The 57671-nt window shown below is 44.5% G+C and carries 58 protein-coding genes, 3 tRNA genes, 1 pseudogene and 4 riboswitches (1 of these 66 running past the window's edge); of the genes and pseudogenes, 11 read left to right on the top strand and 51 right to left on the bottom strand.

Annotation, left to right across the window (positions count from 1 at the left end):
• From AE2B122_RS17385 to AE2B122_RS17265, 25 genes and pseudogenes are all read right to left on the bottom strand, one after another.
• On the bottom strand, positions 1 to 72 hold the 5' end (the start) of the coding sequence (locus AE2B122_RS17385; protein WP_175074881.1) for a zinc ribbon domain-containing protein. Its footprint begins 699 nt before the window's first position; only the first 72 of its 771 coding nucleotides appear in the window; the start codon lies at positions 70 to 72; the stop codon falls past the left edge of the window.
• 97 nt (positions 73 to 169) lie between these two features.
• Entirely contained in the window at positions 170 to 364 is a 195-nt protein-coding gene (locus AE2B122_RS17380; protein ID WP_175074880.1) for a hypothetical protein, read from the bottom strand.
• A 27-nt stretch (positions 365 to 391) separates the two neighbouring features.
• Positions 392 to 532 (bottom strand): YezD family protein, encoded by a 141-nt coding sequence (locus AE2B122_RS17375; RefSeq protein ID WP_318250124.1) that lies wholly within the window; start codon positions 530 to 532, stop codon positions 392 to 394.
• 13 nt (positions 533 to 545) lie between these two features.
• Positions 546 to 1874 (bottom strand): LLM class flavin-dependent oxidoreductase, encoded by a 1329-nt coding sequence (locus AE2B122_RS17370; RefSeq protein ID WP_175074879.1) that lies wholly within the window; start codon positions 1872 to 1874, stop codon positions 546 to 548.
• A 13-nt stretch (positions 1875 to 1887) separates the two neighbouring features.
• Entirely contained in the window at positions 1888 to 2271 is a 384-nt protein-coding gene (locus AE2B122_RS17365; protein WP_175074878.1) for a hypothetical protein, read from the bottom strand.
• Between the two features lie 15 nt (positions 2272 to 2286).
• Entirely contained in the window at positions 2287 to 3582 is a 1296-nt protein-coding gene (locus tag AE2B122_RS17360; RefSeq protein ID WP_175074877.1) for an O-acetylhomoserine aminocarboxypropyltransferase/cysteine synthase family protein, read from the bottom strand.
• On the bottom strand, positions 3579 to 3845 hold the full coding sequence (locus AE2B122_RS17355) for a hypothetical protein (RefSeq protein WP_245840430.1): 267 nt from the start codon (positions 3843 to 3845) through the stop codon (positions 3579 to 3581). The genes AE2B122_RS17360 and AE2B122_RS17355 overlap by 4 nt, the downstream gene beginning before the upstream one ends.
• A 35-nt stretch (positions 3846 to 3880) precedes the next feature.
• Positions 3881 to 5494 carry an ABC transporter substrate-binding protein gene (locus AE2B122_RS17350; RefSeq protein ID WP_175074876.1) on the bottom strand — a complete coding sequence of 538 codons (1614 nt, stop codon included), beginning with the start codon at positions 5492 to 5494 and terminating at the stop codon, positions 3881 to 3883.
• A gap of 8 nt (positions 5495 to 5502) precedes the next feature.
• Positions 5503 to 6849, bottom strand: coding sequence for an LLM class flavin-dependent oxidoreductase (locus AE2B122_RS17345; protein WP_175074875.1), 1347 nt, complete (start codon positions 6847 to 6849; stop codon positions 5503 to 5505).
• Positions 6846 to 8660 carry an ABC transporter ATP-binding protein gene (locus AE2B122_RS19545; RefSeq protein WP_175074874.1) on the bottom strand — a complete coding sequence of 605 codons (1815 nt, stop codon included), beginning with the start codon at positions 8658 to 8660 and terminating at the stop codon, positions 6846 to 6848. The genes AE2B122_RS17345 and AE2B122_RS19545 overlap by 4 nt, the downstream gene beginning before the upstream one ends.
• Positions 8661 to 8681: 21 nt before the next feature.
• A complete protein-coding gene (locus AE2B122_RS17335) occupies positions 8682 to 9545 on the bottom strand; it encodes an ABC transporter permease (RefSeq protein WP_175074873.1) in 864 nt (287 codons plus the stop codon).
• A gap of 16 nt (positions 9546 to 9561) precedes the next feature.
• Positions 9562 to 10485: an ABC transporter permease gene (locus AE2B122_RS17330; protein ID WP_095220507.1), complete on the bottom strand. Its 924-nt coding sequence runs from the start codon at positions 10483 to 10485 to the stop codon at positions 9562 to 9564.
• Between the two features lie 128 nt (positions 10486 to 10613).
• Positions 10614 to 10717: riboswitch (SAM riboswitch) on the bottom strand.
• A 144-nt stretch (positions 10718 to 10861) separates the two neighbouring features.
• Positions 10862 to 11404, bottom strand: coding sequence for an NADPH-dependent FMN reductase (locus AE2B122_RS17325; protein ID WP_175074872.1), 543 nt, complete (start codon positions 11402 to 11404; stop codon positions 10862 to 10864).
• Between the two features lie 18 nt (positions 11405 to 11422).
• Positions 11423 to 12550 (bottom strand): homoserine dehydrogenase, encoded by a 1128-nt coding sequence (locus tag AE2B122_RS17320; RefSeq protein ID WP_095220505.1) that lies wholly within the window; start codon positions 12548 to 12550, stop codon positions 11423 to 11425.
• Positions 12551 to 12634: 84 nt separating this feature from the next.
• A riboswitch (SAM riboswitch) is annotated at positions 12635 to 12731 on the bottom strand.
• A gap of 71 nt (positions 12732 to 12802) precedes the next feature.
• Positions 12803 to 13813, bottom strand: a complete 1011-nt coding sequence (locus AE2B122_RS17315; RefSeq protein ID WP_175074871.1) for a ThiF family adenylyltransferase — start codon at positions 13811 to 13813, stop codon at positions 12803 to 12805.
• On the bottom strand, positions 13813 to 14577 hold the full coding sequence (locus tag AE2B122_RS17310) for a thiazole synthase (RefSeq protein ID WP_175074870.1): 765 nt from the start codon (positions 14575 to 14577) through the stop codon (positions 13813 to 13815). Before AE2B122_RS17310 ends, AE2B122_RS17315 begins: the two co-directional genes overlap by 1 nt.
• Before the next feature lie 3 nt (positions 14578 to 14580).
• Positions 14581 to 14784, bottom strand: a complete 204-nt coding sequence (gene thiS / locus AE2B122_RS17305; RefSeq protein WP_095220502.1) for a sulfur carrier protein ThiS — start codon at positions 14782 to 14784, stop codon at positions 14581 to 14583.
• Positions 14781 to 15899 (bottom strand): glycine oxidase ThiO, encoded by a 1119-nt coding sequence (gene thiO, locus AE2B122_RS17300; RefSeq protein WP_175074869.1) that lies wholly within the window; start codon positions 15897 to 15899, stop codon positions 14781 to 14783. Before thiO ends, thiS begins: the two co-directional genes overlap by 4 nt.
• The gene (locus AE2B122_RS17295; RefSeq protein WP_254593545.1) at positions 15883 to 16500 is read right to left on the bottom strand and encodes a thiamine phosphate synthase; all 618 of its coding nucleotides are present in this window, start codon (positions 16498 to 16500) and stop codon (positions 15883 to 15885) included. Before AE2B122_RS17295 ends, thiO begins: the two co-directional genes overlap by 17 nt.
• A gap of 101 nt (positions 16501 to 16601) precedes the next feature.
• Positions 16602 to 16713, bottom strand: a riboswitch (TPP riboswitch).
• Between the two features lie 106 nt (positions 16714 to 16819).
• Positions 16820 to 17602 (bottom strand): SDR family oxidoreductase, encoded by a 783-nt coding sequence (locus tag AE2B122_RS17290; RefSeq protein ID WP_095220500.1) that lies wholly within the window; start codon positions 17600 to 17602, stop codon positions 16820 to 16822.
• A 26-nt stretch (positions 17603 to 17628) separates the two neighbouring features.
• Positions 17629 to 18381 carry an SDR family NAD(P)-dependent oxidoreductase gene (locus AE2B122_RS17285; RefSeq protein ID WP_175074868.1) on the bottom strand — a complete coding sequence of 251 codons (753 nt, stop codon included), beginning with the start codon at positions 18379 to 18381 and terminating at the stop codon, positions 17629 to 17631.
• A 137-nt stretch (positions 18382 to 18518) separates the two neighbouring features.
• Positions 18519 to 19070 carry a DinB family protein gene (locus AE2B122_RS17280; protein ID WP_254593544.1) on the bottom strand — a complete coding sequence of 184 codons (552 nt, stop codon included), beginning with the start codon at positions 19068 to 19070 and terminating at the stop codon, positions 18519 to 18521.
• A complete protein-coding gene (locus tag AE2B122_RS17275; protein WP_217468097.1) occupies positions 19067 to 19558 on the bottom strand; it encodes an NUDIX hydrolase in 492 nt (163 codons plus the stop codon). Before AE2B122_RS17275 ends, AE2B122_RS17280 begins: the two co-directional genes overlap by 4 nt.
• Before the next feature lie 14 nt (positions 19559 to 19572).
• A pseudogene (locus tag AE2B122_RS17270) lies at positions 19573 to 20571 on the bottom strand (serine hydrolase domain-containing protein).
• Complete coding sequence (locus AE2B122_RS17265; RefSeq protein ID WP_175074867.1) at positions 20568 to 21041, bottom strand: hypothetical protein; 474 nt, start codon at positions 21039 to 21041, stop codon at positions 20568 to 20570. Before AE2B122_RS17265 ends, AE2B122_RS17270 begins: the two are co-directional and overlap by 4 nt.
• 89 nt (positions 21042 to 21130) lie before the next feature.
• Here AE2B122_RS17265 and AE2B122_RS17260 point away from each other — a divergent pair, with 89 nt between their 5' ends.
• A complete protein-coding gene (locus AE2B122_RS17260) occupies positions 21131 to 21877 on the top strand; it encodes a metallophosphoesterase (RefSeq protein ID WP_175074866.1) in 747 nt (248 codons plus the stop codon).
• A gap of 33 nt (positions 21878 to 21910) precedes the next feature.
• Here AE2B122_RS17260 and AE2B122_RS17255 read toward each other — a convergent pair whose 3' ends face one another.
• Complete coding sequence (locus tag AE2B122_RS17255; RefSeq protein ID WP_175074865.1) at positions 21911 to 23074, bottom strand: MFS transporter; 1164 nt, start codon at positions 23072 to 23074, stop codon at positions 21911 to 21913.
• 55 nt (positions 23075 to 23129) lie between these two features.
• Positions 23130 to 23229, bottom strand: a riboswitch (purine riboswitch).
• Between the two features lie 138 nt (positions 23230 to 23367).
• Between AE2B122_RS17255 and AE2B122_RS17250 the strand changes: the two genes are divergently transcribed.
• A complete protein-coding gene (locus tag AE2B122_RS17250; protein WP_038565330.1) occupies positions 23368 to 23682 on the top strand; it encodes a helix-turn-helix transcriptional regulator in 315 nt (104 codons plus the stop codon).
• A gap of 94 nt (positions 23683 to 23776) precedes the next feature.
• A complete protein-coding gene (locus AE2B122_RS17245) occupies positions 23777 to 24943 on the top strand; it encodes an MFS transporter (RefSeq protein ID WP_095220492.1) in 1167 nt (388 codons plus the stop codon).
• Between the two features lie 29 nt (positions 24944 to 24972).
• On the opposite strand, the gene AE2B122_RS17240 is transcribed toward AE2B122_RS17245, so the two are convergent.
• The 4 genes from AE2B122_RS17240 to AE2B122_RS17225 all read right to left on the bottom strand — a co-directional run bounded on the left by AE2B122_RS17240 (position 24973) and on the right by AE2B122_RS17225 (position 28636).
• Entirely contained in the window at positions 24973 to 25551 is a 579-nt protein-coding gene (locus AE2B122_RS17240) for a GNAT family N-acetyltransferase (RefSeq protein ID WP_175074864.1), read from the bottom strand.
• A 20-nt stretch (positions 25552 to 25571) separates the two neighbouring features.
• Positions 25572 to 26021 (bottom strand): SRPBCC domain-containing protein, encoded by a 450-nt coding sequence (locus AE2B122_RS17235; RefSeq protein WP_175074863.1) that lies wholly within the window; start codon positions 26019 to 26021, stop codon positions 25572 to 25574.
• Between the two features lie 129 nt (positions 26022 to 26150).
• The gene (locus AE2B122_RS17230; protein ID WP_175074862.1) at positions 26151 to 28286 is read right to left on the bottom strand and encodes an EAL domain-containing protein; all 2136 of its coding nucleotides are present in this window, start codon (positions 28284 to 28286) and stop codon (positions 26151 to 26153) included.
• Between the two features lie 71 nt (positions 28287 to 28357).
• The gene (locus AE2B122_RS17225; RefSeq protein WP_175074861.1) at positions 28358 to 28636 is read right to left on the bottom strand and encodes a hypothetical protein; all 279 of its coding nucleotides are present in this window, start codon (positions 28634 to 28636) and stop codon (positions 28358 to 28360) included.
• A gap of 224 nt (positions 28637 to 28860) precedes the next feature.
• On the opposite strand from AE2B122_RS17225, the gene AE2B122_RS17220 reads away from it, so the two are divergent.
• The 6 genes from AE2B122_RS17220 (at position 28861) to AE2B122_RS17195 (ending at position 35602) form a co-directional block, all read left to right on the top strand.
• Positions 28861 to 29979: an ABC transporter ATP-binding protein gene (locus AE2B122_RS17220; protein WP_175074860.1), complete on the top strand. Its 1119-nt coding sequence runs from the start codon at positions 28861 to 28863 to the stop codon at positions 29977 to 29979.
• Positions 29948 to 30838 (top strand): carbohydrate ABC transporter permease, encoded by an 891-nt coding sequence (locus AE2B122_RS17215; RefSeq protein ID WP_175074859.1) that lies wholly within the window; start codon positions 29948 to 29950, stop codon positions 30836 to 30838. The genes AE2B122_RS17220 and AE2B122_RS17215 overlap by 32 nt, the downstream gene beginning before the upstream one ends.
• A gap of 12 nt (positions 30839 to 30850) precedes the next feature.
• Entirely contained in the window at positions 30851 to 31675 is an 825-nt protein-coding gene (locus tag AE2B122_RS17210; RefSeq protein WP_175074858.1) for a carbohydrate ABC transporter permease, read from the top strand.
• 104 nt (positions 31676 to 31779) lie between these two features.
• The gene (locus AE2B122_RS17205; RefSeq protein WP_175074857.1) at positions 31780 to 33057 is read left to right on the top strand and encodes an ABC transporter substrate-binding protein; all 1278 of its coding nucleotides are present in this window, start codon (positions 31780 to 31782) and stop codon (positions 33055 to 33057) included.
• Positions 33058 to 33108: 51 nt separating this feature from the next.
• Positions 33109 to 34464 (top strand): MBL fold metallo-hydrolase, encoded by a 1356-nt coding sequence (locus tag AE2B122_RS17200; protein ID WP_175074856.1) that lies wholly within the window; start codon positions 33109 to 33111, stop codon positions 34462 to 34464.
• Between the two features lie 151 nt (positions 34465 to 34615).
• Positions 34616 to 35602 carry an aldo/keto reductase gene (locus tag AE2B122_RS17195; protein ID WP_175074855.1) on the top strand — a complete coding sequence of 329 codons (987 nt, stop codon included), beginning with the start codon at positions 34616 to 34618 and terminating at the stop codon, positions 35600 to 35602.
• 69 nt (positions 35603 to 35671) lie between these two features.
• On the opposite strand, the gene AE2B122_RS17190 is transcribed toward AE2B122_RS17195, so the two are convergent.
• The 3 genes from AE2B122_RS17190 to AE2B122_RS17180 form a co-directional block, all read right to left on the bottom strand.
• A complete protein-coding gene (locus tag AE2B122_RS17190) occupies positions 35672 to 36877 on the bottom strand; it encodes an MFS transporter (RefSeq protein ID WP_175074854.1) in 1206 nt (401 codons plus the stop codon).
• Positions 36878 to 36965: 88 nt separating this feature from the next.
• On the bottom strand, positions 36966 to 37337 hold the full coding sequence (locus tag AE2B122_RS17185; protein WP_175074853.1) for an iron chaperone: 372 nt from the start codon (positions 37335 to 37337) through the stop codon (positions 36966 to 36968).
• 856 nt (positions 37338 to 38193) lie between these two features.
• Positions 38194 to 40539, bottom strand: coding sequence for a family 43 glycosylhydrolase (locus tag AE2B122_RS17180; RefSeq protein WP_175074852.1), 2346 nt, complete (start codon positions 40537 to 40539; stop codon positions 38194 to 38196).
• 287 nt (positions 40540 to 40826) lie between these two features.
• Here AE2B122_RS17180 and AE2B122_RS17175 point away from each other — a divergent pair, with 287 nt between their 5' ends.
• Complete coding sequence (locus AE2B122_RS17175) at positions 40827 to 41261, top strand: DUF6508 domain-containing protein (RefSeq protein WP_175074851.1); 435 nt, start codon at positions 40827 to 40829, stop codon at positions 41259 to 41261.
• 32 nt (positions 41262 to 41293) lie between these two features.
• Here the strand turns inward: AE2B122_RS17175 and AE2B122_RS17170 are convergent, their stop codons facing one another.
• The 11 genes from AE2B122_RS17170 to sigW form a co-directional block, all read right to left on the bottom strand.
• Positions 41294 to 42391: an ABC transporter permease gene (locus tag AE2B122_RS17170; protein WP_175074850.1), complete on the bottom strand. Its 1098-nt coding sequence runs from the start codon at positions 42389 to 42391 to the stop codon at positions 41294 to 41296.
• A complete protein-coding gene (locus AE2B122_RS17165; protein WP_175074849.1) occupies positions 42388 to 43656 on the bottom strand; it encodes an ABC transporter permease in 1269 nt (422 codons plus the stop codon). Before AE2B122_RS17165 ends, AE2B122_RS17170 begins: the two co-directional genes overlap by 4 nt.
• A 12-nt stretch (positions 43657 to 43668) precedes the next feature.
• On the bottom strand, positions 43669 to 44601 hold the full coding sequence (locus AE2B122_RS17160) for an ABC transporter ATP-binding protein (RefSeq protein WP_095262798.1): 933 nt from the start codon (positions 44599 to 44601) through the stop codon (positions 43669 to 43671).
• Between the two features lie 107 nt (positions 44602 to 44708).
• Positions 44709 to 45341: a response regulator transcription factor gene (locus AE2B122_RS17155; protein ID WP_095269985.1), complete on the bottom strand. Its 633-nt coding sequence runs from the start codon at positions 45339 to 45341 to the stop codon at positions 44709 to 44711.
• Entirely contained in the window at positions 45334 to 46473 is a 1140-nt protein-coding gene (locus AE2B122_RS17150; protein WP_175074848.1) for a sensor histidine kinase, read from the bottom strand. The genes AE2B122_RS17155 and AE2B122_RS17150 overlap by 8 nt, the downstream gene beginning before the upstream one ends.
• 137 nt (positions 46474 to 46610) lie before the next feature.
• On the bottom strand, positions 46611 to 48413 hold the full coding sequence (glmS, locus tag AE2B122_RS17145) for a glutamine--fructose-6-phosphate transaminase (isomerizing) (protein ID WP_095220474.1): 1803 nt from the start codon (positions 48411 to 48413) through the stop codon (positions 46611 to 46613).
• A 405-nt stretch (positions 48414 to 48818) separates the two neighbouring features.
• Positions 48819 to 50168 (bottom strand): phosphoglucosamine mutase, encoded by a 1350-nt coding sequence (gene glmM / locus AE2B122_RS17140; RefSeq protein WP_175074847.1) that lies wholly within the window; start codon positions 50166 to 50168, stop codon positions 48819 to 48821.
• 28 nt (positions 50169 to 50196) lie between these two features.
• Positions 50197 to 51486, bottom strand: coding sequence for a YbbR-like domain-containing protein (locus AE2B122_RS17135; RefSeq protein WP_175074846.1), 1290 nt, complete (start codon positions 51484 to 51486; stop codon positions 50197 to 50199).
• Positions 51479 to 52303 (bottom strand): diadenylate cyclase CdaA, encoded by an 825-nt coding sequence (gene cdaA / locus AE2B122_RS17130; protein WP_038565321.1) that lies wholly within the window; start codon positions 52301 to 52303, stop codon positions 51479 to 51481. Before cdaA ends, AE2B122_RS17135 begins: the two co-directional genes overlap by 8 nt.
• A gap of 201 nt (positions 52304 to 52504) precedes the next feature.
• Positions 52505 to 53122 carry an anti-sigma factor gene (locus AE2B122_RS17125; protein WP_095220471.1) on the bottom strand — a complete coding sequence of 206 codons (618 nt, stop codon included), beginning with the start codon at positions 53120 to 53122 and terminating at the stop codon, positions 52505 to 52507.
• 13 nt (positions 53123 to 53135) lie between these two features.
• Entirely contained in the window at positions 53136 to 53699 is a 564-nt protein-coding gene (sigW, locus tag AE2B122_RS17120) for an RNA polymerase sigma factor SigW (protein ID WP_095220470.1), read from the bottom strand.
• A 208-nt stretch (positions 53700 to 53907) separates the two neighbouring features.
• On the opposite strand from sigW, the gene AE2B122_RS17115 reads away from it, so the two are divergent.
• The gene (locus AE2B122_RS17115; RefSeq protein ID WP_095220469.1) at positions 53908 to 54069 is read left to right on the top strand and encodes an aspartyl-phosphate phosphatase Spo0E family protein; all 162 of its coding nucleotides are present in this window, start codon (positions 53908 to 53910) and stop codon (positions 54067 to 54069) included.
• Positions 54070 to 54147: 78 nt separating this feature from the next.
• On the opposite strand, the gene AE2B122_RS17110 is transcribed toward AE2B122_RS17115, so the two are convergent.
• The 7 genes from AE2B122_RS17110 to AE2B122_RS17080 form a co-directional block, all read right to left on the bottom strand.
• On the bottom strand, positions 54148 to 54639 hold the full coding sequence (locus AE2B122_RS17110) for a hypothetical protein (RefSeq protein WP_095220468.1): 492 nt from the start codon (positions 54637 to 54639) through the stop codon (positions 54148 to 54150).
• A gap of 58 nt (positions 54640 to 54697) precedes the next feature.
• On the bottom strand, positions 54698 to 55918 hold the full coding sequence (locus tag AE2B122_RS17105) for an MFS transporter (RefSeq protein ID WP_095220467.1): 1221 nt from the start codon (positions 55916 to 55918) through the stop codon (positions 54698 to 54700).
• Positions 55919 to 56038: 120 nt separating this feature from the next.
• Positions 56039 to 56803: a cytochrome c oxidase assembly protein gene (locus AE2B122_RS17100; protein WP_175074845.1), complete on the bottom strand. Its 765-nt coding sequence runs from the start codon at positions 56801 to 56803 to the stop codon at positions 56039 to 56041.
• On the bottom strand, positions 56793 to 57248 hold the full coding sequence (locus AE2B122_RS17095) for a DUF2243 domain-containing protein (RefSeq protein WP_175074844.1): 456 nt from the start codon (positions 57246 to 57248) through the stop codon (positions 56793 to 56795). The genes AE2B122_RS17100 and AE2B122_RS17095 overlap by 11 nt, the downstream gene beginning before the upstream one ends.
• A gap of 137 nt (positions 57249 to 57385) precedes the next feature.
• Positions 57386 to 57458: transfer RNA gene (locus tag AE2B122_RS17090), tRNA-Ala, on the bottom strand.
• A gap of 3 nt (positions 57459 to 57461) precedes the next feature.
• Positions 57462 to 57536 (bottom strand) — tRNA-Gly (locus AE2B122_RS17085).
• 21 nt (positions 57537 to 57557) lie between these two features.
• Positions 57558 to 57637 (bottom strand) — tRNA-Leu (locus AE2B122_RS17080).
• Positions 57638 to 57671 lie beyond the last annotated feature (34 nt).

Genomic DNA, 57671 nt, shown 5'->3' with positions numbered 1-57671 from the left:
AGCAGCACCGCAATTCTCGCAAAACTTACTCCCTTCCGTATTGTTGTGTCCACATGACGGACAAGTTACCATAAAATCTACTCCCTTACCTAAAAAATTGCACATTTATCTATGTACTTCCTCATTATACAAAAAATAGGTCAAAAGAGGCAGTTCTTATTATAATTTACTATGTAAAAGGACATACACTCTGGAGTGCATGCCCCGTCAATTCATTCAGGTACGGCAAAAAGCTCTGAAATTCAGAACCGATCATAACCACATTCTTCCTTCTGAATGGCGAGTCGAATAGTAACCTGCAGCGCATCTTACGGATTGTCTTCATCCGCTGATCGGAATCCAGAATGCCCAATTGATAGGTCATGGAATGCCTCCCCACATAATCTAGTTTTTACCCAAACCGTTTCTTTTCCGTAATGTCCACTTGCTTGATTTCATTATCATGCACAGTGATCAAGACAGTGCCATATTGCAGGTCATCCACTTTCTCAATGATCTCTTCCCACTTTTCTTCATTTTCTTGCTTACTCAAATCTATCATCCTTTCATCTTTGATTATTTAAAATCGGACTTTTGTATACGGCTTCCGGAAGACCTAGATGCGCTCTCAATGTGCTGGCCGTATAATCCTTTCGGTAAATTCCTCTCTCTTGAAGTACAGGAATCACCTGATCTACGAAATCATCCAAGCTATTCGGAAAGGATGGCAGCATCAGATTGAAGCCATCTGCGCCATCTTCATGAAGCCAGTTCTCTAGATCATCAGCAATTTCTTCGGCTGTTCCAAAAATAAGACGATGCCCTCTCGATCCTGCTACATATTGATACAGCTCCCGAATCGTCAGCTGCTTTTCCTCGGCCAGCTTGATCAGCAATGCCCTGCGGCTTTTGTTGCCATTCGTTTCCGGTATTTCAGGAAGTGGTCCATCCACACTATACGGACTAATATCAAAGCCCCCAAGATATTCGGATAACAGATTCTTTCCGACCTCTGGCGTGATCAATCGCTGCAATTGCTCATACTTTTCTACAGCTTCTGCACGTGTGTTTCCGACATATACAGAAACACCTGGCATGATTTTGACATGATCAGGATCGCGTCCATATGTCTGGACTTTATCTTTGACTCTTTGATAGAAGGCTTTGGCATCTGCCAAGTTATCCTGGGCAGTGAAAATGATGTCAGCTGATTTTGCAGCAAGGTTCACCCCAGCATCCGAAGAGCCTGCTTGAATAATGACTGGCTTCCCTTGCGGTGATCTCGCGATATTCAGCGGTCCTTCTACAGAGAAATACGTACCTTTGTGATGGATACGATGAAGCTTTTCTTTCTCGAAATAAATGCCTTGTTCCTTGTTTCGCACCAATGCATCCGGTTCCCAGCTGTTCCATAGTCCATTCACTACATCAAGGAATTCCTTTGCCCGTATGTATCGATCCTGATGGGCAAGATGCTCGTACTTACTGAAGTTTCTAGCTTCCGATTCGTAATAGGAAGTAACCACATTCCAACCGGCTCGCCCTTCGCTCAAATGATCAAGGGAAAGGAATTTCCTCGCCACATGGAAGGGCTCATTATAGGTAGTAGTGACCGTGGAAGCGAGCCCTATCTTATTCGTGACAACAGCCAGCGCACTCAGCAAGGAAACCGGCTCGAATCGGCTCAACTCTGCAGGGTGGGATAGTTCATGAAAGGATAGTCCATCACTGAGAAAAAGCATATCCAGCTTACCCGCTTCCGCTTTCTTAGCGATCTCTGCGAAATAGCGGAAGGATGTTACTTGGTCTGAATCAACATCTGGATGTCGCCATGATGCGATATGGTGTCCGCTTCCCATTAGGAAGAGCCCTAAATGCAATTGCTTATCTCCCATGGTTAATCCTCCTTTATTTAGATTGGAATGGAGCTGGAGTGCTTGGTGCTACGTTTTTGGATGCAATCTCTCTTTCTCCAACAACAAATCCTTGCTCCAGTAGTTCCAGAAATGTATCGAATGGCAGCGGCGATTCCAGATTGAAGAATAAGAGATGCTCTTGCTGCGCTTTCTCATAAGATAGCTCACAAAACGTCTGAGGAGGTGCTGCGAAGGCTTCTGCACCATGTTGTCTAGCTAACGCCAAAGCTGCACCCCTCCTGCCTTCCGTCAATTTAGGCGCCGGATTTTCCATATTTGTTAATTCTTTCGTTTGCGTATCAAACAACCGAATTGTTTCACCATCAACTATCGGAACGATATAATCCTTCTGGTTAATTGCTGCTGCTATCTTCATATAATTCTCCTCCTTTTAATTTGCTTGCAACGCCTGATCAAGATCTGCAAGAATATCATCGATATCTTCCAAGCCAATTGATAATCGGATTTGATCCGGGTATACACCAGCCTGCAGCTGCTGCTCCTCTGTCATTCGAGCATGTGTCGTACTTGCCGGATGAATGGCTAATGTTTTCGAATCTCCTACATTGGCTAAGTGCGAGATTAGTGACAGGGAATCAATGAATTGCTCTGCAGCTTTTCGACCGCCTTTAATACCGAATGTGAAAATAGAGCTTGCTCCTTTTGGCAAATATGCCTGTGCCAATTCATACTGCGGATCATCCTTTGAGTCCGGGTAGTTCACCCACTCAACAGCTGGATGCTGGCGCAGGAAGGCCGCAGTCTCTTTAGCGTTATGGACATGCTGCTTCATACGGAACGACAATGTCTCCAGCCCTTGGATGAAAAGCCAGCTATTGAATGGTGAAAGACTCGTGCCAAGGTCATGCCCCAATTCAAAACGCGCTTTGGCTATGAATGCCCGGTTACCTGCCAGTTTTGTGAATGATGTATTTCCGATACTCGGCTTATCCCGATTGAAGTCCGGAAAACGTTCATTCGTCCAGTCGAATGTGCCGGCATCCACTATCGCACCCCCAATGGATGTTCCGTGTCCGCCGATGAATTTCGTAGTGAAAAAGACGACGATATCTGCTCCGAAATCTATCGGCTTCTGCAAGTATGGTGTAGTGAACGTATTGTCTACGACTAATGGCAGACGATTTCTTTTGGCAATTGCAGATAAACTGTGGAGGTCCGCGATTTCCGCATTTGGATTCCCGATAGATTCGGTGAAAATTGCCTTTGTCCGGTCATTGACTGTCTGCTCTACTTCCTCAAGATTACGTCCATCGACGAATCTAACCGTCACACCGAACCCTTTGAACGTTTCTGAGAACAAATTATATGTTCCGCCATAAAGTGCGTTCGTTGTGATGATCTCATCTCCTGCTTTTGCCAGTGTCAGCAAGGCGACCGAGATCGCAGCCTGACCGGAAGAAACGGCAAAACCGCCGATACCTCCTTCCAATTCTGCTAAGCGCTCCTCCAATACCGCATTGGTTGGATTGCCGTTCCGAGAGTAGATGTAACCCGGCTCCTGCATACGGAACAAAGCAGCTGCTTTCTCTGTTGACTCAAATACATAGGAACTCGTCTGAAACAGCGGCACTGCTCTCGCCCCATTATGGGGATCTGGATGCTGGCCGGCATGGAGAGCAGCTGTATCAAATCCTAACTTTTTAGTGGTAATTTGTTTCTCCGTCATGTCCCCACCCTTTCAAATATTGTGATGAACTGCTCCAAATTCCTTGCAAGTCCGCCTTTACCAAACTTATCTCCATCTCTTTGTCCTGCTTGCTGCAAGAATAGAATCATCACTTTTCTTCTTTCCTTCAACTCGAGGATGCCGTACTCATACAGCCAGGCATCAATCGTATTGTAGATGCCTCGATTGATGCCATACTGGCCACTGCACCAGTTAATGAACTGGAGGTCGGGCCATTGCAACTGCGCTTGCTCTGTATTCACCAAGTTGTGTCCCCTCTCTTTTTGCCTGTCTCCCATCACTCTGGCAGGACCCACGTATCATAGAAATACGGCGACCCTTTTGTATCAAAATCAATATCGAATACCTGCTTATTTGCAGCAACCGTATACGGCAGCACGTATACAGGGATAGAATATACTTCCTCAAATAAATACTCCTGCAATTCCTCATAAAGGGAAGCCCGCTTTTCGGTATCCTGTTCATCTGTGGCTGCATCAAGTAATTCTGTCACTCTTGTATCCTGGTATTCATCGTGATAGCCTTCCTTGGCAGCAAGATAAGCACGCAGCACACCATCAGGATCCGGACCATACTGGCTGCCAATCCACATGTCATAATCCCCGGCCATTCTTCTGTCTGTATACTCGCCTCGGGAAATTGTATGGATGTTCAGCTCGACACCGATATTCTTCCAGGAATTCTGGACCATTGTCATAACGTCCATACGCTTCTCTCGGTTGGCATAGAAGTCGATCATTTCTAACGAAAGGCGTTTGCCATCCTTCACACGAATGCCGTCTTCTCCCTTTTTCCATCCGAGTTCATCAAGCATTGCTTCGGCCTGACCCGCATCAAACTCCCATTTTCCCTCTAAAGCTGTATCGGCTCCGAGTAGTGAAGGAGATAGCGCCGCATATGCGCGATCATACGTCCCAAGGTAGACCGTTCGTACAATAGCATCCCAATCGACGCCAAGACGAAGTGCTTCCCGTAATTCTTTATCCTGAAGAAGCCCTTCTGTCGCATTGAATTGAATTGCTGCATTATAATTCAGCAGCTCTACTTCAGATATATTCAAATCCTTATCGTTTTCCAAGACCTCAACATGCTGCGGTGGAATCGTATCGATAGCGTCAACATCCCCGCTGTGCAGACTGCTCACTCGAGTGGAGTCCTCCGTGATGATTTTAATGACCAATTTATCCAGATATGCCTTCCCTGTATGCACTGTATTTGCCGGTCCCCAGCTGTAGTCCTCATTTCGCTCCAGCACATATTCTGTGCCTAGTGTGTAATCAGTTACTTTGAAAGGACCGGAACCTACCGGATTGACCGCAAATGAATCTCCTCTTTCTTCTACAGCAGTTGGCGATACCATAGCCAGGTTCTCCGTTGCCAGATTGCTAAGGAAAGGAGAAAAAGGTTTGCTGAAATGGATCCGCACAGTATATTCATCAATTATTTCCGTTGATTCATACGGTCCGATGAAGCTGAGTGACAACCCTGGCGCATCTAAATTTTTGATCCTTTCGAAATTAAACTTCACTGCTTCTGCGTTAAAAGGGGTACCGTCTGTGAAAGTCACATCATCCCGTAAGTGAAATGTGTAGGATTTCTGATCATCCGATATCTCCCATTCTGTCGCCAGCCAAGGTGCGAAACTGCTATCCTCTTCTTGCGCTACAAGACTGTCAAACATGCTCCTTTGGATGCGGGAGTTACCTGGACTAGCCGATCGATGCGGATCAAGCAGGTCCCCAACAATCGGCACACTGATTGCAAAGGTCAACGTGCCGCCATACCTTTCATTCTCGGATACATCAGCAGCGCTGATTGTCCTTTCTGCATCCTGACAAGCTGTCAGACCTATTAAACTTACAAGGAGGATGACGATGTAAAATCTCTTCATCTGCTGATCTACCTCCCTACTTCCACTTTTGCAGCTCTTTTCTCGGTATACCGATTTTGCGGAATCGGCAAGCCCATATTCTCACGCAATGTTGCAGCCGGATCGTACTCGCTGCGGAAGACCCCTCTTTCCTGAAGAATCGGTACAACATGAGCTGTGAAATCCTGCAGGCTTGAAGGGGATGCCTCCGGACCTATGATGAAACCATCAGCAGCTTCTTCTTCGAACCATTGCTGGACAAGGTCTGCCACTTTCTTCGGTGTACCGATGAAAGGTGTTCGAGGGATAGCGCTTTCCAAAGCTACTTCACGCAGCGTCATCTGCCGCTTTTTGGCCATTTCAACTACCTTTTCGGTTGTGCTCTGGATCGATTCTTTCCCGATATCCCCTAAATCCGGGAATGGCGCATCCAAGTCATGCTTGGAAAAGTCATAGTAATTGAATGGTCTGCCTAAAGAGGTAAGCGCGCTTTCCAATGTGATCAGACTGAGGCGCTGCTGATACTTTTCCTCCGCTTCCTCCTCTGTCGGTGCAATGATAGGGTTGATGCCCGGCATGACGGAAATATGATTCGGATCTCTTCCGTAAGCTGCAGTACGCTGCTTAATATCCTTGAAATACGCTTTCGCATTCTCAATACTGCCGACACCGCAGAAGATTCCTTCCGCATGTCGTGCAGCATAGTCCCTCCCCGCTTCCGACATCCCTGCTTGAAAGATGACCGGCTGTCCCTGCTTCGACCGTGAAATATTCAACGGCCCCTTGACCGAGAAGAAGTCTCCTTTATGATGCAATGCGTGCAGCTTATCACGTTCATAGAAAGTTCCAGCCTTTTTATCCCGAAGGAATGCATCATCTTCCCACGAGTCCCACAGCCCTTTCGTTACTTCCAAGAATTCATCAGCAATCTGGTATCTGAGGTCATGCGGATAATGCTCCTCTTGGCTATAGTTAGCCGCTGTTCCTTCCAGGAAGGATGTTACGACATTCCATCCAGCACGGCCCTTGCTAATATGATCTAGTGACGCCAGCTGCCTGGCGACAGTATAAGGCTGCGTATAGCTGACGGTTATTGTTGCAACTAATCCCAGATGTTTCGTAGCCATCGCTAGTGCCGATAGAATGGTGAGCGGCTCAAAGCGACTCAGATAATGCGGTGTAGAATCAGGCGTAATATAGACACTGTCTGCAACAAACGCAAAATCGAGTTTCGCCTCTTCAGCTTGCTTGGCCTGTTCCAAATAGAATTCCAGATTCGTCCCGGCATCGGCTACAGCATCTGGGTGTTTCCAGTTATCCCATCCTGTTCCGACACCATGCAGCATTGCTCCCAATTTCAAACGTCTCTCAGTCATCTCAATAACTCCACCCTTTCCTTTTTCTCCAATGGATAATGGCATGCAACAGCTCGTTCACCGATAAGTAATTCCATCGCTGGCGCTTCCAATCGGCATTTTTCTGTAGCCAGCGGGCATCTTGTATGAAAATGACATCCAGCAGGCGGATTCACAGGTGACGGAATCTCACCATGCAGCACATGGCGCTTTCGCTTGTGATCCAAGTCAATTGTCGGATTCGCTTCCAATAATGCTTTTGTATAAGGATGAGCCGGTTTGGTGAAAAGCTCTTCAGCTGGCGCAATCTCTACAATTCTCCCTAGGTACATGACACCGATTCGATGTGATATATCACGTACAACATCCAACCCATGTGCTATGAAAACATAAGACAGTCCCATTTCCTGCTGTAGCTTTTTCAGCAATTCGATTACCTTTGATTGGACGGCAAGATCCAAGGCAGATACAGCCTCATCCAGTAACAGGAATTCCGGATGCAAGATAATAGCACGAGCAATATTGATACGCTGCCGCTGCCCTCCAGAGAATTCATGTGGATATCGTGTACGAGACGCAGGATCCAAGTCAACAAGCTGCAGAACTTCCTCTACGCGCTCCCTTATCTCACCCTTGGATAAGCGGGTATGGACGCGAAGCGGTTCTCCGATAATTTCTTCTACCTTCCAGCGCGGATTCAAAGCAGAAAAGGTATCCTGAAAAACAACCTGTGTATTTTTTCGAAGTTCCTTTTTCTCCCGCTTCGTTCCGCCGGTAACATCCTTACCGCGGTATAGAATTTGTCCGCTATCTGCTTCCTGGAGGGAAACGAGCAGCTTGCCGAGTGTCGATTTTCCGCTTCCTGATTCTCCGACCAGGCCCAGCGTCTCCCCTTTCCGTATATATAAACTCACTTCATCCACAGCCTGAACGTATTTTTTCGGCTGGAACGGTTTGCTCTTTAGCGGAAATACCTTGCTGATGCCTTCTGCTTCCAAAATTATTTCGTCATCCTGCCTGTTCTCATCAGAGGCAGAACTCGTAAGCAAATCATGCTTGGATTGCACCAATGACTTGGTATACCAATGACCAGGAAAAGCAAAAATCTCCCGAGCCGTCCCTTGCTCTACAATGCTTCCTTCATGCATGACTGCGACTTTATCAGCTATTTCCGCGGCAACAGCTAAGTCATGTGTGATGAATAAAATTGACATTCCTTCTTCTGCACGAAGCTCAAGAAGCAGATTCAATATTTGAGCTTGGATGGTTACGTCCAGCGCTGTCGTCGGCTCATCCGCTATTAGAAGTTCTGGCTGACAAGCAAGTGCAAGTGCAATGGCTACCCGCTGCAGCATACCTCCGGACAGTTCAAGTGGATATTGCTTCATCCTGGATGCTGGCTCCGGAATATGTACTTTCTCCAGTAATCCGATTGCTTCGTTCCACGCCTCAGAGCGACTGACAGATTTGTGCTTGCGAATCACCTCAACGAATTGGTTGCCGATCGTAAAAACTGGATTTAATGCAGTCATCGGATCCTGTGTTACCATGGCAATCTTTCGTCCCCGTATACCGTTCATTTCCTTTTGCGCTAAAGAGGCAATATCTTCTTCCTGGAAGATGATTTCCCCTCCAGTAATACGTCCTCCTTCATAATCGATCAAACGAAGAACAGCCAGGGATGTTACTGTTTTGCCACTTCCAGAACCTCCCACAAGGCAGACGATTTCCCCGCTTCCGATGTCCAGATTCACATTGCGAACAGCTGGAATCACTTCCTTTCCACGCTCTATCCCTACAGATAAGTTTCTGATCTCCAGTAATGTACGCATATTACAGCTCCTTTCTGTTCTTTAAGACGTGGCAGATCGCGGATCAAGATAATTTCGGTAGGCATCGCCAAGAATGTTGACGGAAATAACGAATAATGAAATGAACAGACCTGGGAAGAATCCGATCCACCAAGCGACTGTAAGGTAGTCCCTTCCTAGGGACAGCAGATAACCCCAATCCGGTATTTCATGAACAGTACCTAAACCTAGGAAACTAAGACCTGTTGCCATTAAGATTGCATTCCCAACTCCGATTGTTGCCATAACAAGCATGGGCGGGAGACTGTTCGGTAATATGTGGAAAAGGATCCGTCCTGTATGTCCCAATCCAATTGACCTGGATGCATGAACATATCCCGCATCCTTCACATGCAGTACTTGCCCGCGCATCACTCTCGCATAGCCTGGCAATGAAGCGATGGAAACAGCCAGAATAAGGTTCAGCGTACTTGGTCCCAATACAGCCGAAACGAGAATAGCCAGCATAATACCGGGAATCGTCATAATAATGTCCATGATTCGCATGAACGTATTATCCAATGCGTTATTACAGTAGCCAGACACCAACCCGATTAACGCGCCGATTCCTCCGCCAATTAAGACTGACAGAACACCGATAACCAAGGATTGCTGACTGCCATGTACAATCAGACTGAAAATATCTCTGCCGAATTGATCGGTTCCTAGCAAATGCTCCAGTGATGGAGCTAATAAGGCATCGCTTGGATCCATCCTTGTCGGCGAATGACTGGCAATCTGATCAGGGAATAAGGAACAAATTACAATGAATAGGATAAAGCCGGTTGAGAGCAGCAGCAGACTTCCTGTCCACCAGCTGTTCCGGCGGTACGACAAAGATTTGATACGCTTTAAGCTGCCAATCATCATAAATCACCCTTTCTCACTTCTCATTCAGCCGAATTCTCGGATCAATATATCTGTAGGAAATATCGACAAGCATATTGATCACAACATAAAAGGCGGCAGTAAACAGGATGGCACCTTGAATGATTGGAATATCCTTTTGGTCGATTGCATCTACAATAAGTCTCCCTAGTCCCTGTCTTGAAAAAACAGTTTCCGTAACAACCGAACCAGCGAGCATCTCTCCAAATATCATTCCCACCATAGTCACCGCTGGAATAAGGGCATGACGCAGAATATGCTTAAACAAAATTGCTCGCTGCCCGATACCTTTTCCGCGTAAAGATCGGATGAATGGCTCATTAGATGCTTCCAAAATGCTGTTCCGAATCAGCCTTGTAATCACTCCCGCGCCGGTAATTCCGAGACCAATCGATGGCAGAATCAGCTGCTCAAAAGATCCATTTCCGATGGACGGCAGCAGGTGGAGTTGTACGGAAAAGATCCATATAAGAAGAATTCCAATCCAGAAATTAGGAGTAGAAACCCCGATCAAACTCAACACCCGGATAATGCCATCCAGCAGTTTGTTCTGATATACCGCTGATAAGATACCTAAAATCAGACCTAGTACAATAGCTACAATCATGCTCGATATGGTTAGCGCCAATGTTGGTCCCAAATTATCAAGCAGCCGGTCCAGAACCGGTTCACTATTCGCATAAGAGGTTCCTAAATCTCCTTGGAATAACCCAGCTATGTAATCCAGATATTGTGAAATAAGTGGTCTATCCAATCCGAGTTCTTCTCGAAGCTGATTTACCGTCTCTGTCGGCACATCGTCTCCGGCTAATAATGTCGCTACATCTCCAGGAAGAATATTAACGATAATAAACACAAGCGTGACCGAACCTAAAATGACACCGGCAGCCATACCAAAACGAGACAATACATATAGCATTTCTGTCCACCTCCATCCACCTTATATAAATTAAACTTTTCCAATCATCATAGTAGGAATTAAAGGCGCAGAAACCTCTATCTAAAAATAAAACGACTCACCACGAAAGATAAGTGGGGAGTCGTTCCTGCTTATCTTTCGGGATCACCCGATGGATTTGGCACAGTATTCCTGACGGAACCCGCTGCCGAAGCTTCATAGGGCCATATCCCTCCACTTCTCTTGATAAGAACTATTCAATTAAATAAAAAAACGCTTTTACTCCTACAAACGGGGAATAAAAGCCTCTGGTGGTCCAGTCAGCATTTATACAACTTATGGTAATTAGAATAAACGCAATCCTTGTACGCGTCAATATAAATTCAAAATATTTAAATTATTTTAACAGTATATGGGCGGCAACAGCTTGATGCTGCAACGCCTCATCCAGCCCAATAACAAATTGCTCCAGTGTTTTTTGACAATCTTCGGTCAGAATAAAATCCTTGTATTCTTTTCGGCTTACAGCCAGCTGTTGGGGAATTGCATGCGCAGACAGACTGCTAAAAACAGTCCGCATCCCATTCAATGTATTGATACCGCCCTTTAGTCCTCCTGTACTCGTTAACAGTCCGACGGGCTTACCTTTCAGCAAATCTTTATCCAGATAGTCAATTGCGTTCTTTAATGCCCCGCTGTAACTGCCATGGTATTCAGGTGAACCGACCACAAGTCCCTCTGCCGAACTGATTCGTTCCCGCAGCCAATCAGCTGCTGCTCCAGCCGGCCGGACCGGGTGAAAAAGCGGCAGATCTAATTCCCCTATATTGATTATATCGGTCTCATATCTGGCCTTTTGCAACAGCGTCTGTACTTCTTCTAACAACTTCCTCGTTGTAGATGCAGGATTCAAGCTTCCGTTTAGAAATACGATTGTCATCCGAACTCTCCTCCTGTATTAAGCTTCTGCTTTAGCCGGTTTTCTAGCGGCAACTCTATAATAATGGCTATCAGATTCAACGTTTTCTCCGTGCAGAAGAATGGTCTCACCAGACGGCAAGTGAACGAAAGGAACTGCCTCGCGCTTCTCCGTGAATTTGATTACCCGCTTTACTTCTATTTCCTTCCGCTGGTGGACAAGATTCGCCAAGTCCTCAACGATGGCGCTTGCAGTCGGCAATGCCCCAGCACCTGGCCCTTGAAGCTTCAGCTTGCCAACTAGGTCACCTTCCACACATACAGCATTATCTACTCCATCCACGCTGTACAAAGGATGTGCAGCAGATAAAATGACTGGTTCGACAGATGCAGTCACTTCTCCGCCCGCATTTTCAAGCGTAGCAACATGTTTGATTTTCCAACCTTGTTCTCCAGCAGCTTGGATATCCTGTGAGGAAACTGAGCGGATTCCCTTTCGTGTAACTTTCTCCCAGTCCGGCTGAGCCTCGAACAACAAATCACTTAACACCATCAGTTTATAAAACGCGTCCCAGCCATCAACGTCATTGGCGGGATCAGCTTCTGCAAATCCTGCTTCCTGCGCAAGCTGCAGCGCTTCCTCAAACGGTAGTCCCTTATCGGACATTTCCGTCAGAATAAAATTGGATGTGCCATTCAAAATTGCCTCTACTTTAACGACATGGTTGATATGCAGAAGCTGTTTCAGCGTCCCAATCACCGGCACGCCACCTGCGACTGCAGCTTCATATTCCAGCCGCACGCCTTTCTTCTTAGCCAAGCGTTTGAGCTCTGCACCCCGGGAAGCAATCAGTTCTTTATTTGCCGTGATGATATGACAGCCATGATGGATCGCTTCAGTCAGGTAGCTGAAGGCTGGCTCAATGCCGACACTTGCTTCGATGATTACATCGAGGTCAGATATTGAGAAGAGCTCCGCTGCATCGTCTGTCAGCAATGCGTCCGTTACTTGCTGTTCATACTTCTGCTTCTCCCGCACCAAGACACCTGCCACTTGTACTTCCTTACCAAAAATCGCCTGCAGATTCGCTTGATGGGAGCGGATCGTCCTCCCTACAGCACTTCCTACTGTGCCATATCCAATCAACCCTATCTTCACTGCTGTCATCTGTTTTGCCTCCTTAAATGATTTTCTGCATAAAAAAAAGCCTCCCTGAGAGGACAGGGAGACGAATGTACCGTACTGTGTCTTCTCTCATCTACAGGAATTAGCACCTATACAAGTTAAAGTTACACTTGCAGGTTGCCGGGCATCATCGGGCCAGTCCCTCCGCCGCTCTTGATAAGAGTTTTGTATTCATTTGTTATGAAGGAGTTTAGCATGAATAATATATAGAGTCAACTGAAAATTCAAACAACATTATCCGACAAGACTCTCATAAAGGGAACGCGCTCGGCTTATATCGGCCACACCATGAATGATTGCCCTGCCATCAGAAAATAACACAATTCGATGACCCTTGTATTGAAAAGCAAGCAAGTATTCATTGGCAGTGACCTGGTCGAGTGCATTTGCCCATTCTTCTGATAAAGCTGGCAAATCCAGTGATTTATTGGCGCTAGGCCGGATATGGACAGCCTCCCTGCCGCAAAGAACATCAAGCCTCGTCCGGGAGGAACCATTCAAAAAAGGCAATTCTGCATTTGTGCCGCAACTGGAACAGCTTGAATTGCGAAGGCTATTTACGTCCACCTTCGTATAATCACCTGTCCATATATCAAACGCACACAGTTCTGCCTTTACTTCCTGACCGCATAAGATTCGCAATGCTTGTGTGACTTGCATCGCTGCCACCCATTGGACAATCGGACTGATGATTCCCGCTGTATCACAAGTTTCGCTTTGCTGTGGAAGCTGTTCCAGAAGACAGTGAAGACATGGAGTATCTTTATCTACAAGCACTGGGTATGTTATCCCATAGCTGCCTACACACGCTCCATATAAGTAAGGAATACTACGCTTCAATGCTGCATCATTGACAATTAAACGTGTCTCGAAATTATCTGTAGCATCCACAATTACATCCGCACCTTCAATCAGATGCTCGATATTATGGTGGTCAACATTTTCGATCACTGTATGCAATGTCACTTGATGATTGATTGCCTGTAATCGCTCCCTTGCTGCAAAAGCTTTCGGCAAATAGGAAGCAGCATCTTGCTCGGTATACAGCTGCTGACGCTGAAGATTATGAAATTCAACATAATCCCGATCAATAAGCACCAATTCTCCGATACCTGCACGTACTAGCATCTCTGCGGAAGCAGAGCCTAATGCCCCCATCCCTATTAAGACAATTTTACTGTTTTCTACCTGCGCCTGCCCATCCTTGCCGATGAACAGCTCCTGTTTCTGATAACGATCCTTCATCAGGTAATCAAACCTTCATTCGGGCTGCTTGCCACTGCATAATCTTTTTCGGGAATTCTTCCTGCTTCGAACCCTAATCGGCCTGCCTCAATGGCTAGCTTCATTGCATGTGCCATACGAACAGGGTCAGCAGCACCGGACACAGCTGTATTCAACAAGACACCATCAGCCCCAAGTTCCATTGCATAGGCAGCATCTTTAGGTGAACCAATACCAGCATCGACAATGACTGGTACACTGCTCTGTTCAATGATTATACGCAGGTTAAAAGGATTGATGATTCCTTTCCCTGACCCAATTGGCGATGCACCCGGCATGATCGCATGCACTCCCAGATCGACGAGTCGCTTAGCTAATACAACATCATCTGACGTGTAAGGCAGAACAATGAAGCCTTCATCCAACAGCATTTCTGAAGCCCGCAAAGTCTCGACTGGATCTGGAAGCAACGTCCTATCACAGCCGATCACTTCCACTTTCACCATATCGCATAACCCGGAAGCTTTGGCTAGTTTGGCTATACGGACAGCCTCCTCTGCCGTCTTTGCCCCTGCTGTATTTGGCATTAAAGAGTACTTTTCCAAATCCAGCTGTTCCAGAAAATTAGGCTGAGATGGCTCAAATATATCCATCCGCCTCACAGCAAATGTCAGTATCTCTGCCTTCGAAATATTGACTGCCTCTTCCTGCACCTCAAATGACGGGTATTTGCCTGTTCCTAATAATAAACGGGAAGTAAAAGTCTTATCTGCAATCTGTAACATCCTTCATCCTCCTCCTACAAAATGAATCAGCTCAACTTTATCACCATTTCTAATCGACTGTTCTGCATATGCAGTCTTGTTAATGATCTCTTTATTCAGTTCGACAATCACAATTCTTTTTTCCAGGGAAAGTGATGCCAGCAGCTGAGCTATAGTCTTGATATCAGCGGATAATTCCTGCTGCCTGCCATTCAGCTGAATGTTCACATTAACACCTCCTCGCCAGTGTTCAATCTGTCGACACGAAATGCTTCCTTCCATTCTTCCGGAACCTCATTGTTGCCTATCAAATCACAAATCATCTTACCCGTAGCTGGAGCAAGCAGAATTCCATTGCGCTGATGTCCAGCAGCAATATACAAGCCCTTCATTTCCGGATGTTCACCAATTAGCGGCTTGCCATCTGATGTCTGAGGTCTGAGACCTGCCCAGCTTCTGCGAAACGGCATCTTATCCACATTCGGCAGCATCTTCCTCGCTTTCTCCATGACAGTCTGTAATCCGCCAAGTGTGGGTTCGGTACTCCAATCATTCTTGACCTTGGTTGCACCTATGATCAGTTCGTTGTTGTTCCGCGGGACAATATAATGCTGATCATGGAATAAACTGCATGTAAGAGGAGTTTGTGTATTCGTAACAGCAATGCACTCACCCTTCACTGGAAAAATCCGCATTCCTAATCCTGAACGCTGGAGCAGAGCATTACTCCAAACCCCGCTGGCAATCACCACACGATCAGCCTGCCATTCCCCCTTGGAAGTCCGTAACCGATAACGACCGGATTCCTTCACAATCTCATCGACCCGGGTATACGTATTAGTTTGGGCACCTAGCATACGTGCGGCTGTATGGAATCCTCTGCAGGCAATTGCAGGTGTGACATGCACATCTTCTGCCATATGAACAGCACCTGAAACTGATTCTGACAATCCGGGTACTTTCTTTAACGCAGTTGCACGATCCAGCCATGTTACACCTTCCAACGAAGCTAACGGAGACATTATTGTTTCTCCTTCTGTATAAACAAGCTGTAATAAACCACCTGTACGACGTTCCATATCTATCCCTGTCAGGGAGCGAATATCCGCTTCCGCTTGTTCATAAAGCCTTTGGCTAGTACGGGCAAAGGGATAAAGTGAAGCACCGAATTCCTTATACTCAGAATGGGCGCCTAACATACCAGCTGCAGCTTGCGTCGAGCCTGATCCCACTTGGCCCGCTTCCAGCAAATCAACTTGATGGCCCGCCTTTGCTAAATAATAAGCGATTGCGCTGCCGATGATACCTCCTCCAACAATTGCTACTTCACTGAATCTCTTCAAGACGCAGACACTCCTCCCTTAAATTCTTCACGGCATCAAGCGGATCTTTCTCTGAAAAGATACCACTCATAACAGCAACCCCATCTAAATCAAGCGCTTTCAAATAGACTAATCGTTCTACATCGATTCCTCCTATTCCATACAAGGGAGTTCGGATGTTCTGACGAATATATCCTAAATTGGATAAAGGCTGCGGGGATTTCCCTTTCTTACTGGCTGTTGGAAAACAATGCCCGTATAGCGCGTATACAACTCCGGCTGCCTCCGCCTGTACTGCTTCTTCAAGTGAATGAACAGGAGCACCAATCCGCAAATCAGGATACAGCTTTTTCAATTCTTCCAGCGGAAGACCATGACCCGGTATATGCACTTGCCTCAAGCCAAGCAACGAAGCTGTGTCCACTCGGTCATTAAGCCAAAGCTTGTTTGCTGGCAGCCCTTCCGCCAAAAGCTCCTTACAGAGTTGGTACACTTCACCAGCAGACTTTCGTTTCTCCCTGATCTGCACATGATCGACAAAAGGGTGTATCTCAAGCAAGATACGCAGCAAGTCTCCTGCCTCATGTGCATCATCAGTTACTGCCATCAATTTGATTGCCATCACCTCCTGTATACGAACAGGCCGGACATACAAAAAACACCACTCCCTAAAGGAAAGTGGTGTGAAACTTGCGAATAAATACATCCAAAAAAAGCATGTAAACTCGAGTGTCTACACTTTCCTACGCAGGTCCGAACCTGTTCAGGTTATGAGGGTTTAAAGAGTCACTACTCTTAATCTCAGCCCTTATAAAGGGATCCCCTAGTGTGAATCATTATGAACTTACCCACATCGTAACATAAATAGCATTTTATGCAAGATTTTGATTATAGAAAAAAGACCATCTGGTAAATTCCAGATGGTCTTTTCAGCGCTTGACTTAGTATTTATAAGATTGTCCGCCATCAATTGGTATAACAGTAGCATTGATGAAGTTTGCTTGATCGGAAAGAAGGAATGCAACAAGATAACCGACTTCCTCTGGCTTACCAAAACGTTTCATCGGGTTAACGCTGACGAATTCTTTTCCTGCCTCTTCCCAGTTTTCTCCGCCAAGCTGACGAAGGGAACCTTCAACCATTGGTGTCATGATGGCACCTGGTGCAATGGCTTTAATGCTTACACCGAATTGCCCGTATTCGATACCGGAGTTTTTAGTAAGACCTACTACACCATGCTTACTTGCTGCATAGCCGGACTGGTTACCGATTCCGCGGATACCACCTACAGAAGCTGTATTTACTACAGAACCATGACCTTGCTCTTTCATTACTTTCAATACGTGACGCATGCCGTAGAAAACACCATTCAAGTTAATGTTCACAACGCGGTCGAATTCATCCACAGGGTACTCTTCTGTTAGATTCTGTGTTCCTTCCACACCAGCGTTGTTGAAGAAACTATCGATCTTACCAAACTGATCAATTGTTTGTTTTACATACGCCTCAACTTCCGGCTCGTTTGCACAGTTTGCCACAATTGTAAGGACCTCTGCTTCAGGTGCTACTGCAAGAACTTCCTGCTTTGTCTCTTCCATTCCTTTTTCACTCAAGTCAACAAGGGAAAGTTTTGCACCTTCTTTTGCTACTTGCAAAGCTGCTGAGCGGCCTAACCCAGAACCGCCACCTGTAATCAATACTACTTTATCTTCAAAACGTTTCATGGAAATCTCTCCTTTTATAGTCATGTTTAAATTGCAGTAAATCCGCCATCGATTGGTACAACTACACCGTTAATATATGGTGCTTTACCAGTCAATAGGAATGTGACAAGCTCTGCCACTTCCTCCGGCTGGCCAAGACGCTTTTGCGGAATTGGTTCCGTCGCATTCTTGAACGCATCTGGATTCTTTTCCTTATATTCTCGAACCATCGGCGTCTCTGTCGTACCTGGAGCTATTGCATTTACCACAATGCCTTGCTCGGCATACTCAGCAGCCAATGTTTTTGTAATCCCAACCATTGCATGCTTCGTCGCAGAATATGTACCAACTGTCGCTTGGCCAACAACACCCGCTGTGGATGACGTGTTGACGATTCGACCACCGCCATTAGCAAGCATTACTTCCAATACATATTTCAAACCATAAAGGGCGCCATTCAAATTAATTCCTAATACCATATCGATCTGCTCGATTGTATTATCCACAAATTTTACCCCAGGGCCAGAAATACCTGCATTATTATAAAACATATCTATAGTGCCAAATGCCTCGACCGTTTTATCCACATAATGTTTCACTTCTTCAGCTTTGCTGACGTTCGCTTTTACAAAAATAGCTCTTGATCCTTTTTCTTCTACCAAGCGAACTGTTTCTTCACCAGCTGCCTCAGATACGTCAACAACGCTGATTGCAATACCTTCTTCAGCCAGTCGCAATGCTGCAGCTTGTCCAAGTCCGCTGCCCCCTCCAGTGATGACTGCAACTTTCTGCTCACCCATAAGCAAAGCCCCCCTAAGTATGTAGAAATAGGTTTATTTACCTACCCCTATGTAAAAGCTTACACCTACAATGAAAATTCAGTCAAGCGAGTTGCAATGGGACAGAATCATTTATTACACATATAAGATTAATATGTTCAATAATTCAATTTGTAATACTTTCGGCAGAGGCGGAAGTGGTGTTGCTCATGAATTCCTATTAAGTGAATGCTTTGAATCAAGTTGGGGTAATGGGCGAGTGGATCAGGGTAGCGGATGTTTCCGGCAATATTGCTTTCTATACCGGAAACCACCCTTTTGAATTGAAATGTTTCATTATGCAGATCTTGCTTTAACTGTTTAAATTGTATCTTTCTTTCTATATTCTTCGGCGGTAGTAGAATGGAAGGTGCTTTCATCGGTTTTCCATGTTTTTCTCGATATGCCTTATAGATATCTTCTATCTCTGTTTTATAGGGCGTGCGCCTACATGCTTTACTGAATGGCTTACCAACCGGGATATAGAACTTATTCAGCTGTCTGAATCGGTTAAGGAGCAAATACAGATGGTAATATGTTTCACCAATGGACCATTTGTCCGGTTGAGGCCGCATCCATTCTTTATTTCTGTATTCCTGAATATCTTCATCAAACTTTTTTCTTTGCAGATAGATCGTATCAAAATGATCCTGCATATAGCTGCTTTTCATTCCGCCTCCACAAAGATTTTCTCTTTATGAATCAGATGCACTGGTACAGATGGCAAATTGACTAGCTTTTTTCGCAGGAAATCAGGTTTTAGAGAGATTGCCTCGATTCTTTCCAAGGGAATCCATTCGTAAATAAAATCCCCAGAAACATGAGAAAAAGCCTCTCCATTCCCCTGAAGTTTATTTTCTACATCTTTAATCAAATAAATAAAACTGTACTCATGGAAGGGATAATCTCGATACGCGAAAAAATTCTCCACAACCCATAGCAGCCGATCTGCCTTAACAGAAATGCCAAGTTCCTCTTCGAATTCTCGCTCCACGGCATGAGCTGAATCTTCTCCAAGCTGGATTCGCCCGCCAATCAGCGTCCAGAATGGGTCTTTTTTGTTCTTATGCAGCAGCACATGATTATCTTTCACAATTATGCCAGCAGACCGGCAATTCAGCATCTGTTCTCCTAAATCAATGGTCAAATCCTGTGTCATCTACTTCTTGTCTCCTATTCTTCAATTGCTTGTACCATATAATAAGGGCCGGCACCGTGGTTTGAAGGTACAACTACCTTTCGTTTAGACTCTGGATAATAAGCAGCATGGAAACTTACACCTGGATCGAATCCGACAACATAATACTTCTTGATATTTCCTGCGTCTTTTTTGATTCAGATGCCATATCCGTAAGACGTTTCCTCATCCACTTTGACATGCGGCTTCAGCAGCTCCTCGGTAAGTTCTGCGTTCAGCAGCTTATGCTGAGTTAATGCATCCCAGAAACGCGCCATATCAGAAGCACTCACATACACCCCGCCATCCGCACCACCTCTTACCGGCAGCGCATATATATTGGACCGATACTCATCTTCGTCTTTAATATAGCCGATTGCAGTATTCCCCGGCAGTTTATCAAATGCAAAATAGCCAGCTTCTGTCATTTCAGCAGGATCAAACAAATGCTTTTGGACAAAGGCAGCAAATGGTTCGCCAGCTAGCTCCTCTACTACTAATCCCAATACGATGAAAGCAGCGTTGTTATAATGGAACCGTTCACCTGGCGGAAACATCATTTTCTTGTCTTGGAATAATGGCAGAAAATCCGCACCAGATCTTACCCGGTACATAGGCAGCGTTTGCCATAGCTCCTCAAAGTCATCCATTTCTTCTTCATCAAAATAATCCGGTATACCAGACGTATGTGTGAGCAAGTCGTGTATTGTAACGTCTTGATGGAAATGTGGAAATGCTATCGAGAGACAATCTGTTAACTTTGACTGAAAATCCAGTCGTCCTTGCTCTACTAGCTTCGCAATCGCCACAGCTGTGAAAATCTTTGCTCCAGAAGCTATCCCAAACCTTGTGTGTTTATCAAATGCTAGTTTGTCTTGCTTATTTGCATAGCCATTTTGGAAGAAAAAGCTTTCCTGATCTTCTTCTACATACGCCACACCAGAAAAATCTATTTCTTCTGCTACTTTTACCAACTTATTCTTTAATCCGCTCATACTTGAATATCCTCCTCTTTTGAATCTTCAAAATACTTACAGCAGTCCATTAGTAAAAAAATCAGCCATCTGCTGACTGGTGCTGCCAACGGCAGCAGCAAAAACCCATAGATAAAACCCCACACAACAATATCTCCAACAGCTAAATTCTCCAGGTTATCTCCCCATACGATTACATGAGCCGTTAGAGAACCGAGCGTACCGGCATAGGTGACCACAATGAAGGCCATGATGATACTGATCAACCATTTAACCCCTTCACTGACTTGGTCAATCCTTTTGAATTGCGCTCCAGCAATAGTGAAAACCACTAGGAATGGGACAATGACCTGAAGGAATACTCCAATATACATTATCGAGGATCCAGCCATGAAAAAAGAGCTACTGACAACAACTCCAAAAACAAAGGTACAAAGTACAGCAGCCGTGATACTGAATGCAGCTCCGACAATCAAACCTTTCACACTCATGTAATCGACCCCTATTCTCCACCCACAAACCATGTTACCATAATTGGAAATATATGAAGGATATAAAAAGTATGAATGGGGTTGGTTGTATGCGCATTGCTGTCCTGACAGATATACATGGAAATCTACCAGCACTAGAGGCTGTGCTAGCGGATATAGACAAAAGGGGAGACATCGAGCATATTTACTGCCTCGGTGATATGCTGGCGATTGGTTATGAAACAAATCGGATATTAGAGCTTTTATTTGGCAGGGAAGATATATTGATGATTACCGGAAATCACGATGAAGCTGTGCTGGCACTAAGCAGACAGGAGACTTACCCCCAAAGCCATCAAAGCGAGAGAGCACATCATCAATGGATTGCTGACCGAACTGATCCAGGTTATCTTGATAAGATACACAAGCTGCCACGTCAAATCTTTCAGCAGATTGAAGGGCATGCTGTTTTGTTCACGCACTACCATATATCCCACGATAAGGCGACTGCACATATAAGTGAGAACCCTTTCTCTCGTATTGTTAAGCCTTCCTTGGAAAGCCTGGAGCTGTTATTTCAGGAACAAACGGTTACAGAACTTATTTGTTTTGGTCATCACCATCCGCTTCATCATTTTCGCAACAACCGCAGCATCTTTCTGAACCCTGGCTCTCTCGGCTGTCAACCAAAGCCTGCCGCACCTTACGCAATTGTAGATATAACAGAAGAAATAATAATTAAAATAATTGAAGTCCTATATGATAACAGATCTTTCTTAGAAGGATATGAAAGATTGAAAGTACCCGAACGAGATATCATTCTTAAAATATTTCACGGCGGACAACTGCAGAAATAGAAAAAGCGGACATATGACATGTCCGCTTTTTCTTTATTGATTTTGAACTGTTTTCCGAACCGTACTTCGTAAAGACCATATTGCGAAAGCAAGGGAGGTAACGACCAAGAGACTGCCAACATGTGCTGTTGTCTGCATGGAAGAAGTAGCACCGTTTACGACTCCTCCAACCAATGAACCTAACGAGATACCAATCTGCAGTGCCGAATTATTGAAGCTCTGATGAATGCCAGCTGTTTCCGCATCTGTTTCCACTATATAATTCTGTAATGGCGGTGCCAGACTCCAGCTTAATGCAGCCCAGATTACCATAACTACAAGGAATAATGGGAAGGAAACCGTAGAGAACGGAAGCAGGAATAAAATAATTGCAAATGATGCCACAACAAGGATGATACTCACCTTTGATCCGAATTTATCAGCCAGGCTGCCTCCAAAGGCTCCTCCACCAACTGCAGCAATACCGAAGATAAAGTAGCAAATACTAATCCACTGCGTATTCAGACCTAACTCTGATTCCAGGAAAGGTGTGAAATAAGCGTAAATCGTATAGTGACCTGCAAGCAGGAACAGCATTGTTAAATGTGCTGTCAGCATCTTTTTATTACGCAGTGCTTTCAGCTGCGATTTCAAGGATTGTACTTGGTCTACCTCAATACGATCGAGCGTGAAGGCAATTAATATCATAGAAAGCAAAGCCATTAAACCAATGAACAAAAATAGCATTCTCCAGCCAAAGGCATCACTGATGATAATACCAATTGGCACCCCAAGTACAAGCGAAGAACTGATCCCCATGTAAATAAGACCGATTGCTTTCGCACGATGCTGCTGCTTCACAATCTTCGCCGCTATCGTCAAAGAAAGAACTATAATTAATGCTGTACTCATGGCAGTAATAACGCGAGCAATCATGACAAAGAGGAAGGACGGACTCATATAAGTGATGACATTCCCCAGTACAAATATACCTAGTGTCAGTAGCAAGAGCTTCTTCCGCTCAATATTTGCAGTCATCGTATATAAAATCGGGCCAGACACCGCATACACCAAAGCGAATACCGTAATAAGCTGCCCTGCCTGTCCAATCGAAACCTGCAGATCACTCGCAATGGTTGGCAATATACCCCCGACAATCAGTTCAACTAACCCTACCGATATAACAGAAATAGCTAATATAAAGACTCTGAAATTCAATTTTCATTTCCTTTCTATATCCTATTTTCGAAAATGGCACATAAAAAAACTCCCCAATCACAGATTAAAAATCTGTAATCAGGGAGTTATGGCTCCTGGTAGAGACCCTCAAACCAAATTATTGAGGTTATACAGTGTAACACGAACGTATTCCATTTTCTTATAGCATTATAGCAAGATACTGACATAACTGCAAGATGAAGCAAGATTTCATGAATCACCCACCAATTACCAAATAGTGTTTAAAGTTATTATGGTTGCTTTATCGTAAAAACCCGATATACAATAGACGCATGAATACAATCGAACTATTCAAAGCTTTGTCGAATGAGAAACGACTGCAAATACTGCATTGGCTTAAAGAACCGGAGAAGCATTTTCCCAAGCAGCAGGCTCATCTGCCGAAGGAGGTTCATTACAAGGGCGGTGTCTGTGTCGGCGACATTCAAGAAAAGGTCCAAGCTTCTCAATCCACGGTTTCGCAATATCTGGCCATGATGCAACGTGCTGGGTTATTGGAGTCTATCCGCTATAACCAATGGACATATTATCGCAGAAATGAAGAAACAATTCAGAAGCTAGCAGCTTACCTGGATAAAGAATTATAACGACTTACAAGAGATCCTTTACGGATTTCTTTTCTTTCAACTTTGAATATCGGCTTATTACGATATACAAATATACAACAATTGGAGTGACACGATGGCTTTAACTAAGAAACAGACATTTTTAGCATTTACATTAACTTTATTGACGTTCGTTATGGGAACAAGCGAATTCGTCATTGTTGGCTTACTGACAGAGGTAGCTGCCGATTTAAACGTAACGGTAGCATCTGCCGGTACACTTGTATCAGGATTTGCTATTGCCTATGCAATTGGTACTCCCCTCTTAACTGGTTGGGTAAGCCGTTTTCCGAAGTATCCCTTGATGCTCACACTTATTATCGTCTTTATTCTAGGTAATATTATCAGTGCGTTAACATCATCCTTCGGCGTTTTACTTGCAGCACGAATTGTGACTGCAGCAGCGAGTGGTGTCCTTACCGCTTTGGCAATGACAGTAGCAAGTGATACTATGCCAGCGGCGAGACGTTCTTCCGTAATTGCACTTATTTTTGCCGGATTCACGATTTCCAATGTCTTGGGTGTACCGCTTGGCACGTTCATAGGGCAGCTAGGCTCGTGGCATCTGACATTCTGGACAACTGCACTGCTTGGAGTGATTGCCTTCATCATCAGCTTGTTCATCTTACCAAAGACAGCAGCGGGCGAGAAAAGCTCCATAGTGAAGCAGCTTGTTCTGTTTAAGAATCCAAAAATACTTGTCGGTTTCTTCATCCCGACATTCAGTATAGCTGGAACGTATACGATCTACACGTATATCACACCTATCATCGAGGACGAACTAGGTATTGCCTCCAGCTCTGTCGGGCTTGTTCTGCTTGCATACGGACTCTTCTCCATCGGCAGCAACTTCCTGGCTGGTAAGATTGCCGGCCGTAACGGCATTGGAGATCTGCGTTACGCATTCATCATCCAAGCAGTCATCATTGGCTCCTTGTACGTGACAATGGATATTACAATTGCTGGATTGATCAGCATCATGCTGATGGCAGTCATGATTTACGTCATGAATGCAACCATTCAAATCTATCTCATGGATCAAGCAGCAGCTTATTCCACAGCTGCTCGGGATTTTGCTTCCTCACTGACTCCTGTATCCGTCAATATCGGTATTACACTTGGCTCCGCTTTAGGTGGAGTGATCGTTGCATACGGGAACCTGCCTAACCTTGCAATCGTGGGCGGGATATGTGCCCTTATCGCCTCCCTATTATCGTTTATCAGTTATCGAATGGAGAACTGATACCTATACATGAAAAAGACAGGTTGTTATCAACCTGTCTTTTTCGTATGTAAGAAATCAGATTTAGTTATTGCGTACATTTTCACATCACGCTGTGCTCCTTTTATATAAAGCAACTTGCGTAATGTCCCTTCATATGACATACCAGCCTTCTGCATGACCTTCTCCGATCCGCTATTTTCCACATCACATTTCGCCTGAACCCGCTCCAGGTCCATTTGCTCAAAACCAAATTGAATGACTTGCTTTGCTGCCTCCGTCATATAGCCTTTTTGCCAATACGGCTGCGCAAGCACATACCCTATTTCGCCCACATGATGATTTTGCTGCCAGGAGACATAATTGATTGTACCAATCAGGCGCTTCTCTTCCTTAAGCTCAATTCCCCAAAAAACAGCCTGATTACTTTCATATAAGCTCAGAATGATATCGAGGAATTGCTGTGTATCGTCAATTGATTTGTGAGTCGGCCAGGTAACAAATTCTGAAACAGCAGGATCCGAACCATAGGCATATATTGCTTCTACATCTGATGGAGTCAACTTACGAAGAAGAAGACGATCGGTTTCTAAGGATGGAAGATTCTCGAGTACATTGTCTGTTTGCATGAATAATAACCTCCTACATGCTATAAAATTAAGTCCTCTTTCATTATAATTCCATTTTCCAAATATACTTTCAACAAAGTAAGCGCCTCTCCCCAACCGACAGCACATCCGACACAAGCTGAGATATCTTCTTCGGTTGAACCGAAACCAGTTTCCTTCAACATAATAAGCGTTCCATCTTTATAGTCTGCCAGATTGATTTCAACTGTCGAAGGCATCCTACTCGGCGACCATTGAAATACAAACCGCTCCCCATCTACCGCTTCCAGGATTTCTCCTCCATCCTCTATGAATGGGAGCTCATTATCTGAAGACTTCCAGCTGAGACGTATTTCGCCTCTACCGTCAGCCTCAAGATGTAAAAAGGTATCGTCGGTGAACCAGGCGTTCCACCCCTCAGAACTAATAAGTAAATCGTAAACTTTCTGCCTTGGTACTTTTATGTATGTTTGTTGAAGAATATCAGGCATAATGACACACCTCCATATTGAGTTTATTTCGACACCTTTCCCTACATTTCCTTGGTATTCTATCTATCAGTACTAACAAAAAACTTCCCGAATACAGATAATAACTGTACGCAGGAAGTTCCGTTGAACTTATCCTAAAAATACCCGATACATATTCTTACCGTCCTTCTTTGCCTGATACAAAGCAGTATCCGCACTGCGCATTAGCTCATATCCCTTTGTGCCATGATCCGGATAAAAGGATATTCCGATACTGGAGGTTGTTCTAAATAAATTCCTGCCTATGTTCCATGCCCTCTGAAAAGACGACCGGATACTATCAGCAATGCGAATCGCATCCTGTTCTTCTTCAATTCCTGGCAGAAGGATCGTAAATTCGTCTCCGCCCTGTCTCGAAAGAACATCCTCATTTCGCAGACATTCCTTCACCCTCTGAGCGAATTGATTAAGCAGCTCATCTCCAACGTCATGTCCGAGTGTATCATTGATATATTTGAAATTATCTAGATCCAAATACATCACAGCTACCTTCTTTTTCGTTTGCTTGGCCTCTTCCAGCGCTTGATCCAGCTTTTCCTTAAACAGCCGTCTATTTGGCAGTCCAGTCAACGTGTCATGATAAGCCATATACGTCAGTTTCTCTTCAAGCTCCAATCTTTCCGTTATGTCCCTTGAGACAACGAGGAAATGATTAAATACGCCCATTTCATCAAAGATTGGATTTGCTTTCCCCTCCAACCATAACCAATCACCTCTAATATTCTTAAAACGGAACTTTAACACTGTGCCTTTTTGGGTCGCAACCATTTCATCCAGCTGCTCTCGCACCTTCCTCCGGTCATCTGCATGCATGAAATCTCCTGCATACTTTCCCTCATACGCTACAGCCGGGAACCCGAGCACCGTTACATGTGAAGGCGAAGCGTACTTGAAATAGCCATCCCAGTCTATGATACAGAGCAAATCTGTCATATTCTCCGCAATCAAGCGATATCGTGCTTCACTCTGCCGCAACGCTTCTTCCGCATTCCTCCGGTTAAGATTATCAAGTAGTGAAGCCGATTCTTTCTTATCTGTGATATCCACTGAACAGCCAATTACCTCGACAACCTTCCCACCTCTTATGATAGGACGCAAGGAAGTGATATAACGTAATCCTTGTACATCTGATTCGTAAACAACGTTTTCTTCTCCATTCCATGCCCGTTCATAGTACGGTATCTTTTTTACGACTTCTTCATGAGGTAGGAATTCTTTTAATTCTTTTCCAATAATTTGATCGGGTGTAAATCGCATTCGATAAATCAGTTCTCCGTCACTGAAGCTATGAATGAATCTCCCATTATCTTTTACATATTTAAATATCATGCCTTGCTGTTTCCGAACCGCTTCCTGCAAGTCCTGCTGCGTTCTTTCCGCACCCCATTGCAGCCATGTCTCTCTGGATGACTCCGGAGAAATACCTTCATTTGGAATGATTTCTTCCAATGTCGGAATCATGTCCACTAATTCCACTGGCGGTACTGGTTTACTGAAAAGATATCCTTGTGCTTCGTCACAGAGATTCTGCTGGAGAAAGACAAGATGATCTTTAAATTCTACACCCTCGGCAATAACTCCCAGCTGCAATTGATGCGCCATTACAATAATCGTTTTGACAATGGTAGCATCCTTAGAATCATTGGTACAATTCCGTACAAATGACCGATCTATTTTAATGGAATCTATCGGAAATTCCTTCAAATGATAGAGCGAGCTAAATCCGGTGCCAAAGTCATCCATGCTGATGCGGACTCCTATCTGTTTCAGCTTGTGTAAAACTGGCAGGACAGAATCGACATCCATTGTCATGGACTCGGTAATCTCCAATTCCAGATATTCCGGAGCGAGCCCCGATTCATCTAAGATAGACTGTACCTTTTCCGCCAGCCCATCCACAAACAACTGACAAGCTGATAGATTGACCGCCATAATCATAGGAGACAGACCTTCTTCCTGCCACGCTTTATTCTGCTCACAAGCGGTCCGAAGTACCCATTCTCCAATAGGTAAGATCATTCCTGTCTCTTCAGCAGCAGGAATGAAATCCAGTGGAGAAATGATTCCTCGCTCAGGGTGCTCCCAGCGAATCAGCGCTTCCACCCCGCATAACCTGCCTGTCTTTAAGTTGAGCTTCGGCTGGTAAAGAAGACAAAACTCATCCCTATCCAATGCGTGACGAAGCTCTTCTTTCAATTTATCTTCATTTAATTTATATACATTCACTATCGCAACACCTCGTTCTGCTAGGTCTTTAACTCATGCTGCTGGTTTGCTTGGTAATAATTTTCGTTGTATTAAACTGCTATAATTGCTGTGATAAATGCTTCTGTTATATACGCTTCATGATTATACAACCAACCCCGGCTGGATACGATACTTTCTGTTAATCCAAATATAGGAATTACAATACTTTTCCACAGCCGAAGTAAGCAGTGTCTTGCCTGATTATTGTATCTATACCCTATAAGATAAGCGCCGATTCTTAATAAGCAAGATGAACGAATTAAAACCGTCAGCACTTCATTGCTGACGGTTGTTTGTTTTTCACTTATCCAATTTATTTGCTTTACCAAGTTCACTTCTTCTCACATTTCTCCATTCTCCAGGAGACTATTATCGTTCCATCTATCTAAAGTTCATTTTTATGGTCAAAATTCACCCAAGATTACAGAATAACACACGATTTTGCCAGCTTTCCGCTGTAAAGTTTATTTTTACAAACCCTTAATAGTAAATTGATACTAGTCTGATAGTATTTACTTGAATTTTCAAATAGAAAACTATGGGGGAAATCATTATGGATATACATCTTCATCAGCTTTCAATGGTTTTCGATAATACTACAGCTGTTCAGGAAATGACAACTACCATCAAGGACGGCGAGCTTGTTTCCCTGCTCGGACCGAGTGGCTGTGGGAAAAGCACAACCTTAATGCTTCTTTCCGGTTTGTACAAGCCTACTTCCGGGTCGATTCATTTCGGTGATCAAGACGTAACGAAATTGGATGCAGAGAAACGCGGTATCGGGATGGTTTTTCAAAGCTACGCATTATATCCCCACCTCTCCGTTCTGAAAAATATCATGTTTCCGCTGAGAATGAAAAAAGTACCGAAGAAAGAAGCAGAAGCTCGGGCCAAAGAAATGGCTGAACTTGTACAAATTGGTCATTTATTGGACCGAAAGCCAGGTCAATTATCCGGCGGCCAGCAGCAGCGGGTGGCCATTGCCAGAGCATTAGTCAAGAAACCGAACGTGCTTTTGCTGGATGAGCCGCTTTCTAATCTGGATGCGCGTTTGCGTCTGGAGATGCGCGAAGAGATCCGTCGCATTCAGCAGGAAATTGGTATTACTGCAATCTTCGTCACGCATGATCAGGAGGAAGCTCTGAGCATCTCCGACCGTGTCATGCTGATGAAAGATGGGATTATTCAACAAGAATCCGCACCACAGAACATGTACAAAAAGCCGGAAAACGAGTTTGTAGCATCTTTTCTTGGCAATCCTCCAATCAATCTGATGACGCTAACTAAAACCCAGGAATCTACTTTCTATCGTCTGGCAGATTCAAAGGAAATTATCCAGCTGCCCGCACTGCCACCTGAAGATATGGAGACAGTTCGACTAGGAATCCGGGCAGAAGATCTGTTCCATACAACAGAGAACCCGCTTTTCCAAGGTGAGATTATACATATTGAAACAATCGGACGTGATACACTGATCCGCATGCAAGTCGGCAGTATCACCGTACGAGCGTTGGTTGATCCTGAACAGCAGCTGCAAATTGGCGATGCTTACAGCTTAGGAGTCCGCCCAGGGAACATCCATTACTTCCACCCTGAAAGCGGAAAGCGACTTCCACTTCAAATGAGAGGCGGGAACTGGCATGCAAAAGCCAACGTGGAAGAGCACGCTTAAAGGCTATCTCTATTTGTTACCTGCTTTACTCATCCTGGTTTTGTTCAGCATTTACCCGATCATCAAATCATTCTTGATGAGCTTTTATACGGATTATGACTTCTTTTCAGACACAGTTAACGCTTATGGTCTAGAGAACTTCACGAAGTTATTCCAGGATCCAAACTTCATTACAGCATTAAAAAATACCGCTATATTCGTCATTGGCGTCGTGCCGCTGTCCATCATCATATCATTGGCAATTGCAGTGTTACTGAATAGCAAAATCAAGCTAAGCGGGTTCTTCCGGACGATTTACTTCCTGCCTTTCGTCACTTCGGTTGTGGCTGTTGCAATTGTCTGGAGCTGGATCTTCCATTCGGATTATGGTCTGTTGAACTATATGCTCGGTCTGTTCGGTGTCGATCCGATCGATTGGCTGACGAGCCCAACCTATGCGATGCCCGCTTTGATCATCTTAAGTATATGGAAGGGTCTCGGATTCAATATCATCATTTTCTTAGCCGGCTTGCAGAATATCGGAAATCAATATTATCTAGCGGCAAAAGTGGATGGTGCGTCTGCTTGGAATCGCTTCAAGAGCATCACGCTGCCTTTGCTGTCTCCGACAATGTTCTTTGTTTCAATCATTTCCATCATTAATGCATTCAAAGTCTTCGATGAAATATTTGCGCTGTTCAACGGAAGACCAGGACCAGCCAACAGCGCCTTGACCGTCGTTTACTATGTGTATCAAAAATTCTATGAAGAATGGGAATTCGGTCTGGCCTCAGCTGCTGCCTTTGTCCTGTTCCTTATCATCTTCCTCTTCACTATCATCCAATTGATAGTCGGAAAGAAATTTGTACATTACAACTAAGGAGGAATTGGAATGCGTAAGGAAGCTTTATCGAAAGGAACGATTTATGTACTTCTGTCATTAGGCGCCATCCTCATGCTGCTGCCGTTCGTCTGGATGATCAGCACATCGCTAAAAGCTCCCAATGAAGTTATGGCGATGCCGCCCGTTTGGATTCCTTCTGAATGGCAGTTCGGAAACTACAGCGAGGCGAGTGAATCTGCTCCATTCGGCACTTATTTCTTCAACAGTATTGTTGTAACGGTGCTGACTACGATTGGAGAGTTATTGACGACTATACTAGCTGCCTACGCCTTTTCCCGGATCAACTTTTATGGCAAGGGTATCGTGTTTGCTGTTTTGCTTGGAACGATGATGGTTCCTGGAGAGATGCTGCTGATTCCCAATTTCGTCACTGTCTCAAACTTAGGCTGGATCGACTCTTATGAGGGTCTGATTGTTCCGTGGATCGCCAGCATTTTCTCAATCTTCCTATTGCGCCAGTACTTCTTCTCGGTACCGCAGGAGCTGTCCTATGCGGCTAAAGTGGATGGATGCAGCGACTTCAAGTTTCTCTGGTATGTGATGGTACCATTGGCCAAGCCCGCACTCATCACGATTGCTTTGCTGAAAATCATCGGCAGCTGGAATGCCTTCCTATGGCCATTGATTGTTACCAACTCCCAGGAACTAAGGACTCTGCCGGTAGGACTCTCAGCATTCACAACGGAAGCCGGCATCAAATATGAATTACTCATGGCTGCTTCGACAATGGTAATCCTGCCTATGCTGCTTTTATTCTTCGTCATGCAGAAATACGTCATTTCCGGTGTAGCCCGAAGCGGTTTGAAAGGCTAAGCATGACAAAAAGCACTTATTGGAGGTGATGACCAGGGAATCTACCGCAGCACTTCGCAACTGATCTTGCATACTACCAAACCCCTTTAAGGAGGAAGACAAATATGAAAAAAGTAATATCTGTACTGTCCTTATTTTTGGTTCTGTTTTTAGCTGCTTGTAATAATAGTTCCGGTGCCAATGCCAATGGAAGTGACGCAGATGGACCTGCAGAAGTAGAATTCTGGCATGCAATGAGCGGACCGCATGAAGAAGCCATCAAAAAATTTGCAGATGATTTCAATAGCACACATGATGACATTACGATCAAACCTGTGAATCAAGGAAGCTATGAGGATTTGCAACAGAAAATCATGGCTGCAGCCAAAGCTGGTAATCTGCCGGATATGGCACAGGCTACAACAAATGTCATCCCAGAATACATTGATAATAAATTTATCACTTCTTTGAATGACTTTATCGAAGATCCGGAAGTTGGCTTATCTGAAGACGAATTGAATGATTATATTGAAGTATTCCGTGACTCCAGTACATGGGATGATACTTACTACAGCCTGCCTTTCAGCAAGAGCACACGTGTACTTTTCTACAACCAAACACTTCTTGAAGAAAATGGCCTGGAAGCACCTAAAACTTGGGACGAGCTGCAGGAAGTTGCGAAGACTGTAACAAAAGACGGCGTTGTCGGCATGGGCTTTGAGAACTCCTACGAAGCGGAATTCCAAGGCATCCTGAAACAAATGGGCGGCACGTATATGGATGAAGCAACTGGCGAACCAGAATTCGCTTCCAAAGAAGGACAGGAAGCAATGGGAATGATTAGCGGTATGATCGACGAAGGCATTGCTCGTACAGCTGGTGAAGATGAGTATATGTCCAACCCATTCGGCCGCGGTGATGTTGCGATGTATATCGGTTCCTCTGCAGGTATCCCACACGTTGGTGGCGCTATGGAAGATGGCATCGAATGGTCTACTGCACCAATCCCTACTTTGGACGGCGAGGCTGCTACAACATTTGCCGGCAATGACATCGTAATCTTCAACCAAAGTGAAGAAGCAGAACAAAAAGCTGCTTGGGAATTCATGAAGTATTTGACTAGCCCTGAAGTAACTTCTGAGTGGTCCATGCTTTCCGGATACTTGCCTATCCGTCAATCTGCATTGGATACAGAAGAATATCAGCAATTCCTTGAAGAAAACCCAGCCTACAAAGCAGGCACAGAGCAATTTGATGCCGGATTCTTCATCGCCCGTGTTCCTGGTGGAGATGCAGTACGTAACATCGTACTTGAGGAAATGGATTACATCCTCCAAGGCATGAAGACAGTTGAAGAAGGTCTGACAGAAGCACAAGAACGCGCAAAAGCTGAATTACAATAATAAATGATTGGCAGGGTTATCCCCTGCCTTTTCTTTTAAGAGGTGACAGACATGAAGACAACTATCAAATTTTGGGGCGGGCTGCGCACGATTGGCGGTAATATTGCAGAAGTAACTTATGGGAAGGATCGAATCATCTTTGATTTCGGACTTGTCTATAATCCTGCCAGCAGCATCATTGATACAAAAGAACGGAAACAAAGCTATGTATTGGATATGCTGAAATTAGGCGCAATCCCCGCCATTGATGGCATATACAGCAAAGAATCTTTAACAGGAGACAGTTTTTCTGCAGTAAAACCAGAACCGCTGGAAGACTCATCCTACCAAACAGTTGTATTCATCTCCCACCTTCATCTAGATCATATGGGCGCCATGGATACACTATCACCACAGATTCCTGTTTACATGACGGAAGACTCGAAGCAGCTTTATGATGCACTGGAACATGTCGGCGAAAGATTATCATTACATAAGGAAACAACCGGAATGTCATTTGGTCAAACTATCGTGGTAGGAGAAATACGCATTACACCTATTCCAGTAGATCACGATGTAATCGGCGCCGCCTCCTTCCTAATTGAAACACCTGACCTCACAATTGTGAACTCGGGTGACCTGCGCATGCATGGCTCACATCCAGAATACACAGAAGACTGGCTCACTTACATGGCCACAAAAAATATCGATGTATTGCTAATTGAAGGCACCACTTTCAATCCGGATAAAAAAGAAACAGATACAGCATGCAAGGAAGATGCAGATATTCTTAAAGTCGGAAAGGATACACTTGCCCAAAAGCAAGGTCTAGGGATATTCAATATCTACCACCGGAATATCGATCGAATTAACACTTTCCTTCAAATGGCCAAGTTAACAGGCAGAACACCGGTCTTAGAAGCACCGACAGCTTATCTGGCAGATCACTTCTTACATGATGTTCATTTCATGGTCTACTTGGGCGACAGCAGCAAACATGCCGTGATTACCGAGCAGCTGCTGACAAAATATAAAGCTGTAACTGCCTTTGATATCAATCAGAATCCAGCAGGATACCTGCTGCAGAATAGCTATCATTCTATTCAAAATTTACTTGATCTGGATTTGAAGGAAAGCATCTACCTGCATTCCAATGGCATGCCTTTAGGTTCATTCGATCCTGCTCACCAAACGATGCATGCACTGTTAGAGCGCTTCGGCGTTTCCTATCAATCTCTCAATGTATCAGGACATGCGAAGAATGAAGATATTCTTTATATTATCGATAGAATCAAACCTCGTGTGCTGGTTCCATGGCACAGCTATCATCCGGAGCTAATCAAGCCGCTTGATTCGAAGCAGGAGATTTATTATCCGAAGTTGTATGAGACATGGCAGCCTAATTCATTGAATATAGCCAAACTATAAAAAAAAGTCCGTCGATACTATCGGCGGACTTTTTTCTGTAAAGGCATAGTAAGCATTCTTCACTATTTATAATACGGAGCAAAGGTTTCGTTTACCGATACGATGGTTAGATATAATAGTAGACAGATACTGGCTTAAGGAGGGTTTCAAAATGAAAGATTCAAAACAGGTACTAAACGAACGGATCGGCTTAGGAACAGCCCCACTAGGAAACATGTTCCGCAACGTCCCCGAGGCAGAAGCTATAGAAACAATTCAAACCGCATGGGATCAAGGTATACGCTACTTTGATACTGCGCCGTTCTATGGTGCGGGCTTGGCGGAATTACGCTTAGGTAAGGTCCTATCCAAATATGATCGGGATGATTACGTAATTAGCACAAAAGTAGGCCGCTATCTTACGGATGAAGAGGAAGATAAGGAAGGCTTGTATGAAGAAGGACGAAAAAACAAAGTGATCACCGATTACACAGAAGAAGCTACGCGCCGCTCCATCAAACAGAGCTTGGAGCGTCTGCAGACGGATCGGATTGATTTTGTTTTTGTCCACGACCTTTCTCCAGATTTCCATGGAGACGAATGGATTGCAAAGTTTGATGAAGCGAGAAAAGGAGCTTTCCGCGTGTTGTCACGTCTACGCGATGAAGGTGTCATTAAGGGATGGGGACTTGGTGTCAATACGACAATTCCAATCGAAGTAGCCATGGAACTAGAGGAAACACAACCTGACTTATGCTTATCCGCAACACAATATACACTCTTACAGCATAAGAAAGCATTGCAGCGCATGCTGCCGACTGCACAGGAAAAAGGTGTCGGCATTGTTGTCGGTGGTGCCTTCAACTCAGGCGCCCTGCTCGGTGGTCCTTACTTTGACTACAAAGAAGCATCGGCAGAAATCAAAGAGCGAGTAAAACAATTCGAAGCAATCGCCCAGCACCACGATGTCAGCTTAAAAGCTGCGGCTCTTCAGTTCTCTACAGCTCATCCAGCGGTTGCAGCCGTTATTCCTGGTTCTACACGTCCTGAACGAATCAAAGAGGACCTAGCAGCCATGAAGGCGGAAATACCAAAAGCATTTTGGCAGGAATTGTTGGAGAAAGAACTGATTTCACCGGAAGCACCTCTTCCAAACTAAGATACAGGCAACTAACTGCAGCTATATATAAAAAGGCTAACTTCCTATGATAAGGAGTTAGCCTTTTTCTTAGTGCTGCTGATTGATATAAGCGTTTTTCCCCGCTCCCATACCAACAATCCAGAGCACTACAGCCACAGCAACCAACAATGCTAGCGGCACTGTCCAGCTTGACGTAACATCATGAATTAATCCAAATAATGTTGGCCCTACTGCGGCTAATAGATACCCGACAAACTGTGCCATACCTGATAATTCTGCGGATTCCTGAGCTGAGTGTGTCCTCAATACAAAAAACATTGTTGCGAGACTGAACACACCGCCTCCCGCTAATCCGAACAGCAAAACACTGATGACACTAATCCAGGTAATACCCGTCAACAACCCGGAGAAGCTCATAACGAAACACAAAGCTATGATGCTCACTATGCCCCTTTGTCCTGCAAGACGACCTGCTAGGATCGGGAGCAAAAATGAAGTCGGCAAGCTACAAAGCTGTGTGAGAGCTAAAAGCCAGCCAGCTGTTGATTCACTAAAGCCTTGATTTTGAAGTATTGTGGGCATCCAGGTAATCATGATGTAATACAATAGCGATTGCAATCCCATAAAACCTGTTACCTTCCAGGCGAGACCCGATGACCATAGTTTCTTTCCTTTCTTAGGAAGGGAAATGGATGATGTTGTTACTCTCTGGCGCAGCTGCGGTACCCAAGCGACCATCGTTACAAGCGTCAAAATTACCCAGACAGCGAGTGAGCCATGCCATCCACTGCCAAGACCGTTTGAAAGAGGAACACTAATTCCAGAAGCAAGCGCAGCCATCCCATTCATGGTCATTGCATAAGCTCCAGTCATCACGCCTACATTTTTAGGGAATTCCCGCTTGATCAAGCCTGGCAAAAGTACATTCCCCATGGCGATTCCGATTCCTGCTAAAGCCGTACCAACGAAAAGCATCCATACTGGTGAGAAAAACCGAAATATAAGTCCAACAGCTATGATAATCAGTCCGACAAACAAAGTTCTTTCAATACCTACACGCCTAGCAATTCTTGGCGCGACCAGCGCAAATACAGCAAATGCAATCAAAGGCAAAGTAGTCAGCATGCCTGTTGCAGCATTACCAATGCCTGTATCTGAACGAATATTGTCTATTAAAGGACTTAACCCTGTTATCGGAGCGCGTAAATTAGCACCGACAAGCAGAATGCTTAAGACTAACACAGCAATACCAATACGTGAGGCGTTTTGTCTTAATTGATTAGATTGTTCCATATGTCTTCTCCTTACTCTGTCCAGCAAGCTCGGAATCTTGAATTCCCAGCAAAGAAACACCTTTAGAGGTGCTTCCAACTCACTTACTTTATTTCCTCCAAAAAGTCGTACAGTCTGCCTTGTCTGTAATATTGAACTCTATCATTCTTTCTAATAATGAATAATCAACAGGTCCATCCCATTTGATACGAACCAGTTGCTTCGTATGATCATAGCCTGCCTGCACAATATCATCAGAAAAATGATCTATTCCCGCCTTTTCCGGAGCAACAGCCAAATGCTGTTTTGCGATGCTAAAGCCAATAATAAATGTACCGTGATCCGTAAACATCGGCTGATTCCAGGCTATTTTCTGCTCTAAGTTGGGATATTTCTCAGCTACCCAATTCAGAACTTCTTCCATTCGTTCTTGATGCTGCGGGTTGTCAATTTGAGCTAGATAATCTGCAAATACTTGCATTTGCTTACCCCCAAAATAAAGTTTTTATTCACTAGAATTATCGAAGAACTTAAGATTATATCCCTACTATAACCACAAGCCTAGAAAAAGAAAAGTTGATTAGGAATAGTTAGTGATATTATCACTCTTATTCTAGATGGTTAGACAACTACCAAATGAAGCTGCTTACTATACCAATCAAACTGCACACTGTACCTAACACCACTAACTTTCGCCCTTTTAGTTTGCTCTTCTTAATTTCAATATGAGCCATATACGCCATCACTAGTCCAAATCCACCTAAAGTTGCTCCATTACCAAGAATAATAACTCCTAAGATCGATTGGATTCCTATAATAAGAGAGAATTTAGCTGGAAACAATATTTCGGAATCTTTGTTTGACCTGTATATTTCTGAGTACTCAGCTTAGTCACCTCAACGCATACTTTTTCTGTTTTATAATTTCCATTATAAACATGAAAGGAATATTATTCCTTCAAACATGTTAAAATCAATGTTAATACTTACATTAATTTTAAAGGAAAATAGCTTAATGGAACTTTTATTAAGAAACTTAGCGAGCCTCATAATGCTTTTCTTAGAGAATTTGATCCCCTCAAAGAATGGAAAAAGATATAAAAAGAATATAAAATTGCTTCAGCGACAGGACTGGTTCCGTAAATTAGTAAAAGATTATAACCCTATTCTTTTAATGAATGTTTCTATAAGATCTAAAATTAACGAATATGACGATATCGACGATCTCCATAGATTTAGATCAGAATTAGAACAGCTCGTTAAAGCTGAGCTTGGGTAATATTTTATGATTTAAATCAAAAGAACACCCCTTCACAAGAGGTGTTCTCATACCGCCTATTAATTCGCTGATTCTTTTATTTCCGTTTCACTCAACGCCTTCCGATACACCGCAACATCATCCATCTGCCCGCCAAAGAACGCATCCGCAGCATACCTGCTTCGCCCTAGATAGTTTGTATTTCCAAGAATATCAGATGGGTTAGTCGTTATATTTTCATTTGTTCCTGCAAGCTCTCCATTCACGTACAGCTTTCCTGTATCTCCTTCAAGCGTCACGGCAAGATGCACCCATTCCCCTGTAGCTAATGCCTCATCAGTCGTGATATTCTGATCTACTCCATTATGAATTGTAAATCGCAGCTTGCCGCTGCCGTCAGATGGCGTGAAGAACATGTTCTTGCCGTTGCTTTCACCTATATCAAAGATTCTCTGCCATGCTACACCGCCTTGCCAGTTCACCCGGGCGGAAAATGTGAAATCCTCTGCATCTGCAACAAGAGTGGAAAGTTCCACGTACGCATCATTTCCATCCAACGCTAGCTTTCCATCCTCGGTTTGCACAGCATTTCCTTTCAATTGTGCTGGCAGATTGCTGCCGGAAGAATCGGCCGCTTCCTCACTACCTGGATCGCTGAAATTATATTGTGCTATTTCTGGCTCAGATGCCTGTTGCTTCACTGTCACTTGGAATGTTTTCGTTTCTTTCTTTTTTCCTGCTTGAATACTTGCGGTCAGCGTAACTTTGCCGTCTCCGCTTCCTGCCGCTGGCCGGTGTATCGTACCATCAGCCTCGATCACTTTTGGATTGGATGACGTCCATTTGATCGTGGATTCATGAGTCCCTTCTGTCGGCAGCTCTACATTCTGAAATAAATTATCGCTGTTTGAGATGCTCAGATCCTTCTTGACTGCTGCAACAACCTCTTTATCTTTCATGTCTTCCATTCGGTTGCCCCAGACTGCGACACCTTTGTCTGATAAAGCAGTGAATGTTGTATCATATTCTTCTGCCGCTTCGTCCCACTGTTTCAGGAAGAACCCATTATACTTCTCGCCATCAATTGTCAGGGTAATCTCATTATCTTTTCCGTACTTCCACTTTCCTTTTACAGCACCTTCGACTTTTCCATTCTCTTTCAGGGTGATTTGTTCAGAAGTTTTCACATCAGCAGAAATATCTTTTCCATGATTCACATACTGATAGTCACCAGCTATATCCTTGCGTTTAATCTTCGCTTCTTTCTCATTGGTATTGCGAGATGGAGCTACGACCGGCCAGCCGTTATCGTTCATATGCATCTGATGCACCCGCACCTCATGTTCCTCCCCGCGCTCTGGGAAACGAGAATGGAAGATTAAATAATGATTCTTCGTATCCTCATCATAAAAAGCAGTGTTATGTCCTGGTGAGACATAGCCAATACCCGGGTCCTCTCCTGGATCACCGACCTTCTTCTCGAACAAGTTGTTTCCAAGCAGCTTCACGCCATAAGGTTCAATTGACTTATCATCAAACAGAGGTAAATTCGGATCTGCTTTCACATCAATCATGTCATTCCCTTCTGCGTCGTAGAACGGACCATCTGGAGACTTAGAACGCGCCACACGAATATTGTAGCCGCCAACAGCATCCAGCCCACCGAATGATAGGAACATATAGTAATAATCTGTTTCTGGGCTGTACATCATTGCTGGCCCTTCAATCCGGCTATGGTTGCCACCCATCAGCTTCTTCCCATACCCCTGTCCTGGAAGCGGTTTGCCTGTCTCCTCATCCATTTCCATAATGAAAATACCGCCAGAGTAAGATCCATACACCATCCATAGCTTGCCATCCTCGTCATAGAACACATCAGGATCCACCACATTCGGATGCTTTGTCGCATCATAAATCGTACCGTCCTCGCTAGGCTCATCCCACATACCTGACTTCAGGATAATCCCCGTATCCTCATAAGGTCCTTCAATATTATCCGCCACTGCCACACCCATTGCAGAACGTGGTGAATCCCCTTTACACGCATTGTAGTACATATAAAACTTCCCATCCGCCAGTTGAATTACATCTGCCGCCCAGAGAGTATCCGTCTGTGCCCATTCAAGTGTCTCCTTGAGTTCTTCCGTTACATTAGGAATGAGTTTATTTCCATCACGTACACCCGAGTCGACCATTTTCCATTTCATAAGGTCGTTCGTTTTTGCTGCAGCTAGGTGGGAACCGAACACATAGTACTGGTCGTCCACTTCAATGAAGGATGGATCATGAACAGAAGCATTCTCAAATACAGGTACCTTCTCTTTTTCGCCTTTATCCTTTGCCAGAGTATCCGCGCCTGGAATTGCAGGTATAAGTAATGCGACCGACAACATCGACGTTACGAGTATACGTTTGTTAGCTTTCATCTCTTTCCTCCTCAATATATGATAACGTTTTCATAATACTAGTTTAAGATTAGGAGGAATGGAGAAAGTTGTCAATAAGTATAAAATCCTTGTTTTATAGATAGATTCTTTATTATTGATATTGAAAATGGCATTAGAAAAGTATAGAAGCAGAACTTATACGTACAAATACCATTGTCAATAGATTAGTTGAAGATATTAGTCTATCTTAAACAAATCGCAAAATCAGAGATTTTATATGATTCAATAAGAATACGATATAATCAAATAAAAGGAGGATGGTGTTTATGGACGGAAATCCAGATAATATACAACTCATAAACGAATTAGACCTGTCGAAAACAGACGCTTGGGAAGAATTGCGTTCTGTTGCGGAAGGGATGACAGACGAAGATCGTAATGTGGCATGGTCAAATGGAGGAAACGAGCAAGCATTAAAATACCCCGTCTATAGTGAACGTATAAACAAAGCCACGAGTCTGCTATATACTGTCGGCGCAATAACTCCTTTATACAATTGGAGAAGTAACGGATTGCCAGACTACTCGTCAGATACAGAGTTAAGCGTTGCAGATGCGATTCAAGCTGCTACTTATATAGTGCGCAGTGAACGATTTGGGGATGGAGCCATAGCAAAAGCAGTCGAGATTGGTTTATTTGATAGTATTTTACATAGCTTGATCAAATGGTATGATGAGAAACGAAAGAGCCTCGATGCGTAATCGAGGTTCTTTTGTTTCATATAAGCAATCTCTTAACTGCTCCGCCGCTCCACAAGATTAATCCCCACTCCCATAGCCACGACACCAATCAACAACATATACAACAGAGACATCATGACATCCTGCAAACCAGCACCATAGAACACAACCGACATAATCGCTTCCATTGCATGTGCCAGCGGGAACAGATCCGCAATAAACAGTAGCACAGGATTCGTAATCGTTCCCGGCATCATATAAGCTCCGCTGACAAGCGGAATTAGCGGGATGACGGATGGATAAATGGCATAAAACTGCTCCGGCGTCCTGACAAATCCGGTAATCAACATGGCAATACTGATCATGCCAAAAGTAAAGCACGCTGCAATGAGAATGATCAGCCACAGACTATCTCCGACATCATAACGCAAGACATACTTAAACACGATTAGCACGATAACTATTTGAAGCATCGTAATCAGAAAACTATACAACAAATAACCACTGTACATACCAGTTTTCTTCATTGGCGATAAAATCATCCGATCCCAAATACCAGCAACCTTATCTTGTGTCACATTGTTAACCTTGAATCCAAGGATGAACATCGAGATCAAGAATGTGAAGGAAAATAGCAGCTGTGTACGGATGTTGTACGTAGGAATCTGTTCGCTATCCAACCCTTGCGCTTCCAGCTGAAATGGTGCATCGTCTAGGTAGCTCTCCATTTCATCCCGGACATCTTCTCCCACTTGTGATTCAACCGCATTGATTTGTGCTTCTTGCTGAAAAGCCTTATCAACATATCGTTCTACAGAAGAAACGGTCGGCATATTTTTGGAGACCAGCAATCGGTAATCATCCTCCATGACCTTTACTGCTACATCGATATTGCCTTTCTTTATGTCTTCACGCGCTTCTTCCGGTTCCACTATTTCAAATGTGAAGGAGTCATCTGTATTTAACAATGCTTCCCACTTATCTTCTATTTCTGCAGCATTGGCTTCTTCACTGAAAATCCCAACTGTTGTCGCGGACTGAATGCCGCCGCCAAATAAAATGGCAGCTACAATACTTCCCGCAATCAACAATAGAACGAGCAGCGGATTTCGTTTGTCCTTTGAGAATTGCACCCATAATACATTTTTCATTGTGCTCTCCCCCTTTTCGGAAACAAAGCTAAGCCAATGAAAGTGAATAATAAGAAATAACCGATCATGAACATGCTTGGCTGGACGATGGATGACAGATTCTCAAATTGTACCCACTCTGTCAGTATGGACAGAAATAAACCGTTTGGAGTCCATCCTCCAATTTGCTGCAGCCATTCAGGCAGCATATAAATGGGAACAAATCCTCCTCCTAGCGTACCGAACAGCAAAGTAAAGAACATAAAAATTCCATTTGCCGCATCAACACTATTCATTCGCAATAACATTGCCGTATAAATTGCCGCTAAACCCGACAGCACCAAAGCGAGCAAGACTACCATCACGAAGACCCCACCCCAAAAGGCTATCGAACGATCCGGAAATACATCCATAAGAAAGTGGGATACAAGTAATACAAATATAATTTGCAGTACAACCAGACAAATCGTGGAAACCATTTTACCAATTAAAAACCGCATTGGATGGCTATTCGCTAATAATATTCGGTTGAATACTTGGTCCCTGATCTCCACTCCTGTCTTCATCGCTACCGTCGCAACGACGAATAAGGCAAATAATCCCCCTAAAGCTATCGTAAAATACTGAGTCATCGTGAAGTCGTGCGCGGTGCCTATATCCTCTAAACCACCTTCAGGAAGATCCGCCTCTATTTCTGCACCACCCGTTACTTCCTGCATTGCAAATTGATAATTTAATTGCTCAATAAATCCTTGTATAAACTGTTGTAGAGCACTGCTATCTGTCGTCTCTTCTTCTATTTTATAAATCAATGATGTAGTTGGAGGTTCGCCTGCGAAGCTCGCATATAAACTATCCGCGGTATATCCCTGTGGGATGACTAGCATACCATCCAGTTCGCCCTCTTTGACTTTCTCGGCTGCTGCCTTTTCCTCCAGATGATGAACCGTCACCCATTCCTTTACATCGTCACTTTCCAGATAATCCGATAGCAGTTGAACAGGCTGTATCTCCCCTGCAGCTTCCAAGATAGCATTTGCCTCCTGCTCTTCAAAGGCAGCATCACGAACCAATCTTTCCTTCAGCTGCTCCATTGCTTCCGTCTCATTATCCTGATTGACCACGGCTAACTGTAAATCCATTGATACTTCATCACCACTATCAAATAACCCAGCAAAAGCGAAATTCAACACGATAACCAAAATAATAGGAAGCAACAGGACCGTGAGCAGCTCTTTCCAGTCCCGTAAAAATATCAACAAATCTTTCTTGATGAAACTTCGCATCACGACACCCCTTTAATCTCTCAGCGTACGTCCGGTTAAGTGAAGGAATACATCTTCCAAGCTAGGCGTTTCTGTTTGGAAATGAAGCAATTGGATTTGATGCTGTTCTGTAAGATGAACCAATTTGCTGATTAAGTTGCTGCCTTTTGCGGCTATAATCTTCAGTTGCAATTCCGTTACTTCAGTTTTATGAACTCCTTCAATTGTCTTTACTTGCTCTACAAAGGCTTCATCCAGCTTGTTTAACTCCACCTTTATCTTATTCTCGGTCGACAATATACTGAGTAATTCATCTTTTGTTCCTGCTGCAATGACCTTGCCGTGATCCATAATGTATAATCTATCGCAAAGCTGCTCTACTTCTTCCATGTAATGACTCGTATAAAGAATTGTCGTTCCATCTGTCTGATTCAACGCCCGTACAGCTTCCAGGATATGATTTCTCGATTGCGGATCGATACCGACTGTCGGTTCATCCAATATTAAAATCTTCGGGCGATGCAATAACGCCGCCGCTATATTAAGCCTGCGTTTCATCCCGCCGGAATAGGTCTTAACCAAATCCTTTTTTCGATCATCCAACCCGACAAACTCCAAAGCCTGCTGAATAGCTTTCTCCAGTTCTTTGCCCCTCAATTTATAAATCGATCCAAAAAACTTAAGGTTCTCATAAGCGGACAGCTCCTGATACAGCGCCAATTCCTGTGGCACAACACCGGAAACGCTTCTGATTTCCCCCGGTTTAGCAATCGCGTTCACACCGTTCATGGTTATTCTTCCGCTCGTCGGCTTGATCAAAGTGGAAATCATGGAAATTGTAGTTGATTTCCCGGCTCCATTTGGACCGAGCAATCCGACTGATTCTCCATCTGCCAAGTACAAGTTGAGATCCTGAACAACTTTCTTTCCTTTGAAGGACTTGCTTAAGTTGATGGTTTCCAGCACGTTTTTTCCTCCTTTATGTTGTTACTTGCATCATAAATTAAAAAAACCAAAGCCACTACTGACTATGGTCATTCTGCGATTGGACACTTATTACTTTCGTCACTTTTTTATACGAGGCGATGACGTATTGCATAAATGGCTAATTGTGTCCGATCTCTTAATTCCAATTTATCTAAAATGTGACTCGTTTGATTTTTCACAGTCCCAACCGATAATCCTAGTCGTTCGGCCACTTCCTTATTATTCAATCCTTCTCCTATACACTTCAATATTGCTCTTTCCCTCGGGGTCAATGTCGAGTCGATTTGCCTTTCTTCCTGGTTTTGCAGTAAAATCGGCATCACTTTCGAAGCAACCTGATCCTCTAAGGATAAGCCGCCGCTCAATGCGCTTTTAATGGAGCGAATGAGAGATGCTGTATCCCCGTTTTTCAGCATATAACCGCTGACTCCTAGCCTTAAGGCACTCAATACATATTCATTATCGTCAAATGTAGTCAGCATGAGGATCTTGATATGAGGGAACCGCGAGCGGAGGATTTTCGCTGCTTCAATGCCATCCATCACAGGCATGCGGATATCCAAAATGGCCACATCGAAAAGCTGCTTCTCACATAAGCTGACTGCTTCCTTCCCATTGTCAGCTTCCCCAGTCACGCGAATCTTGTCATCCGTTTCAATCATCATCTTTAAGCCTTGGCGAACCATCACTTGATCTTCTGCCAGCAAAATTTTAATCATCGGAACCGCCCCAGTCTGCTAATCTTATCGTGCCTCTCACCAAAAAGCGGTGCGTCTCATAATCGATCTCAAGCGTTCCGCCCACTTTCTCTAAGCGCTCCCGCATCGCCTTCAACCCGTACCCTTCTTGAAAGTAACGATCATGCGTCGCAGCATTGATCACCTCAAACCGAAAAATACTGCCTCCAGGAGCTTCGAATATGACTTGCGCCTCTCTTGAAGAACTATGCTTCATAATATTCGTCAATGCCTCCTGTACAGCACGAAAGATTGCAAATGACTGCTCACCCGTCAAAGGAGCCGCAAACGCACCATGCTTTACAGAAAAATTGATCTTCATAAAACTCTCTATCTCTAATTTCCGAATAAGTCGGATCACACCCTGCAAACCGCCCACTTCATTTTGCTTGAATGACCGCACCGCCTGCCGCGTCTCCTCCAAGCTCTGTTCAGCCAGCTCTTTCAGCTTCCCGACCATCTCCTTGTCCTTCTCAGCCGCCGTTAAACGAAAAGCCTCAAACTGAAAGAGCAATGCAGTCAGCTTATGCCCGACCGAATCATGAATCTCATGCCCAATGAGCATCCGTTCATCCTGCCTCGCCTGCTGCTCCTCCACAAGAAGCTGTCTTTTCATCTTACGGTATTCTTCAAGTAAGGCCTCATTGCTTAATCGAGCCTCTTTTTCTCTGTTATGTATAACTTGATGATAAAGCAAGGCGACTACTAGTAAAAGGTAATATAATGCACACCATACTAATTGAGTAATGGTGGGTGTGGATAATATTAAAATCACTGCAGCACTCGCAATTTGAACAGCAATTACTATTAAACTTTTAGTACGTGAAAGATAAAAGACTGCTTCTGCCATAATTAAGGATTGTATGAGAACTGGATATGGGCTTAAATCGTTGCTTATAGGATAGAAGATGAAGATTGTCAATAGAGCTTGTGCACAGAATAATAGGGTTTGTATCAGTGGTTTTTCTTTAAAGAGCGGAACAATAAATAACAGGACTAGAAAAACACCCACACCTGTTAGTCGCCCTGCATTTAGATTCGGGGCATATTCCCAATATGCTAAAGTCCAAACAACACAGTGAATAGAAAGCCAAATAAAATATGTTTTTTTCAAATATAGGCCCTCCTTTCTTTTCCTCGAAAAAAAAGCACCATACTCATAAATAATAAGTATGGTGCTTCTCTGTGTGTATTGTATATACGCTAAGATTAAATCCATAGCAAGTTTGTTATTCCGTTAACCGGTAAGACTTATTCCACCGTAACACTCTTAGCCAAGTTACGCGGCTTATCAACATCCGCACCACGCTGAACTGCTGCATAATAAGCAAGCAATTGAAGCGGTACGACACTTGCAAGTGGTGTTAATAGCTCATGCACTGCTGGGATGACGAAGGCGTCTTCGTCATGCTCTAGGCCTTTCATGCTGATGAGCAATGTGTTGGCACCGCGTGCGTTTACTTCCTGTACGTTACCACGGATGGAGTGGTTCAGGGAGCTTTGTGTAGCTAGTGCGATGACTGGTGTGCCTTCTTCGATCAAGGCGATTGTGCCATGTTTCAGTTCTCCTCCAGCGAAGCCTTCTGCTTGGATGTAGGAGATTTCTTTTAGTTTCAGTGATCCTTCGACGCAGACGAAGTAATCGACGCCGCGGCCGATGAAGAATGCGTTGCGGGATTCACTTAGATAGCTTTGTGCTAGTGTTTCGAATGTTTCTTTTTGATCTGTCAGTACTTCCATTGCGTTCGCAACAATCGCAAGCTCCTGAAGCGGGTTAAAATCAAGTGTGATTTCTTTGCCTTTTGCTGCATCTACTGCTAGCAATAGCATAACTGCCATCTGTGCTGTATATGCTTTAGTAGAGGCTACCGCGATTTCTGGGCCAGCGTAAAGCGGCAATGTGAAGTCTGCTTCACGAGAAAGGGTGGATCCTGGCACGTTCGTGATTGTAAGTGCTGGGTGTCCGAGTTCTTTGATTTTCACCAATACGGCTCTGCTGTCGGCAGTTTCACCAGATTGGGAAAGGAATATGAATAATGGCTTCTCAGATAGAAGCGGCATATTATATGCGAATTCACTCGCGATATGCACTTCAACCGGAATCTTAGCCAGGTTTTCAATGAATTGTTTACCGACTAGTCCAGCGTTGTAGCTTGTTCCCGCTGCTACGATGTAAATACGGTCTGCATTTACCATCGCGTTACGAATAGCAGGTTCCATTTTAATTTGTTCCGCATCATCCTGGTAGTGCTGGATGATTTTACGGATAACGAATGGCTGCTCATCTGTTTCTTTCAGCATGAAGTGATCATATGTGCCTTTTTCCGTATCGGATGCATCGATTTCCGTTTTGAAGCTATCGCGTTCTACTGTCGTGCCGTCAAGCAGCTGGATTTCCACGCTGTCACGGCGAACGATAACGATTTCTTTGTCACGGATCTCTTTGTACGTATCTGTTTCGCGAAGTGTTGCCATCGCGTCACTTGCTACGACGTTGAAGCCTTCGCCGATACCTACAAGCAATGGGCTTTTGTTTTTCGCCACAAAGATTGTTTCTTTATCGTCTTTATCGATCATTGCAAGGGCATAAGAACCAGTAAGCAAGCTAACCGCTTTACGGAATGCTGCTGCTGTATCCTGCGTCTCTTCATACATTTTCTCTACAAGCTGTACAACGATTTCTGTATCGGTATCACTTTTTAATGTTACGTCAGAAAGATACGCTTTACGGATGTCGACATAGTTCTCGATTACACCGTTATGCACAATCGTAAATTTGCCAGAAGCGCTTTGGTGCGGGTGCGCGTTGTCTTCGTTCGGTGCACCGTGTGTCGCCCAGCGAGTATGGCCAATTCCCATTGTGGATGAAACGTTGTGATCTACTTTTTCACGCAATGCAGCAATGCGGCCTTTTACTTTGAAAAGGTTCACACCTTGCTCGTTTTCAATTGCGATACCAGCTGAATCGTATCCGCGATACTCCAGCTTCTCTAATCCGTTAAGCAATACTTCCTTTGTATCATTCTGTCCAATATATCCTACAATTCCACACATGTCGTTGTTGTCCTCCTCAAGACTTGGAAGGGGCAAACGAACGGCCTGCGCTAAGCATGGGGCAGTTGTTTGCCCCTTTCTCGTTTTATCTATTTTTCACATCTTGTTTTGTCCTTATCCAGAGAGTCGCCTCTCTGCTTTCGGTTCTAAAACATGACGACTGAGATGTGTGCAATCGGGAGGCATCCGCCGAATGGTTCGATAAACCTCCACCTCGTCAACTTACCCCACCGCTCGGGATAAGTCCTGGCGCTTTTATGTTGTTGTAACCTCTATCCTCACTTTCCTGCATGAATGACTAACCTCTTCATTCTACATGAAGGAAATCCAGTTGGTCAATTCTTTCTTGCATGTAAATAAAGTATGCGCAGGGAGCATGTTCTGTTCCCTACGCATACGTTGATTTTATTTTGTTCCTAGTACCTGTTCGATGACAGCTACTACTTTGTCTGCATGTTTCTTGCAGTCTTCCTTCGTCGGTGCTTCCACCATTACCCGTACAAGTGACTCAGTACCAGATGGTCGTACAAGGACGCGCCCTTGATCTCCAAGCTCCTGCTCGACTTCTGCGATGGAGTCCAGGATTTGCTGGTTCACAAGTGCTTCCTGCTTATCTGTTACCGGCACATTTATTAGGATCTGCGGGAAGATCTCGACTTCGCTCGCAAGCTCGGATAGCTTCTTGCCGGTTTCTTTCATAACATTGATCAACTGCAGTGCTGCAAGCATGCCATCACCAGTTGTCATATAATCCAAGAAGATGATGTGACCAGATTGCTCTCCACCAAGATTAAAGTCACCTCGGCGCATTTCTTCCATCACGTATCTGTCACCAACAGCTGTCTTGTTGCTCTTGATATTATGCTTATCCAATGCACGGTAGAAGCCGATATTGCTCATGACTGTGGATACGACCGTGTTATGACGCAAACGTCCGTGATCGTTAAGGAATTTAGCACAAATGTACATGATCTTGTCACCGTCAACAATTTGTCCTTTTTCATCAATAGCGATTAATCTATCGCCATCACCATCAAAGGCAAGTCCGACATCTGCTTCTTTTTCCAGAAGGAAATCACGCAATGTTTCTGGATGCGTGGAGCCGACGTTTTTATTGATGTTCAAACCATCAGGCGATGTACCGATTGAGGAGATATCCGCTTCCAGATCCGCAAACAAGTGTGTTGCAATGGAAGAAGTCGCTCCATGGGCACAGTCGATCGCAATGTGAAGTCCTTCGAAGTCATTGTCGATTGTCTGCTTCAAATATTGAATATATTTCTGACCGCCTTCGAAATAGTCATTAATTTGACCTAGATCAGCTCCGGATGGTCGAGGCAGTTCGTCTGTCTCTGCATCAATCAGCTGCTCAATTTCGTTCTCCTGCTCATCAGAAAGCTTGAAACCGTCTGGACCGAAGAACTTGATTCCGTTATCCTGCACAGGATTGTGAGACGCAGAAATCATAACACCTGCAGCTGCTCCCATATTCTTTGTAAGATAAGCAACACCTGGTGTACTAACGACACCAACACGCATCACCTCAGCTCCGATGGACAGAAGTCCTGCAACAAGCGCTCCTTCAAGCATTTCACCGGAAATACGTGTATCTCTGCCGATCATCACTTTCGGTCTTTCTTCACTTGTCTTTGTCAGCACATAGCCGCCATATCTGCCTAACTTGAAGGCAAGCTCCGGGGTGAGCTCCTCATTCGCAATCCCCCTGACGCCGTCCGTTCCAAAATATTTTCCCATTGTTACCTCTCCTTCACATGGCTCACAGTCACTGTGTCTGTGTATCTGTATTCGTATCTTCCTCTTCTTCACTCGTTGCATTATCTGCGGTCTGAACAGTTATTGTGGCTTCCTCTTGGCTCGGGGTAAGCTCGATATTCTGAGGTCCTGATACGTCAAGCTGAACCGTCTGCTCCCCTTCTTCCAAGCTGCTTCCATCAATCGTTGCCGTAATGTCGTCTGCCGATAGGCCTTCGATTTCACTCTGCGCTCCACTTACTGTTACATCGATCTGCTCATTCTGCGGATCTGTAATGGTCGCTTCCTGATCATCAGGCAAATCTTCGATTGTAACTGGAACGTTTTCGATTGTCGTCTCGCTCGTTTCATCCAGCTCAATATCGACTGATATCTGCTCATCACTTGCTGAGCGTACATTATCCGGCAGCTGCAAGTTCGCGTCTATCGTCTGGTTCTCTGTCACCTTGGACAAATCAATTTCTTCGGTACTGACCGAATCGATACCATCCAATGTATCCTGCGATGCATAGATAGTCACTTCTTGAATTTCTGGTGTAAGCGAAGCAACAGATACATCATCCGGCGCTTGCCCCTTTGTCTTCACTTCTATCGGGACTGTCTTGCTCGGATTGCTTACTTGTACCGAAACCTCGACTGTCTCCGGCTGTACATTCACACTCAGCTCATTGCCCTGGGCGTCATATACTTTCACTGGTGCTTCCCTGCTATCAATATCAGCATCAACATCTGTCAGATCCACATACGCACGCACACTGGAAATTTGATCGATGACCTCCTGTGTACTTACGATTGAAACCGTCTGAGGTTCCACTGTGGAGCTGTCTACTTGGAATCCTGCTGCCATTTGATCTTCATTGGTATAGCCTACGTCAACATTAAATTGCTGTGAAGCTTTTTCTTGGATTGTCACCTCAACAGATGCCGGCTGCATATATACTTGCAGGTTGTCCGAGACATTTTCGTAATGCAGCTTCACTGTGTGCGTTCCGGTATCAAGATCTGTCAGATCCACATAAGCTTCATAGTTCTTTTGCTGTATCGCTGCTGTTACATCACTTGCCGGTCCGACAAGCTGCATGGATACATACTCCGGTACGCCGCTGACGACATATTTAGAGTCATCGATCCGGATGCTGACAGGTGCATCAACCGTGTTCGTTTCATCCGAACTCGTAATCGGAACCTCGCCGGCACGGTTATCTACGTCCGATTCCGCACTCACATAGGCATAGAGAAGGACAGCAAACACAAGCGATACAACACGCAATGTCCATGGACTCTTCAGCCATTTATCCATTCTTACCCCTCCATCTTCTTGCCTTGGAACCGGAAGCTGGTACGCCTACTTCTCTATCGAGGATCTCTTTCAAGGCATCCGGCGTGATGTCACGGAACAATTCTCCGTTCTTCGTACAGGAAATCGATCCTGTCTCCTCCGAAACGATGATTGTCAGTGCATCCGTCACCTCACTGATTCCCATAGCTGCCCGGTGACGCGTCCCAAGTTCCTTAGAAATGAATGGACTCTCAGATAGCGGCAAATAGCAAGCTGCTGCCGCAATCTGGTTTTCTTTCAGAATGACAGCTCCGTCATGCAATGGTGTATTCGGGACAAAAATATTCGTGAGCAGTTCGAATGTCAAATGACCATTCACCGGAATTCCTGTCTCAATATAATCTCCCATACCTGTTTCGCGCTCGATTGTGATTAGCGCACCAATCCGCCGCTTCGCCATGTAATTACAGGACTTCACAATCGCTTCTATGTTCTTATTGGTCTGTTCTTCCTCCGATCGCACGTTTCGGGAGAAGAAGCTGCCTCGCCCGAGCTGCTCCAATGCACGCCTGATCTCCGGCTGGAACAAAACGACGATGGCTACGAATCCCCATGTAATCGCCTGCGAACTCAGGAAGGCGAGCATCGGGAAGTCGAGTATCTGCTCACTGCTCAAGAAAGCGATAATAACAACGATGAAGATCCCCTTCAACAGCTGAATTGCTTTCGTTCCCCTTATGAGCATTAAGACTTTGTAGAAAATGAACCATACTGCTGCAATGTCCACGATAATCCGCAGTATGGATAATATAGAAAGTTCACTTAATCCCCCAAACATGGATACACGTCCTTTTATATGAATAGCTCGAATTTCTTCGTACATTATAGCATAGTTCCCCTAAAGCAGTCGCTTACTAACAAGGAGAGTAATCTAACCTTACTGTCCCCTGTTATCTTAACGTAATACGGGCTTGTACCGCCAATGATTTAAGGGTAAAAAAAAAGAGCCCTTCAACAAGCAGCTCAACATACTCTTACATTAGAATGTAACCAATTCTTTTAGATGGTACCAAGCCCAGCCGAAAATCCGGTTAATTTCCTGATATTCGCCTGATATATTATCAACAGAAGCCATATTCACTTTAGTTCCAGGATCCTCGATGAGGTCGCCATTGATGATCGTGACATCACCATCCACTTGACCTCTGATATCCAAATCGCCATTTTCGACGACCAGGTCTCCTTTGACTGTGACACCTTCCGGTACGATTACGAGATCGTTCTCTACTATTAAACCCTCTTGCTTCGATACACTTACACTGCTATCACTATTCCAAGCAGATAATACGCTTGTGAACATGAATAGGAAGAATACCGCAGCAGCCGTGATGACAGGGTGCGCACGGAACCATCTCATATACCCGGCGCGCTTCTTTTCTTTCGGCAAATTCGCCATGACACTGGCGGTGAAGCCGGCCGGTGCACTCAACTCATAGGCAGCACCGCTAAGCAGGCTTTCTGTCTGTTTGAGCTCTCGGTAATGCTGGTTACAATCTGGGCATATTTTCAGGTGCTCTCGAAGCTGCTGTGCTTCTTCCTCTGAAGCATCTCCATCCAGATACAGATGCATAAGCGCAAGGCTTTCTTCGCAATTCATGTGTTACCCCCCTTTATACGTGGCGCAGTTTTTTCCGTAGTAGCTCTCTGCCACGGTGGATACGCGTCTTCACTGTCCCGAGCGGCAGGTCCAGGATTTCGCCAATCTCCGCTAATGATAAATCATCCAGGAACCGCAGTACGATAACACTGCGATACTTTGGCGGGAGGGACAATATTTCCTTATGGATATAACTCTGCAGCTCCATGCTCTCGACTTCTTCCTCAGGCAGTGCCTGGTCAGCCGCCAACTGAGAATACATATCCAATCCTTCTGTCCCCTTCACCTCGGCATCCAGATGAAAATCAGGCTTCTTCTTCCGCAGACGATCTATGCTTAAGTTCGTTGCAATCCGGTAAAGCCATGTGGAGAATTTTCGATTCTCGTCAAAAGAATGGATGTTGGTGTAAGCACGGATAAACGCCTCTTGGGCAATATCCTGCGCTTCGTGGCTATCTCCGACCATTCGGTATACGATATGGTACACCTTGTTCTGATAAAAGGAAACGATTTCCTCAAAGGCCGCATGATCACCCTTCTTGACGTTTTTTATATGATATTTTATGATGTTCTCCATGGAATCCTCCCGCCTAACTGCGGCTTCTTAGTAACGAATGACGTTCCGAAAAGGTTTCACTTTCACAAAAATATCTTTTCTCAAACCTTATAGTTTGCCAGCAACAGTTTTTTCTTACTTTTTATATTTTTTAGAGATATGACGTTTTAAATAAAAAAAGAAAGGGTACTCTTAACGACAAATAGTATATCAGATTATGGAGGTTAAAATGGTTACTTTAGACAATCTTTTGGAAAAAATCGAACAGACGCGCAACCACATGCTAAGCCTGTCCCGCCGTATGCCGCTTACATCCGATGCAGTCGTCACCGCAAGTGTGCAACTTGATGATCTATTGAACGAATACGAAAAACAAAGAAAAAATATGTAGCGCAATTAACAGCCTGTAAGGGAAGCTGTTAATTTTTTTTGCATAAAAAAAGTACGTACACGTGGTACGCACTTTCATTCAGTGACGATCTTCCGCCCAGGCACCTTGTTTCAGGAAGTATGCCTTCACATCGTTGTGAAAACCGACACTCGCTTCTAGAGAAAATGCATTTCCGCCAGCTCGTTTGTAGCAATCAGCAAACCAGGCAATCATCACCTGTTCATCCGCTTTTTCTACAGCATCCTCCTGCAGTTCACGAAAAGCTTCGAATGCATCGGTAGCTGTATCAGACAGCTGGAAATACGGGATCTCCTCTGCTACTTCTTCACTTCCTCCAGCGTATTTATCGCCCATTTCATCATAATAACGTTCATTGCCGTCTGCATCGAGTGCATAATACATGATTGTCAGTTCAAAGGCCATCGGCTCCTTGAACATGCGAAAAGCAATTTTCTCTACTTCCGGGAGGAACGGCAGCTGGAAAATCTGCTTCAATTCACTTATGACATCCTCCGAATGCTTCTCCAAGGAGACACTGACTGCCTCGGTATAATCTTGTATGGAAAACAAAATGTTAACCTCCTTCTTACTCTTGCTCTACTTTACCACACAGGACCGAAATCTCGCATCAAGCAAGCGTCTTACCCTTCGTTTCTTCCCCAAGCAGCCACACTGCTACTGCAGCAATAAGAACTGTTACACAGAATAGAAGGAAAACCGTACTGACAGATATCCCGAGCGTGCCGCGATAACCAATCAGCAATGGTCCCAGGATACCGCCGATCCTTCCTGCGGTTGCTGCGATCCCAGAGCCAGTTGCACGGATAGCAGTAGGATACTGTTCCGGAGTATAAGCATATAAAATACCGTAAGCCCCTAGATTGAAAAATGACAGCAGCATGCCGGCCGTCAGCAGCATACTTGCTGACTCTGCATTACCGAAAAGAACTGCACTGATGGCTGTACCGATAAGATAAATGATCAGAATCGGCTTCCTGCCCACCTTCTCAATCAGCCAAGCTGCAGAGAAATATCCTGGCAGCTGCGCGAGTGTCATAATCAATACATACTCGAAACTGCGGACCATATCGAATCCCTTCTCAACCATCACGCTCGGAAGCCACAGAAACATGCCATAATAGCTGAGCATAATACAGAACCAAACGATCCAAAGCATCGCACTGCGTTTAGCAAATCCTTTCGCAAGCAATTGACGAATACCAGCCATGACAGAAGTTTTTTGCTTCAGCTTTGTATAAGACGGTGAATCCGGCAGATTCTTACGAAGAAAGACTGCGAATAACGCAGGTATTGCTGTCAGCAAGAGAGCTACTCGCCAGCCGTAATCCGGAATGACGAAATAAGAAATAATCGCTGCTAGCAGCCAGCCGACTGCCCAGAAGCTCTCCAACAGCACGACCATGCGCCCCCGTCTTTCTGGCGCCACAGACTCCGATACTAATGTTGACGCAACCGGCAGCTCACCGCCCAGCCCTGCTCCGATAAAGAAGCGCAGCACAACAAAAATAAGGTAAGATGCAGCTAAAGCCGACAATCCGCTCGCAATAGAGAAAATCAAAATTGTGATCATAAAAACTGTCCGCCGGCCTACACGGTCGGCCATAATTCCAAACACAAATGCCCCCACAGCCATTCCGATGCTATTGATACTGCCTATCCAGCCTGCCTGCTGGGATGATAATCCCCAGTCCAATGTTAACGCCGTAATAATAAATGATAAAATACCAACATCCATTGCATCAAACAACCAACCTGTTCCGACAATACCGAGCAGCTTCCGCTCAGATATCGTTTTACCTGTTTTTTTATCTGCTACTGTTTTTTCCATTCCAGCACCTCTGCAAAAATGTATTATTTGACACATTAAGTTTACAGGTGTCTTGACACTTTGTAAATCTGTTACAGTGTTATTTTTACCAAAATATCAGCAACCATGAAAAAAGCTGCCTTATTCGGCAGCTTTTGCAGTTGATAATGAAGTTTTAGGTGCAGCAGCTTGATACCATTGCCAGCACAAGATAACAATTATAGTAAGATCAATCAAATCACCGCCATAATACATTAACATCGCCCCCTGCTGTGCATCTGCAGCTGCTATGCCCATAGGTGGGTTCGCGTATAAGTACTTCGATAGTATGCCGTGTCCTGCAAGGGCAAACACAAAAACAATCACCCGGTAAAGATAGCTTTTCCTGTACGGGACGGGATCTGTATACAGCATAGCCAGCGTGAACAAATAACCCGCTGCAAATATATGCAGATGAACAAGCATAGAAACGAAGGATGACTGATGCATGTAATGAAATAGATGCGTTGTATAAAGAAGCCATAGCCCTCCGATATTTAATACGGCTGCAGTGATTGGATGAATTAGGAAACGGGCATACCCGCTGCGAAAAATCCGAGAGACAGCTCTCCCTCCCGATTGCGGAAGTGCACGCAGGAGCAAGGTGACAGGCTGTGATAAAACGAGCAGCAAGGGCGCGAGCATCCCGAGCAGCAGATGCCCGATCATATGATAAACAAAGCTATGATGCGCATGCATAGCTATTGGTCCAGCTACAGCTTGAAGACCTATGACAATACCGCTTACAAATAGCAGCAACTTGCGCAGCGGCCAGGCTTTGAAGCGCTTCGCAGAAGTTCTCATTGCCAGCAGATAAAATAGTATACAGAAGAAGGCAAAATAAAGAGCAAGTTTATCAACGTGCATGCTCTTTTCTCCTTGAAAGACGGATACACCAGATTCCCGCCGCAATTAACAGCACAGCGATACCATTCCATATCAGATCGTAATAGAAGACATCCACTCCGTAACGAATCTGATGTATGCGGAACAATTTATGCTGTATCAAGCCATCGTACAGCTGGAAAATGCCGCTTCCGAGCATAACAGCACCGCCCCATCTAAGCGGAATTAGATCGCTGCGTCTGCGAAGATCAGCAAAAAGGAACAAACCTCCAACCGTTGCAAACCAACTCAGCGCATGGAAGAAACCATCGGATACAAGCCCCCAAGTTGAAGAAGATAAATCGTAAAAATGATGCCAATGCAAAAGCTGATGAAAGACAGCTTCATCAATAAAAGCAACCAAACCGACACCGAACAAAAATCCAGACAAGATATTCATGCGTTTATATGTATGCCTATCCTTCATTCGTATCCTCCTACCAAAAGACTTTTATCTAAACTGTTTCCCGATAGGGCTCAGAATAAACAAAAAAGGCATAGGAGATTTACTCCTATGCCTAAAAAATTAAAAAAAGCCGTCCAAATGGACGACTTTCATATGAGTGGAGCCTAGCGGGATCGAACCGCTGACCTCCTGCGTGCAAGGCAGGCGCTCTCCCAGCTGAGCTAAGGCCCCATATGGAGCGGAAGACGGGATTTGAACCCGCGACCCCCACCTTGGCAAGGTGGTGTTCTACCACTGAACTACTTCCGCTCAGCAGTAAAGTAATGATGATGCGGGTGGAGGGACTTGAACCCCCACGCCGAAGCACTAGATCCTAAGTCTAGCGTGTCTGCCAATTCCACCACACCCGCGTAATAGAAACAGTTACTGGAACTGATCTATAAA

Source organism: Terribacillus sp. AE2B 122 (assembly GCF_902497585.1).
GTDB lineage: Bacteria > Bacillota > Bacilli > Bacillales > Amphibacillaceae > Terribacillus > Terribacillus saccharophilus_A.
This window is presented reverse-complemented; position numbering and strand designations above follow the sequence as displayed.

What these genes read in the sequence shown, in the direction of transcription:
- glmS (WP_095220474.1), bottom strand. Translation starts at nt 48,413, where the DNA reads ATGTGTGGAATTGTAGGATATATTGGACAGAATGATACAAAGGAAGTA.
- AE2B122_RS17295 (WP_254593545.1), bottom strand. Translation starts at nt 16,500, where the DNA reads ATGGCAATCAAATTGATGGCAGTAACTGATGATGCACATGAGGCAGGA.
- AE2B122_RS17240 (WP_175074864.1), bottom strand. Translation starts at nt 25,551, where the DNA reads ATGCAAACAGACAATGTACTCGAGAATCTTCCATCCTTAGAAACCGAT.
- AE2B122_RS17285 (WP_175074868.1), bottom strand. Translation starts at nt 18,381, where the DNA reads ATGGGTGAGCAGAAAGTTGCAGTCATCACTGGAGGGGGCAGCGGACTT.
- AE2B122_RS17320 (WP_095220505.1), bottom strand. Translation starts at nt 12,550, where the DNA reads ATGACAGCAGTGAAGATAGGGTTGATTGGATATGGCACAGTAGGAAGT.
- AE2B122_RS17220 (WP_175074860.1), top strand. Translation starts at nt 28,861, where the DNA reads ATGGATATACATCTTCATCAGCTTTCAATGGTTTTCGATAATACTACA.
- AE2B122_RS17205 (WP_175074857.1), top strand. Translation starts at nt 31,780, where the DNA reads ATGAAAAAAGTAATATCTGTACTGTCCTTATTTTTGGTTCTGTTTTTA.
- AE2B122_RS17265 (WP_175074867.1), bottom strand. Translation starts at nt 21,041, where the DNA reads ATGAGTGTGAAAGGTTTGATTGTCGGAGCTGCATTCAGTATCACGGCT.
- AE2B122_RS17175 (WP_175074851.1), top strand. Translation starts at nt 40,827, where the DNA reads ATGGACGGAAATCCAGATAATATACAACTCATAAACGAATTAGACCTG.
- AE2B122_RS17215 (WP_175074859.1), top strand. Translation starts at nt 29,948, where the DNA reads ATGCAAAAGCCAACGTGGAAGAGCACGCTTAAAGGCTATCTCTATTTG.
- AE2B122_RS17165 (WP_175074849.1), bottom strand. Translation starts at nt 43,656, where the DNA reads ATGCGAAGTTTCATCAAGAAAGATTTGTTGATATTTTTACGGGACTGG.
- AE2B122_RS17155 (WP_095269985.1), bottom strand. Translation starts at nt 45,341, where the DNA reads ATGATTAAAATTTTGCTGGCAGAAGATCAAGTGATGGTTCGCCAAGGC.
- AE2B122_RS17310 (WP_175074870.1), bottom strand. Translation starts at nt 14,577, where the DNA reads ATGTTACAGATTGCAGATAAGACTTTTACTTCCCGTTTATTATTAGGA.
- AE2B122_RS17330 (WP_095220507.1), bottom strand. Translation starts at nt 10,485, where the DNA reads ATGCTATATGTATTGTCTCGTTTTGGTATGGCTGCCGGTGTCATTTTA.
- AE2B122_RS17275 (WP_217468097.1), bottom strand. Translation starts at nt 19,558, where the DNA reads ATGACACAGGATTTGACCATTGATTTAGGAGAACAGATGCTGAATTGC.
- AE2B122_RS17335 (WP_175074873.1), bottom strand. Translation starts at nt 9,545, where the DNA reads ATGATTGGCAGCTTAAAGCGTATCAAATCTTTGTCGTACCGCCGGAAC.
- AE2B122_RS17245 (WP_095220492.1), top strand. Translation starts at nt 23,777, where the DNA reads ATGGCTTTAACTAAGAAACAGACATTTTTAGCATTTACATTAACTTTA.
- AE2B122_RS17125 (WP_095220471.1), bottom strand. Translation starts at nt 53,122, where the DNA reads ATGAATTGCGAAGAAAGCCTTGCGCTTATGCATCTGTATCTGGATGGA.
- AE2B122_RS17290 (WP_095220500.1), bottom strand. Translation starts at nt 17,602, where the DNA reads ATGAAACGTTTTGAAGATAAAGTAGTATTGATTACAGGTGGCGGTTCT.
- AE2B122_RS17100 (WP_175074845.1), bottom strand. Translation starts at nt 56,803, where the DNA reads ATGCACGTTGATAAACTTGCTCTTTATTTTGCCTTCTTCTGTATACTA.
- AE2B122_RS17115 (WP_095220469.1), top strand. Translation starts at nt 53,908, where the DNA reads ATGGTTACTTTAGACAATCTTTTGGAAAAAATCGAACAGACGCGCAAC.
- AE2B122_RS17185 (WP_175074853.1), bottom strand. Translation starts at nt 37,337, where the DNA reads ATGCAAGTATTTGCAGATTATCTAGCTCAAATTGACAACCCGCAGCAT.
- AE2B122_RS17135 (WP_175074846.1), bottom strand. Translation starts at nt 51,486, where the DNA reads ATGGATAAATGGCTGAAGAGTCCATGGACATTGCGTGTTGTATCGCTT.
- AE2B122_RS17235 (WP_175074863.1), bottom strand. Translation starts at nt 26,021, where the DNA reads ATGCCTGATATTCTTCAACAAACATACATAAAAGTACCAAGGCAGAAA.
- AE2B122_RS17105 (WP_095220467.1), bottom strand. Translation starts at nt 55,918, where the DNA reads ATGGAAAAAACAGTAGCAGATAAAAAAACAGGTAAAACGATATCTGAG.
- AE2B122_RS17360 (WP_175074877.1), bottom strand. Translation starts at nt 3,582, where the DNA reads ATGACGGAGAAACAAATTACCACTAAAAAGTTAGGATTTGATACAGCT.
- AE2B122_RS17195 (WP_175074855.1), top strand. Translation starts at nt 34,616, where the DNA reads ATGAAAGATTCAAAACAGGTACTAAACGAACGGATCGGCTTAGGAACA.
- glmM (WP_175074847.1), bottom strand. Translation starts at nt 50,168, where the DNA reads ATGGGAAAATATTTTGGAACGGACGGCGTCAGGGGGATTGCGAATGAG.
- AE2B122_RS19545 (WP_175074874.1), bottom strand. Translation starts at nt 8,660, where the DNA reads ATGCGTACATTACTGGAGATCAGAAACTTATCTGTAGGGATAGAGCGT.
- AE2B122_RS17380 (WP_175074880.1), bottom strand. Translation starts at nt 364, where the DNA reads ATGACCTATCAATTGGGCATTCTGGATTCCGATCAGCGGATGAAGACA.
- AE2B122_RS17325 (WP_175074872.1), bottom strand. Translation starts at nt 11,404, where the DNA reads ATGACAATCGTATTTCTAAACGGAAGCTTGAATCCTGCATCTACAACG.
- AE2B122_RS17190 (WP_175074854.1), bottom strand. Translation starts at nt 36,877, where the DNA reads ATGGAACAATCTAATCAATTAAGACAAAACGCCTCACGTATTGGTATT.
- AE2B122_RS17200 (WP_175074856.1), top strand. Translation starts at nt 33,109, where the DNA reads ATGAAGACAACTATCAAATTTTGGGGCGGGCTGCGCACGATTGGCGGT.
- sigW (WP_095220470.1), bottom strand. Translation starts at nt 53,699, where the DNA reads ATGGAGAACATCATAAAATATCATATAAAAAACGTCAAGAAGGGTGAT.
- AE2B122_RS17365 (WP_175074878.1), bottom strand. Translation starts at nt 2,271, where the DNA reads ATGAAGATAGCAGCAGCAATTAACCAGAAGGATTATATCGTTCCGATA.
- AE2B122_RS17315 (WP_175074871.1), bottom strand. Translation starts at nt 13,813, where the DNA reads ATGAAGGATCGTTATCAGAAACAGGAGCTGTTCATCGGCAAGGATGGG.
- AE2B122_RS17280 (WP_254593544.1), bottom strand. Translation starts at nt 19,070, where the DNA reads ATGAAAAGCAGCTATATGCAGGATCATTTTGATACGATCTATCTGCAA.
- AE2B122_RS17170 (WP_175074850.1), bottom strand. Translation starts at nt 42,391, where the DNA reads ATGAAAAATGTATTATGGGTGCAATTCTCAAAGGACAAACGAAATCCG.
- AE2B122_RS17370 (WP_175074879.1), bottom strand. Translation starts at nt 1,874, where the DNA reads ATGGGAGATAAGCAATTGCATTTAGGGCTCTTCCTAATGGGAAGCGGA.
- AE2B122_RS17210 (WP_175074858.1), top strand. Translation starts at nt 30,851, where the DNA reads ATGCGTAAGGAAGCTTTATCGAAAGGAACGATTTATGTACTTCTGTCA.
- AE2B122_RS17095 (WP_175074844.1), bottom strand. Translation starts at nt 57,248, where the DNA reads ATGAAGGATAGGCATACATATAAACGCATGAATATCTTGTCTGGATTT.
- AE2B122_RS17345 (WP_175074875.1), bottom strand. Translation starts at nt 6,849, where the DNA reads ATGACTGAGAGACGTTTGAAATTGGGAGCAATGCTGCATGGTGTCGGA.
- AE2B122_RS17180 (WP_175074852.1), bottom strand. Translation starts at nt 40,539, where the DNA reads ATGAAAGCTAACAAACGTATACTCGTAACGTCGATGTTGTCGGTCGCA.
- cdaA (WP_038565321.1), bottom strand. Translation starts at nt 52,303, where the DNA reads ATGTTTGGGGGATTAAGTGAACTTTCTATATTATCCATACTGCGGATT.
- AE2B122_RS17250 (WP_038565330.1), top strand. Translation starts at nt 23,368, where the DNA reads ATGAATACAATCGAACTATTCAAAGCTTTGTCGAATGAGAAACGACTG.
- AE2B122_RS17350 (WP_175074876.1), bottom strand. Translation starts at nt 5,494, where the DNA reads ATGAAGAGATTTTACATCGTCATCCTCCTTGTAAGTTTAATAGGTCTG.
- AE2B122_RS17260 (WP_175074866.1), top strand. Translation starts at nt 21,131, where the DNA reads ATGCGCATTGCTGTCCTGACAGATATACATGGAAATCTACCAGCACTA.